This is a genomic window from Geodermatophilus sp. URMC 60, assembly GCF_053502585.1.
Map to the genome: position 1 here is coordinate 4,276,396 of NZ_CP199958.1, position 57,671 is coordinate 4,334,066.

At 74.1% G+C, this 57,671-nt stretch carries 49 protein-coding genes and 1 riboswitch (2 of these 50 only partly in view); of the genes, 16 read left to right on the forward strand and 33 right to left on the reverse strand.

The window, feature by feature from the left end:
• On the reverse strand, nt 1-238 hold the 5' portion of the coding sequence (locus ACWIX3_RS20170; protein ID WP_448609135.1) for a cold-shock protein. The gene continues 41 nt to the left of window position 1, outside the view; the window shows 238 of its 279 coding nt (coding positions 1-238); it begins with the start codon at nt 236-238; the stop codon falls past the left edge of the window.
• A gap of 190 nt (nt 239-428) precedes the next feature.
• The gene (locus tag ACWIX3_RS20175; RefSeq protein ID WP_448609136.1) at nt 429-1,349 is read right to left on the reverse strand and encodes a heme o synthase; all 921 of its coding nucleotides are present in this window, start codon (nt 1,347-1,349) and stop codon (nt 429-431) included.
• 369 nt (nt 1,350-1,718) lie between these two features.
• Between ACWIX3_RS20175 and tkt the strand changes: the two genes are divergently transcribed.
• The 5 genes from tkt (at nt 1,719) to pgl (ending at nt 8,900) form a co-directional block, all read left to right on the forward strand.
• Nucleotides 1,719-3,944: a transketolase gene (tkt, locus tag ACWIX3_RS20180; protein ID WP_448609137.1), complete on the forward strand. Its 2,226-nt coding sequence runs from the start codon at nt 1,719-1,721 to the stop codon at nt 3,942-3,944.
• A gap of 86 nt (nt 3,945-4,030) precedes the next feature.
• Complete coding sequence (gene tal, locus ACWIX3_RS20185) at nt 4,031-5,137, forward strand: transaldolase (protein ID WP_448609138.1); 1,107 nt, start codon at nt 4,031-4,033, stop codon at nt 5,135-5,137.
• A 229-nt stretch (nt 5,138-5,366) separates the two neighbouring features.
• Nucleotides 5,367-6,884 carry a glucose-6-phosphate dehydrogenase gene (zwf, locus tag ACWIX3_RS20190; protein ID WP_448609139.1) on the forward strand — a complete coding sequence of 506 codons (1,518 nt, stop codon included), beginning with the start codon at nt 5,367-5,369 and terminating at the stop codon, nt 6,882-6,884.
• 28 nt (nt 6,885-6,912) lie between these two features.
• Nucleotides 6,913-8,034 carry a glucose-6-phosphate dehydrogenase assembly protein OpcA gene (locus ACWIX3_RS20195; RefSeq protein ID WP_448609140.1) on the forward strand — a complete coding sequence of 374 codons (1,122 nt, stop codon included), beginning with the start codon at nt 6,913-6,915 and terminating at the stop codon, nt 8,032-8,034.
• Nucleotides 8,031-8,900, forward strand: coding sequence for a 6-phosphogluconolactonase (pgl, locus tag ACWIX3_RS20200; protein WP_448609141.1), 870 nt, complete (start codon nt 8,031-8,033; stop codon nt 8,898-8,900). Before ACWIX3_RS20195 ends, pgl begins: the two co-directional genes overlap by 4 nt.
• Nucleotides 8,901-8,961: 61 nt before the next feature.
• Here the strand turns inward: pgl and ACWIX3_RS20205 are convergent, their stop codons facing one another.
• From ACWIX3_RS20205 to ACWIX3_RS20280, 16 genes are all read right to left on the reverse strand, one after another.
• A complete protein-coding gene (locus tag ACWIX3_RS20205) occupies nt 8,962-9,303 on the reverse strand; it encodes an RNA polymerase-binding protein RbpA (RefSeq protein ID WP_448609142.1) in 342 nt (113 codons plus the stop codon).
• A 289-nt stretch (nt 9,304-9,592) separates the two neighbouring features.
• Nucleotides 9,593-9,826, reverse strand: a complete 234-nt coding sequence (gene secG, locus ACWIX3_RS20210; protein WP_448609143.1) for a preprotein translocase subunit SecG — start codon at nt 9,824-9,826, stop codon at nt 9,593-9,595.
• Between the two features lie 35 nt (nt 9,827-9,861).
• Nucleotides 9,862-11,649, reverse strand: coding sequence for an ABC transporter substrate-binding protein (locus ACWIX3_RS20215; protein WP_448609144.1), 1,788 nt, complete (start codon nt 11,647-11,649; stop codon nt 9,862-9,864).
• Nucleotides 11,650-11,682: 33 nt separating this feature from the next.
• Nucleotides 11,683-12,510 (reverse strand): triose-phosphate isomerase, encoded by an 828-nt coding sequence (tpiA, locus tag ACWIX3_RS20220; RefSeq protein WP_448609145.1) that lies wholly within the window; start codon nt 12,508-12,510, stop codon nt 11,683-11,685.
• A gap of 14 nt (nt 12,511-12,524) precedes the next feature.
• A complete protein-coding gene (locus tag ACWIX3_RS20225; protein WP_448609146.1) occupies nt 12,525-13,718 on the reverse strand; it encodes a phosphoglycerate kinase in 1,194 nt (397 codons plus the stop codon).
• Between the two features lie 8 nt (nt 13,719-13,726).
• Nucleotides 13,727-14,731, reverse strand: a complete 1,005-nt coding sequence (gene gap, locus ACWIX3_RS20230; protein ID WP_448609147.1) for a type I glyceraldehyde-3-phosphate dehydrogenase — start codon at nt 14,729-14,731, stop codon at nt 13,727-13,729.
• A gap of 214 nt (nt 14,732-14,945) precedes the next feature.
• Entirely contained in the window at nt 14,946-15,926 is a 981-nt protein-coding gene (gene whiA, locus ACWIX3_RS20235; protein ID WP_448609148.1) for a DNA-binding protein WhiA, read from the reverse strand.
• A 27-nt stretch (nt 15,927-15,953) separates the two neighbouring features.
• On the reverse strand, nt 15,954-17,039 hold the full coding sequence (locus ACWIX3_RS20240; protein WP_448609149.1) for a gluconeogenesis factor YvcK family protein: 1,086 nt from the start codon (nt 17,037-17,039) through the stop codon (nt 15,954-15,956).
• Nucleotides 17,039-18,058 carry an RNase adapter RapZ gene (gene rapZ, locus ACWIX3_RS20245; protein ID WP_448609150.1) on the reverse strand — a complete coding sequence of 340 codons (1,020 nt, stop codon included), beginning with the start codon at nt 18,056-18,058 and terminating at the stop codon, nt 17,039-17,041. The genes ACWIX3_RS20240 and rapZ overlap by 1 nt, the downstream gene beginning before the upstream one ends.
• Nucleotides 18,055-20,169: an excinuclease ABC subunit UvrC gene (uvrC, locus tag ACWIX3_RS20250; protein WP_448609151.1), complete on the reverse strand. Its 2,115-nt coding sequence runs from the start codon at nt 20,167-20,169 to the stop codon at nt 18,055-18,057. The genes rapZ and uvrC overlap by 4 nt, the downstream gene beginning before the upstream one ends.
• 81 nt (nt 20,170-20,250) lie before the next feature.
• Nucleotides 20,251-21,171, reverse strand: coding sequence for an alpha/beta fold hydrolase (locus tag ACWIX3_RS20255; RefSeq protein WP_448609152.1), 921 nt, complete (start codon nt 21,169-21,171; stop codon nt 20,251-20,253).
• Between the two features lie 84 nt (nt 21,172-21,255).
• Nucleotides 21,256-21,555 (reverse strand): hypothetical protein, encoded by a 300-nt coding sequence (locus tag ACWIX3_RS20260; protein ID WP_448609153.1) that lies wholly within the window; start codon nt 21,553-21,555, stop codon nt 21,256-21,258.
• A gap of 120 nt (nt 21,556-21,675) precedes the next feature.
• Nucleotides 21,676-22,905, reverse strand: a complete 1,230-nt coding sequence (locus tag ACWIX3_RS20265) for a saccharopine dehydrogenase family protein (protein ID WP_448609154.1) — start codon at nt 22,903-22,905, stop codon at nt 21,676-21,678.
• A 53-nt stretch (nt 22,906-22,958) separates the two neighbouring features.
• A complete protein-coding gene (locus ACWIX3_RS20270) occupies nt 22,959-23,795 on the reverse strand; it encodes a VOC family protein (protein WP_448609155.1) in 837 nt (278 codons plus the stop codon).
• A 102-nt stretch (nt 23,796-23,897) separates the two neighbouring features.
• Entirely contained in the window at nt 23,898-26,789 is a 2,892-nt protein-coding gene (uvrA, locus tag ACWIX3_RS20275; RefSeq protein WP_448609156.1) for an excinuclease ABC subunit UvrA, read from the reverse strand.
• Nucleotides 26,790-26,926: 137 nt separating this feature from the next.
• On the reverse strand, nt 26,927-28,429 hold the full coding sequence (locus ACWIX3_RS20280; RefSeq protein ID WP_448609157.1) for an amidase: 1,503 nt from the start codon (nt 28,427-28,429) through the stop codon (nt 26,927-26,929).
• Nucleotides 28,430-28,478: 49 nt separating this feature from the next.
• On the opposite strand from ACWIX3_RS20280, the gene ACWIX3_RS20285 reads away from it, so the two are divergent.
• Nucleotides 28,479-29,144, forward strand: a complete 666-nt coding sequence (locus tag ACWIX3_RS20285; RefSeq protein WP_448609158.1) for an MBL fold metallo-hydrolase — start codon at nt 28,479-28,481, stop codon at nt 29,142-29,144.
• A gap of 67 nt (nt 29,145-29,211) precedes the next feature.
• Nucleotides 29,212-30,435, forward strand: a complete 1,224-nt coding sequence (locus ACWIX3_RS20290; protein ID WP_448609159.1) for a cytochrome D1 domain-containing protein — start codon at nt 29,212-29,214, stop codon at nt 30,433-30,435.
• On the opposite strand, the gene ACWIX3_RS20295 is transcribed toward ACWIX3_RS20290, so the two are convergent.
• The 9 genes from ACWIX3_RS20295 to uvrB all read right to left on the reverse strand — a co-directional run bounded on the left by ACWIX3_RS20295 (nt 30,432) and on the right by uvrB (nt 41,423).
• Entirely contained in the window at nt 30,432-30,860 is a 429-nt protein-coding gene (locus ACWIX3_RS20295; RefSeq protein WP_448609160.1) for an ester cyclase, read from the reverse strand. The two genes, ACWIX3_RS20290 and ACWIX3_RS20295, sit on opposite strands and share 4 nt — an antisense overlap.
• Before the next feature lie 50 nt (nt 30,861-30,910).
• Nucleotides 30,911-31,189: a hypothetical protein gene (locus tag ACWIX3_RS20300; RefSeq protein ID WP_448609161.1), complete on the reverse strand. Its 279-nt coding sequence runs from the start codon at nt 31,187-31,189 to the stop codon at nt 30,911-30,913.
• An 11-nt stretch (nt 31,190-31,200) separates the two neighbouring features.
• Nucleotides 31,201-31,962 carry an SDR family NAD(P)-dependent oxidoreductase gene (locus ACWIX3_RS20305; protein ID WP_448609162.1) on the reverse strand — a complete coding sequence of 254 codons (762 nt, stop codon included), beginning with the start codon at nt 31,960-31,962 and terminating at the stop codon, nt 31,201-31,203.
• Between the two features lie 18 nt (nt 31,963-31,980).
• Nucleotides 31,981-32,982, reverse strand: coding sequence for an acetamidase/formamidase family protein (locus tag ACWIX3_RS20310; RefSeq protein ID WP_448609163.1), 1,002 nt, complete (start codon nt 32,980-32,982; stop codon nt 31,981-31,983).
• An 8-nt stretch (nt 32,983-32,990) separates the two neighbouring features.
• Nucleotides 32,991-34,241 (reverse strand): alpha-hydroxy acid oxidase, encoded by a 1,251-nt coding sequence (locus ACWIX3_RS20315; protein WP_448609164.1) that lies wholly within the window; start codon nt 34,239-34,241, stop codon nt 32,991-32,993.
• A 46-nt stretch (nt 34,242-34,287) separates the two neighbouring features.
• Nucleotides 34,288-36,252, reverse strand: coding sequence for a S9 family peptidase (locus ACWIX3_RS20320; protein WP_448609165.1), 1,965 nt, complete (start codon nt 36,250-36,252; stop codon nt 34,288-34,290).
• A gap of 27 nt (nt 36,253-36,279) precedes the next feature.
• On the reverse strand, nt 36,280-37,386 hold the full coding sequence (locus ACWIX3_RS20325; protein WP_448609166.1) for a TerC family protein: 1,107 nt from the start codon (nt 37,384-37,386) through the stop codon (nt 36,280-36,282).
• A 428-nt stretch (nt 37,387-37,814) separates the two neighbouring features.
• On the reverse strand, nt 37,815-38,969 hold the full coding sequence (locus ACWIX3_RS20330; protein WP_448612488.1) for a TerC family protein: 1,155 nt from the start codon (nt 38,967-38,969) through the stop codon (nt 37,815-37,817).
• Between the two features lie 336 nt (nt 38,970-39,305).
• Complete coding sequence (uvrB, locus tag ACWIX3_RS20335) at nt 39,306-41,423, reverse strand: excinuclease ABC subunit UvrB (RefSeq protein WP_448609167.1); 2,118 nt, start codon at nt 41,421-41,423, stop codon at nt 39,306-39,308.
• A 478-nt stretch (nt 41,424-41,901) separates the two neighbouring features.
• Here uvrB and glgX point away from each other — a divergent pair, with 478 nt between their 5' ends.
• The 3 genes from glgX (at nt 41,902) to ACWIX3_RS20350 (ending at nt 47,398) form a co-directional block, all read left to right on the forward strand.
• Entirely contained in the window at nt 41,902-44,016 is a 2,115-nt protein-coding gene (gene glgX, locus ACWIX3_RS20340) for a glycogen debranching protein GlgX (protein WP_448609168.1), read from the forward strand.
• The gene (treY, locus tag ACWIX3_RS20345; protein ID WP_448609169.1) at nt 44,013-46,337 is read left to right on the forward strand and encodes a malto-oligosyltrehalose synthase; all 2,325 of its coding nucleotides are present in this window, start codon (nt 44,013-44,015) and stop codon (nt 46,335-46,337) included. Before glgX ends, treY begins: the two co-directional genes overlap by 4 nt.
• Before the next feature lie 308 nt (nt 46,338-46,645).
• A riboswitch (cyclic di-AMP (ydaO/yuaA leader) is annotated at nt 46,646-46,813 on the forward strand.
• 3 nt (nt 46,814-46,816) lie between these two features.
• Nucleotides 46,817-47,398 (forward strand): transglycosylase family protein, encoded by a 582-nt coding sequence (locus tag ACWIX3_RS20350; protein ID WP_448609170.1) that lies wholly within the window; start codon nt 46,817-46,819, stop codon nt 47,396-47,398.
• A 42-nt stretch (nt 47,399-47,440) separates the two neighbouring features.
• Here ACWIX3_RS20350 and ACWIX3_RS20355 read toward each other — a convergent pair whose 3' ends face one another.
• The 3 genes from ACWIX3_RS20355 to ACWIX3_RS20365 all read right to left on the reverse strand — a co-directional run bounded on the left by ACWIX3_RS20355 (nt 47,441) and on the right by ACWIX3_RS20365 (nt 50,512).
• The gene (locus tag ACWIX3_RS20355) at nt 47,441-48,661 is read right to left on the reverse strand and encodes an ABC transporter permease (RefSeq protein WP_448609171.1); all 1,221 of its coding nucleotides are present in this window, start codon (nt 48,659-48,661) and stop codon (nt 47,441-47,443) included.
• On the reverse strand, nt 48,658-49,404 hold the full coding sequence (locus tag ACWIX3_RS20360) for an ABC transporter ATP-binding protein (protein ID WP_448609172.1): 747 nt from the start codon (nt 49,402-49,404) through the stop codon (nt 48,658-48,660). Before ACWIX3_RS20360 ends, ACWIX3_RS20355 begins: the two co-directional genes overlap by 4 nt.
• A 73-nt stretch (nt 49,405-49,477) precedes the next feature.
• The gene (locus ACWIX3_RS20365) at nt 49,478-50,512 is read right to left on the reverse strand and encodes an efflux RND transporter periplasmic adaptor subunit (RefSeq protein ID WP_448609173.1); all 1,035 of its coding nucleotides are present in this window, start codon (nt 50,510-50,512) and stop codon (nt 49,478-49,480) included.
• Between the two features lie 182 nt (nt 50,513-50,694).
• On the opposite strand from ACWIX3_RS20365, the gene treZ reads away from it, so the two are divergent.
• A complete protein-coding gene (gene treZ, locus ACWIX3_RS20370; RefSeq protein WP_448609174.1) occupies nt 50,695-52,467 on the forward strand; it encodes a malto-oligosyltrehalose trehalohydrolase in 1,773 nt (590 codons plus the stop codon).
• A gap of 1 nt (nt 52,468) precedes the next feature.
• A complete protein-coding gene (locus ACWIX3_RS20375; protein ID WP_448609175.1) occupies nt 52,469-53,191 on the forward strand; it encodes a dihydrofolate reductase family protein in 723 nt (240 codons plus the stop codon).
• Here ACWIX3_RS20375 and ACWIX3_RS20380 read toward each other — a convergent pair.
• Genes ACWIX3_RS20380 through ACWIX3_RS20390 form a run of 3 tightly spaced genes read right to left on the reverse strand, consistent with a single transcriptional unit; the run spans nt 53,166 to nt 54,186 of the window.
• Complete coding sequence (locus tag ACWIX3_RS20380; RefSeq protein ID WP_448609176.1) at nt 53,166-53,567, reverse strand: DoxX family protein; 402 nt, start codon at nt 53,565-53,567, stop codon at nt 53,166-53,168. The two genes, ACWIX3_RS20375 and ACWIX3_RS20380, sit on opposite strands and share 26 nt — an antisense overlap.
• A gap of 2 nt (nt 53,568-53,569) precedes the next feature.
• Nucleotides 53,570-53,956, reverse strand: coding sequence for a type II toxin-antitoxin system VapC family toxin (locus tag ACWIX3_RS20385; RefSeq protein WP_448609177.1), 387 nt, complete (start codon nt 53,954-53,956; stop codon nt 53,570-53,572).
• Nucleotides 53,953-54,186 carry a type II toxin-antitoxin system Phd/YefM family antitoxin gene (locus tag ACWIX3_RS20390; protein ID WP_448609178.1) on the reverse strand — a complete coding sequence of 78 codons (234 nt, stop codon included), beginning with the start codon at nt 54,184-54,186 and terminating at the stop codon, nt 53,953-53,955. Before ACWIX3_RS20390 ends, ACWIX3_RS20385 begins: the two co-directional genes overlap by 4 nt.
• Before the next feature lie 181 nt (nt 54,187-54,367).
• On the opposite strand from ACWIX3_RS20390, the gene ACWIX3_RS20395 reads away from it, so the two are divergent.
• The 4 genes from ACWIX3_RS20395 to ACWIX3_RS20410 all read left to right on the forward strand — a co-directional run.
• A complete protein-coding gene (locus ACWIX3_RS20395; RefSeq protein WP_448609179.1) occupies nt 54,368-54,730 on the forward strand; it encodes a peroxiredoxin in 363 nt (120 codons plus the stop codon).
• A gap of 49 nt (nt 54,731-54,779) precedes the next feature.
• Nucleotides 54,780-55,859: an ATP-dependent DNA ligase gene (locus ACWIX3_RS20400; RefSeq protein ID WP_448609180.1), complete on the forward strand. Its 1,080-nt coding sequence runs from the start codon at nt 54,780-54,782 to the stop codon at nt 55,857-55,859.
• Nucleotides 55,860-56,019: 160 nt separating this feature from the next.
• Nucleotides 56,020-57,579, forward strand: a complete 1,560-nt coding sequence (locus tag ACWIX3_RS20405; RefSeq protein ID WP_448609181.1) for an alpha/beta hydrolase — start codon at nt 56,020-56,022, stop codon at nt 57,577-57,579.
• A gap of 86 nt (nt 57,580-57,665) precedes the next feature.
• Nucleotides 57,666-57,671 carry the 5' portion of a DNA polymerase domain-containing protein gene (locus ACWIX3_RS20410; protein WP_448609182.1) on the forward strand. It continues 1,062 nt past the right edge of the window, so the window shows 6 of its 1,068 coding nt (coding positions 1-6); its start codon is at nt 57,666-57,668; its stop codon lies beyond the right edge, outside the window.

A 57,671-nucleotide genomic window follows, 5' to 3' on the forward strand; every position in this document is an offset into this window, starting at 1 on the left:
CGGGCCGCTCCACCGGCTCGGCCCCGGCCGGCCAGACCCGCACGGCCCGGAACGGGTAGCCGTCCTGACCCGGGGCCTCGTGGTCGAGCTCGACCTCCTGGCCCGGCTGCAGCGTGCGGTACCCGGGGACCAGGACGGAGCCGTGGTGCACCCAGCAACCCCCGGGGGTCTCCGTGGAGTCGACGACTCCCCAGCGCTCCGCGTCGTGCCACGTCCGCACCGTCCCGCGTGTCGTCACGGCGACAGGGTGGCCGCACCGGACGACGGACGCCACCTCGTCCCGGCTGCCGAGACGGTGACCGGCTGCCCCGCAGGGCTCCACCGCGGCCCCGTGCCGGGCAGGCCCCGTCCAGAGGCTCGCCGCGAGCCTGCGAGCGGTGAGGAGGTCGGGGTCCTTCTCCGAAGGGTGGGGAGGACGGGGTCCTTCCTCAGACGAGGACGTCGACGATGATCGCGACCGAGAGCAGCGCCATGTAGGAGATCGAGATGTGGAACAGCTGCATCGGCTTGGTCTCCGCACCCGCCCGGATGCGCCGCAGCAGGCGGTGCGCCTCGAGGATGAACCACAGGCCCAGGGCGGACGCGGCGGCGGTGTAGAGCCACCCGATCCCGAAGCCGTCGGCCACGGGCCAGAGCAGCAGCGAGACCGCGACGGTCAGCCAGGTCCAGGCGACCGTCTGCCGGCCGACCGACAGCGGTCCGGCCACCACCGGGAGCATCGGGACGTCGGCACGCGCGTAGTCGGCGCGGAACCGCATCGCCAGCGCCCAGAAGTGCGGCAGCTGCCAGCAGAAGACGACGCCGAAGAAGACCACCGCGGGCCAGCTGAGGGTCCCGGTGACCGCGGCCCAGCCGATGAGGACCGGCGCCGCGCCGGGCACCCCCCCGAACAGCGTCGAGTGCCGGGTGTGCCGCTTGAGCACGATCGTGTACAGCACCGCGTAGTAGCCGATCGCGCCGACGGCCAGCCAGGCCGCCAGGGGCGTGGTCGCGACGTGCAGCAGCGCGACCGACAGCACGGTGAGCACCAGGCCGAAGACCAGCGCGGCCCGCGGGGTGACCTCGCCGGTCGCCAGCGGGCGCCGCTCGGTGCGGTGCATCAGCCGGTCGATGTCGCGGTCGTACCAGCAGTTGAAGACGTTGGCCGCGGCGGCGGCCAGGGTGCCGCCGACCATCGTGGCCAGCAGCAGCTCCCACGGCGGCAGCCCACCGGAGGCCAACATCATCGCCGGCAGGGTGGTGACCAGCAGCAGTTCGATGATCCGCGGCTTGGTCAGTGCCACATAGGCGCGCAGCCTCGCCGACAGGCGGCCCGCCTGCACGGCCGGGCGTTCGGAGAGGGTCGTCACCGGGCGGCCACCGACGGGGCGGTGGCGCACGCGCAGGGCACCACCGGGCACCTGGACAGCACGGGGTCCCTTTCGACCGGGGACGGGAGAACGGCCCAACTGTAGCCCTCGGCCCCCTCCCTCCCCGGTGGGCATGACCAGGGTCTCGTTCCCCGGCGGACCACTAGGGTCGATCACGTTGGTGCTGCGCACGCAGCGGGTAGGGCCGACGTCGACGACGACGGTGCGTCCTGGTGGCGGCAGCCGGGCCGTGACTGACGCGGGGCCGGTCGCTGGAGCCAGACACCGCCGTCCGCCCGGGTCTGACAGGTCGCCGCAGATCACCCGGGCGGGTCCCGCACGGCCGACCCGAGGGAGCACGACAGACCGATGACCACCGACGACGCGACGCAGAGCACCGCGGCCGAGGCCCCGGCCGAGGCCGCCACCGACGCACCCACCGGCGACCCGCGCCAGCCGCACCCGACCCTCCCCGAGGGCTTCGGGGAGCTCGACCGCCGCGCCATCGACACCGCACGCGTGCTGGCGATGGACGCCGTCCAGAAGGTGGGCAACGGCCACCCGGGGACGGCGATGAGCATGGCCCCCACCGCCTACCTGCTGTTCCACAAGTGGCTCCGGCACGACCCCAGCGACCCGAACTGGATCGCCCGGGACCGCTTCGTGCTGTCGATGGGCCACTCGAGCCTCACGCTCTACATCCAGCTCTACCTCTCCGGTTACGGCCTGGAGCTGTCCGACCTGCAGGCCCTGCGCACCTGGGGCTCGAAGACCCCGGGCCACCCCGAGGTCAACCACACCCCCGGCGTCGAGACGACGACCGGCCCGCTCGGCCAGGGCGTCGGCAACGCCGTCGGCATGGCGATGGCGGCCCGCCGCGAGCGCGGCGTCTTCGACCCCGACGCCCCCGAGGGCGAGAGCCTCTTCGACCACACCGTCTGGTGCTTCGCCTCCGACGGCGACATGGAGGAGGGCGTGAGCGGCGAGGCCTCGTCCCTGGCCGGCACCCAGCAGCTCGGCAACCTGGTCCTCGTCTACGACGACAACCGGATCTCCATCGAGGACGACACCACCGTCGCCTTCACCGAGGACGTCGGGAAGCGCTACGAGGCCTACGGCTGGCACGTCCAGCGCGTGGACGACGGCGAGGACCTCGCCGCGGTCGACGCCGCCTTCGCCGCGGCCAGGGCCGAGACCGGCCGGCCCTCGCTCGTCGTGCTGCGCACGGTCATCGCCTGGCCGGCGCCCAACAAGCAGAACACCGGTGCCTCGCACGGCTCGGCGCTCGGCGAGGACGAGGTGCGCGCCACCAAGGAGATCCTCGGCTTCGACCCGGAGAAGACCTTCGACGTCGACGACGAGGTCCTGGCCCACGCCCGCTCGGTCGTCGAGGAGGGCCGCAAGGCCCGCGCCGAGTGGGACGAGCGGTTCGCCGCCTGGCAGCGGGAGAACACCGAGGCGGCCGCGCTGCTCGAGCGGATGCGCACCCGCACCCTGCCCGAGGGCTTCGGGGCGCAGCTCCCGAGCTGGGACGCCGACCCGAAGGGCGTGGCCACCCGCAAGGCCTCCGGTGAGGTGCTCGCCGCGCTGTACCCGGTGCTGCCCGAGCTGTGGGGCGGGTCGGCCGACCTGGCGGAGAGCAACAACACCGCGGTCAAGGGCGAGCCGTCGTTCCTGCCGGCCGACCGCCAGACCAAGATGTGGTCCGGTGGGCCGTACGGGCGCACGCTGCACTTCGGCGTCCGGGAGCACGCGATGGGCGCGATCATGAACGGCATCGCGCTGCACGGGGGCACCCGCGTCTACGGCGGCACCTTCCTCACCTTCTCCGACTACATGCGCGGGGCGGTGCGGCTGGCCGCGCTCATGCAGCTCCCGGTCACCTACGTGTGGACCCACGACTCGATCGGCCTCGGCGAGGACGGCCCGACCCACCAGCCGATCGAGCACTTCGCGGCGCTGCGGGCGATCCCGGGGCTCGACGTCGTCCGCCCGGCCGACGCCAACGAGGTCGCCGTCGCCTGGCGGACCGTGCTGGAGAACAACGACCGCCCGGCCGGCCTGCTGCTCTCCCGGCAGAACCTGCCGGTGTTCGACCGGTCGGAGTTCGGCTCCGCCGAGGGCGTGACCCGCGGTGCCTACGTCCTGGCCGAGGCGTCGAACGGCAGCCCCGAGGTGATCCTGCTCGGCACCGGCTCGGAGGTGCAGATCGCCGTCGCGGCCCGGGAGCGCCTGGAGGCCGACGGCGTGCCGACCCGGGTGGTCTCGGTCCCCTGCGTCGAGTGGTTCGCCGACCAGGACCAGGCCTACAAGGACGAGGTGCTGCCGCCCACGGTCCGCGCCCGGGTCAGCGTCGAGGCGGGCGTGCCCATGGGGTGGCGCGAGTTCGTCGGCGACGCCGGCCGGATCGTCGGCCTCACCCACTACGGGGCCAGCGCCGCCTACTCCGTCCTCTACGAGCAGTTCGGTCTCACCGACGAGGCGGTCGTGGCCGCCGCGCGCGAGAGCATCGAGGCGGCCCGCTCGGGCGACACCGTCCCGGCCGGCCCCGTCGCCGCCACCGGCGGCCTGCCGCACCCCACCGGCGACCGATGAAGGACCACCCTTCTCCCCACGCCTCGCAAGCTCGGCGCGGGACCCTGAAGGGTGGCCGTTCCAGCACCCCACCAGGAGGACCTGACATGGCACAGAACGAGAAGCTGGCCGAGCTGTCGTCGGCCGGGGTCGCCGTCTGGCTCGACGACCTCTCCCGCGACCGCATCCGCAGCGGGAACCTGCAGTCACTGGTCGACGAGTACAGCGTCGTCGGCGTCACCACCAACCCGACCATCTTCGCTGCGGCGATCAGCGGGTCGGAGTCCTACGACGACCAGCTGCACGCGCTGGCGGTGCGCCGGGTGAGCGTGGAGGAGGCGCTGCGCACCATCACCTCCTCCGACGTCCGGGACGCCTGCGACCTGCTGGCGCCGGTGGCGCAGCGCCAGCCCGGCGACGGCCGGGTGTCGCTGGAGGTCGCGCCCGGTCTCGCGCACGACACCGACGCGACGGCGGCCGAGGCCGCGCACCTGTGGTGGCTGGTCGACCGGCCGAACCTCTACATCAAGATCCCCGCGACGGAGGCCGGGCTGCCGGCCATCACGACGTCCATCGCCAAGGGCATCAGTGTCAACGTCACCCTCATCTTCAGCCCTGAGCGGTACCGCGCCGTCATGGACGCCTACATGGCCGGGCTGGAGCAGCGGCTGGCCGAGGACCCGGACGCCGACCTCACGCAGATCGCCTCGGTGGCGTCCTTCTTCGTGTCCCGCGTGGACGGCGAGATCGACAAGCGGCTGGAGAAGGCCGGCGCCGACGCCTCGCTCAAGGGCAAGGCGGCCTTGGCCAACGCGCAGCTGGCCTACCAGGCCTACGAGGAGGTCTTCTCCTCCGACCGCTGGAAGGCCCTGGAGACCAAGGGCGCCCACCCGCAGCGGCCGCTGTGGGCCTCGACCGGCGTGAAGAACCCCGAGTACCCCGACACGCTGTACGTCAGCGAGCTGGTCGCGCCGGGGACGGTCAACACCATGCCCGAGAAGACGCTCATGGCCTTCGCCGACCACGGCAGCATCGGCACTCCGGTGCAGAAGACCTACGACGAGGCCGCCTCGGTGATGCGGTCGATCGCCGACGCCGGGGTCGACCTCGACGACGTCTTCCGCGTGCTGGAGGACGAGGGCGTGCAGAAGTTCGTCGACTCGTGGGACGAGCTCACCGAGTCGGTGCGCACCGAGCTGGAGGACAAGGCCTGACCACCCGGGTCCCCGTGCACCCGGCCCCGCCGCCGGGTGCACGGGGACCCGGCTCCCTGGCGGCCGGAGGCCGGCGGGAGTCCCGGTCCCCGGGCTGCCGCGCCGCGCCGGGTCCTCACCGAGCGGTCTGTCCGCCGAGAAGGAGAATCGACGCAGTGCCGCACTCCCCCGCCGCCCGGTGCACCGCCGCGCCGGGCGACGGGTCCCCTCACGACCTCGAGGACGGACCATGATCCCCAACCCGCTGCGCGATCCGCGGGACCGGCGGCTGCCCCGTGTACCCGAGCCCTGCGCCCTGGTCGTCTTCGGCATCACCGGGGACCTCGCCCGCAAGAAGCTCCTGCCGGCCGTCTACGACCTGGCCAACCGCGGACTGCTGCCCACCAACTTCGCCCTCCTGGGCTTCGCCCGCCGCGACTGGGGCGACGAGGACTTCGCCGAGCTGGCCCGCTCCGCCGCGCAGAAGGCCGCCCGCACCCCGTGGCGCGAGGAGGTCTGGGAGCGGCTGGCCACCAGCGTGCACTTCATCCAGGGCTCCTTCGACGACGACAACGCCTTCGACGAGCTGGCCGCCAGGCTCGGCGAGCTCGAGGGCACCCACGGCATCGGCGGCAACGCCGCCTTCTACCTGTCCATCCCACCGGCGATGTTCCCGGTCGTGCTCAAGCAGATGCAGCGCACCGGCATGGCCGACAGCACGCCGGACCGCTGGCGCCGGGTGGTCGTGGAGAAGCCGTTCGGCACCGACCTGGCCTCCAGCCGCACCCTCAACGAGCTGGTCGACTCGGTGTTCACCGCCGAGGACGTCTTCCGCATCGACCACTACCTGGGCAAGGAGACCGTCCAGAACCTGATGGCGCTGCGGTTCGCCAACACGCTGTTCGAGCCGGTCTGGAACGGCCACCACGTCGACTCGGTGCAGATCACGATGGCCGAGGACGTCGGCATCGGCGGGCGGGCGCAGTTCTACGAGCAGACGGGTGCCGCCCGCGACGTGCTGCAGAACCACCTCCTGCAGCTGCTCGCGCTCACCGCGATGGAGGAGCCGGTCGAGTTCTCCGCCGAGGAGATCCGCACCGAGAAGCTCAAGGTGCTCCGGGCGGTCTCGCTGCCCGAGGACCTCTCGACCTTCGCCGTCCGCGGCCAGTACGAGCAGGGCTGGCTGGCCGGTCAGCGGGCCACGGGTTACCGGCAGGAGCAGGGCGTCGACCCGCACTCCACCACCGAGACCTACGCCGCCGTCCGGCTGGGCGTGGAGACCCGGCGGTGGGCGGGCGTGCCCTTCTACCTGCGCACCGGCAAGCGGCTGCCCCGGCGGGTCACCGAGATCGCGCTGGTGTTCAAGCGCGCGCCGCACCTGCCCTTCGCCGACACCGACACCGAGGAGCTGGGCAACAACCAGCTGGTGATCCGCGTGCAGCCCGACGAGGGGATGACCCTCAAGTTCGGGTCCAAGGTGCCCGGCAGCGTGATGGAGGTCCGCGACGTCGCGATGGACTTCCTCTACGGCGAGCAGTTCACCGAGGCCAGCCCCGAGGCCTACGAGCGCCTGCTGCTCGACGTCCTGCTCGGTGACGCCACCCTCTTCCCGCGCAACGCGGAGGTCGAGGCGTCGTGGACGGTGATCGACCCGCTGGAGGAGTTCTGGGCGGGGACGACGCCGCAGCCGTACCGCGCCGGCGAGTGGGGACCGCGCGCAGCCGACGAGATGCTCGCCGCCGAGGGTCGCCGGTGGCGGCGTCCGTGACCCGGCGCACCCGACGGGAGGGGACCCGATGACGACGCTCTGGGACACCACCGGCTCCGCGGTGGTCAAGGAGCTGGCCGCGCAGCGGCGCACCGGCGGCGCGGTGCTCTCCGGCGTGGCGCTGACCCTCGTGGTCGTGGCCGACGAGAACCGGGTGGCCGAGGCCGAGGAGGCCGCGACCGCCGCTGCCGAGCAGCACCCCTGCCGGCTGCTGATCGTCGTCCGCCGGCAGATCGAGGCGCCGACCCCGCGGCTGGACGCCGAGGTGCTCATCGGCGGGCGGCTGGGGCCCGGCGAGGCCGTGGTCATGCGCATGTACGGCCGGCTCGCCCTGCACGCCGAGTCGGTCGTCCTCCCGCTGCTGGCCGCCGACGCGCCCGTGGTGACCTGGTGGCACGGCACGCCGCCGGACCAGCTGGCCACCGACGCGCTCGCCGTGATCGCCGACCGGCGGATCACCGACAGCTCGCTGGCCCAGGACCAGCCGGCCGCGCTGCGCGCCCGCGCCGAGGACTACGCACCGGGTGACACCGACCTGGCCTGGACCCGCAGCACCCCCTGGCGCGCCACGCTGACCTCGACCGTCGACTCGGTGTCCGGGCGCCGCGGCGACGCCGTCCGGGTGCTGGGCGGCCGGGTCGAGGGTGACCCGGGGCACGCCACCGCGCTGCTGCTGGCCGGCTGGCTGAGCGCCCGCTGCGGCCGCGAGATCCCGGTCGTGTCCGGCGAGCGGCGCGCCGGGCCCAGCGGGATCTCGGCGGTGGTGCTGGAGCTCGACCAGGACGAGCAGGTGCGGGTGGAGGCCGACCGGCGGGGCGGGGCGGTGATCCACCAGCCCTACCGGCCGGAGGCGACGATGGCCCTGCCCGACCGGCAGCTCGGCGACCTGATCGGCGAGGAACTCCGCCGGCTCGATCCGGACGAGCCGTTCGCCGAGGCGCTGGAGTCCACCACCGGCGTCCCGGACCTGGCGTACCGCTCCCCCGTGCGCGAGTACGTCTGGTTCGACCCCGCCGAGGGGAACGCCGGCAGCGGCGGGGAGACCCTCCCCGCCGTCCCGCCGGACTCGGAGGGCACGGACGAGGTCGCCCAGCAGGGCGTGGACGACCCCGACCAGGGCGCCCGGGACGCCGGGCAGGCCGTCCTGTGACGCTGCCACCCGGGGACCGGATCGCCGCCCGGCTGGCCGAGGAGCCGGAGGACCCCCCTGCTCCCCACCGCTCGCAAGCTCCCGGCGGGCCCCTGCAGGAGGGCCATACGCCGGACGTCGTCGTCGAGCCCGACGCCGACCGGCTCGCCCGCGCGGTCGCCGCTGCGCTCGTCGCCCGGCTGGCCGCGGCGCAGGCGGTGCACGGGACGGCGTCGGTCGTCCTCACCGGCGGCGGCATCGGCACCACCGTCCTCGAGCGGGTCGCCGACCTGGTCCGCGAGCCGGCACGCGAGCGGGTGGACTGGACCGCCGTCGACGTCTGGTGGGGCGACGAGCGCTGGGTGCCGGCCGACGACGACGACCGCAACGAACTCGGGGCCCGGCGGACGCTGCTCGGCCCGGCCGGCGTCCCGGAGGAGCGCATCCACGCGATGCCGGCCTCGGACGCCGGCTTCGACGAGCCCGAGGACGCCGCCGCCTGGTACGCCGGGCAGCTGGCCGCTGCGGCACCGGAGGGAGAGCCGCTGCCCCGCATCGACCTGCTGCTGCTGGGCATGGGCCCCGAGGGGCACGTGGCGTCGATCTTCCCGGGGACGCCGGCGGTCTCCGACGCACGCCCGGTGGTCGCGGTGCGCGACTGCCCGAAGCCGCCGCCGACGCGGGTGAGCCTGGGCTTCTCCGCGATCAACGGGGCCGAGGAGGTGTGGCTGCTCGTCTCCGGCTCGGCGAAGGCACCGGCCGTGGCGCGGGCCCTGGCCGGCGGCACTCCCCCGGACGAGCTGCCCGCGGCCGGGGTGCACGGGCGCCGGGCGACCCGCTGGCTGCTGGACGCCGAGGCCGCTGCGGAACTCGACGCGCGGAGCTGAGCGGGGCTCGGCGGGTACGGGGAGGCCCCGCTGCTGGAGGGGGCCTCCCGCAAGTTCTCCCCTACGCGCCGCGGCGGGCCCGCAGCTTGGCCAGCGCCTCCTCGAGGAGCGCGTCGCCGTCGGCGTCGCTGCGCCGCTCGCGGACGTAGGCCAGGTGGGTCTTGTAGGGCTCGGTGCGCGGCGCGGGCGGCGGGGCCTCCTGGTCCTGGCCGGCCGGCAGGCCGCAGCGCGGGCAGTCCCACAGGTCGGGCACCTCGGCCTCGGAGGCGAAGGAGACCTGCGTCTCGTGCCCCTGGGCGCACCAGAACGGCACCCGGCGGCGCGGCGCGGCCTCGCCGCGCTCGGCCTCACCCATCGGACCCGCGCCCACCCGCGTGCCACGGATCGCGTTACCACCAGCCACCAGTGCCCCCTGCGCGTCTCAGCGGTCGCCGGCCACGAGAGGCCGTCGGGGCAGTCTAGGGCCTCGATCTTGTCGCAGAGAGGACTTTGGTCCCGATGACCTCGGCGTTCGTGCCGACCGCCGTCGGCTCCCGTCGCAGGTCGGCCCCGTCCGGAGGCTCGCCGCGAGCGTGGTGACGTGCCGGACCGGCCCCGCGCCAGGGTCCCGTCCCGAGCGCGGCGACGTGCTGAACGGCTCCGTCCAGAGGCTCACCGCGAGCCTGCGCGCGGTGCGGAGACCGGGTCCTCGTTCAGACCTTGAGCAGGATGCCCAGGCCGATGATGCAGACCGTCCAGATCAGACCGACGAAGACCGTCAGCCGGTTGAGGTTCTTCTCCACCACCGAGGAGCCGGACAGCTGCGAGGAGACCGCGCCGCCGAACATCGAGGACAGGCCCCCGCCCTTGCCGCGGTGCAGCAGGATCAGCACCACGAGGAGCACGCTGGTGAGCACCAGCAGCACGTTGAGGACCAGCTCGACCATGTCCCGAGGGTAACCGACCCGCCGCGGCCGGCCGGTCAGCTGACGCCGGCGGTCGCCAGGTCGTAGCTCGTGTACGGCCCCATCACCACGCCGTTGCGCAGTCGCTGGCCCGCCAGCAGTTGCACGCGCGACTCGGCCAGCGGCACGTACGCGCCGGTGGCGGTGGCCGCGCTCGCCACCTCGCGCCAGGTGGCGCGGGCGGCCCCGGGGTCGCCGGCGGCCGCCCGGGCGGCGTCGATGAGCCCGTCGATCGCGGGGTCGGCGAGCCGGGCGAAGTTGGTGTTCCCGACGCTGCTCACCGACCGGCCGTCGACCAGCGGCACGAGGAACGAGCCCGGGGTCGGGAAGTCGGCGGTCCAGGTGGCCAGCACGATGCCGATGCCGTTGTCACGGACGCGGTCGGGGTTGCCGACCTCGGTCGCGTAGAAGCTGGGCGCGTCGAGCGGGCGGACCTGTGCGCGGATGCCGATGCGCGACAGCTGCCCGGCGACCTCCTCGGCGACGGCCACACCCGTCGCCGAGTCCGGGACGGCGAGGACGGTGTCGAAGCCCTCGGCCTGCCCGCAGGTGGCCAGGGCCTCCTCGGCCGCGGCCGGGTCGGCGGCCGGGTCGGTCTCCTCCGGACCGTCCGCGACGCCGCGCGGCCACAGCCGCGAGGTGGGCACGGCCTCCGCCGGCCCCCCGAGCACCTCCTGGACCGCCGTGCGGTCCACCACGGCGGCGACCGCGGCCCGGCAGGCGGGGTCGGTGAACGGCGCGACGTCGGTCGGCAGCGCGAGCAGCCGGACGACGTTGTTCGTGACCTCGTCGATCCGGTCGCCCAGCGGGACGTCGCCGCCGGAGTCCTCACCGAGTCGGGCCGTCGTCGGAGCCTGGATGCCGGTGCCGGAGATGTCGACGTCGGCCGAGCCGGCCAGCAGCGCCTGGTCCCGCTCCACGCCGGTCAGCCCGGTGCGCACGACGACCCGGTCGGGCAGCGCGGTCCGGACCCCGTCGGTCGCCGGGTCCCACTCCGGGTTGCGCTCGAGCACGATGCCGGTGACGTCGTCCCGCGTGGCGACCACGTACGGGCCGGAGGAGACCGGGTCGCGGCCGTAGTCGGCGCCGGTGTCGCTGTCGGCCGGGACGGGGCTGCTCGAGGGCAGTGCCATGACGTAGGGGAGGTCCGGTTGTGGCGAGCGCAGCCGGAAGGTGAGGGTGCGGTCGTCGGGCGTCTCGACCGAGGCCAGGCCCAGCCGGCCGGGGGTCTCGTCCTGGTACGGACCGGCGTAGGGGTTGGCCGGGTCGTCCAGCAGCTCGACCACCCGGGTGGGACCGCCGACGACGACGTCCGAGGCGAACGAGCGCTCGATGCCGTACTTGACGTCGCGCGAGGTGATCGGCGCGCCGGTCTCGAACCGGACGCCCTCGCGGAGGGTGAACGTCCAGGTGAGGCCGCCGTCCGGCGTGGTGCCGAGGTCCGTGGCGAGGTCGGGCTCCAGCTCGCCGGTGCGGCCGGGCTCGGAGGAGTAGCTGACCAGGGTGCGGGTGTAGAGCCGCATGAGGTTCCACACGCCGGGGAGGTACGAGCGCTGCGGGTCGAGGTTGTCCACCTCGCCGGTCACCACCCGCAGCGTGCCGCCGGCGGCCTCGGACGGCGCCCGGACGCCGGTGACGCCGGTGTCCGGACCACCGCCGAAGACGGGGAGCGCGGGGCTGTCCTCACCGGCGTTCGCACAGCTGACCGCGACCCCGACCACCAGCAGGACGACGGCGGCGATGCCGGCCACCCGGCCGCGGGTGCCCCGCGCCCAGGCGGGGCCCCGCTCCAGCGTGCTCTCCACACCACCCGCTCCCCGCCTGTCCGGCGGCGGCGGTCAGCTGCCGTCGGCGGCTGTCCGACAGATCTGCGCGAACTCGTCGGCGTCCAGGCTGGCGCCACCGACGAGTGCACCGTCGACGTCCGGCCCGGCCAGGATCCCGGCCGTGTTCGCGGCCTTCACCGACCCGCCGTAGAGGATACGGACGATCCCGGCGGTCTCGGCACCGAAACGCTCGGCGAGCCGTGACCGTAGGGCACTGCACACCTCCTGGGCGTCTTCGGGAGTGGCGACCTCGCCGGTCCCGATCGCCCACACCGGCTCGTAGGCGATCACGATGCCGGTGCCCTCACCGGGCGACGTGAGCTGCTCGGCGGTCAGCCCCTCGAGCGCGGCGTCGAGCTGGGTGGTGCAGTGGGCGACGTGCTCGCCGGACCGGCGCACCTCCAGCCCCTCCCCGACGCAGAGGATCGGCACCAGGCCGTGCCGCAGCGCCGCCTGCACCTTGCCGGCCACCACGGCGTCGTCCTCACCGTGCAGCGCGCGCCGCTCGGAGTGGCCGACGACGACGTAGCGGCAGGCCAGCGCGGCCAGCATCGCACCGCTGACCTCGCCCGTGTAGGCGCCGGAGTCCTGCACCGAGAGGTCCTGCGCGCCGTAGCCGACCTCGAGCTTGTCGCCGGTCACCAGCGTCTGCACGCTGCGGAGCGCCGTGAACGGCGGCAGGACGACGACCTCGGCCGACTCCAGCTCGGTCTCCTTGAGGCTGAAGACCAGCTTCTGCACCAGGCCGATCGCCTCGAGGTGGGTGAGGTGCATCTTCCAGTTGCCGGCGATGAGCGGCCGGCGCCCCTCACGGCGGACGGGGGTGCCCCTGCGTGCCATGTCCGTCTCCTCGCTCAGTCGGCCAGCACCGCGAGGCCGGGCAGCTCCCGGCCCTCGAGGTACTCCAGCGACGCGCCGCCGCCGGTGCTGATGTGGCCGTAGGCGGCCTCGTCGAGGCCGAGCTGGCGTACCGCGGCGGCGGAGTCGCCGCCGCCGACGACCGACAGGCCGTCGACCGCGGCCACCGCCTCGGCCACCCCGCGGGTGCCGGCCTGGAACGGCGCGAGCTCGAAGACGCCCATCGGGCCGTTCCAGAAGACGGTGCGGGCATCGCCCAGCTCGCGGCCGAAGGCCTCCACCGTGCGCGGGCCGACGTCCAGGCCCATCTGCTCGTCCGGGATCTGCTCGACCGGAACGGTGGTCGTGTCGACCTCGGCGCTGAACTCCGGCGCGCAGACGACGTCCACCGGCAGCACGATCCGGTCGCCGGCCTCCGCCAGCAGCCGCCCGCAGGTCTCGACCTGGTCGCTCTCCAGCAGCGAGCGGCCCACGCCGTGCCCCTGGGCGGCGAGGAAGGTGAAGCACATCCCGCCGCCGACCAGCAGCCGGTCGACCTTGGGCAGCAACGCCTCGATGACGGCGAGCTTGTCGCTGACCTTCGAGCCGCCGAGCACGACGACGTAGGGCCGCTCCGGGTCGTGCGTCAGCCGGGTCAGCACGTCGAGCTCGGTGGCCACCAGCCGCCCGGCCACGTGCGGCAGCCGCAGCGCGACGTCGTACACCGAGGCGTGCTTGCGGTGCACCGCGCCGAACGCGTCGTCCACGTAGACGTCGGCGAGGGCGGCCAGCCGGTCGGCCAGCTCCCCCCGCTCGGCGTCGTCCTTCGACGTCTCCGCGGCCTCGAAGCGCACGTTCTCCAGCAGCAGGACGTCGCCGTCGCCGAGCGCGCCGGCCTTCGCGCGGGCGTCGTCCCCGGCGACGTCGGCGGCCAGCGGGACGTCGGTGCCCAGCAGCTCACCGAGCCGCGCGGCGACCGGCGCCAGCGAGTACTGCGGGTCCGGCGCGCCCTTGGGCCGGCCGAGGTGGGCGGCCACGACGACGCGGGCGCCGGCGTCGCGCAGCGCCTGCAGCGTGGGCAGGCTGGCGCGGATCCGGCCGTCGTCGGTGATCTCGCCGGTGCTCTTCTCCAGCGGGACGTTCAGGTCGGCGCGCACGAGCACGCGCCGACCCGAGACGCCCTCGGCGAGCAGGTCGTCGAGGGAACGCATGGCGCCGCTCAGAACGAGCGGCCGACGAGCTCGACCGAGTCGACGAGCCGGTTGGAGTAACCCCACTCGTTGTCGTACCAGCCGAGCACCTTGGCCATCGGGCCGAAGACCTTGGTCAGCTTGCTGTCGTAGATGCAACTCGCCGGGTCGGTGACGATGTCGGAGGAGACGATCGGGGCGTCGGTGTACTTGAGGATCCCGGCCAGGGGGCCCGCGGCGGCCTCGCGGTAGGCGGCGTCGATCTCGTCGGCCGGCACCTCGCGGGAGAGCTGGACGGTGAGGTCGGTGGCCGAGCCGGTGGGCACGGGAACGCGGACGGCGTAGCCGTCGAGCTTGCCCTGCAGCTCGGGGAGGACCAGGCCGATCGCCTTGGCCGCACCGGTCGAGGTCGGGACCATGTTGAGCGCGGCCGCGCGGGCGCGACGCAGGTCCTTGTGCGGACCGTCCTGCAGGTTCTGGTCGGCCGTGTAGGCGTGGATCGTGGTCATCAGACCGCGCTCGATGCCGAAGCTGTCGTTGAGCACCTTGGCCAGCGGGGCCAGGCAGTTCGTGGTGCAGGACGCGTTGCTGATGATCGTCTGCGAGCCGTCGTACTTCTCGTGGTTGACGCCCATGACGATGGTCAGGTCGTCGCCGGTGGCCGGCGCCGAGATGACGACCTTCTTGGCCCCGCCGGCGTCGACGTGCTTGCGCGCGTCGTCGGCCTTGGTGAAGAAGCCGGTGGACTCGACGACGACGTCGACGCCCAGGTCGCCCCACGGCAGGTTGGCCGGGTCGCGCTCCGAGAGCACCTTCATGGTGTTCCCACTGATCTTGATGCCCTCGCCGTCGGCGGCGACGTCCTCCGACAGCACGCCCAGGATGCTGTCGTACTTCAGCAGGTGTGCGAGGACCTCGGGGCTGGTGAGGTCGTTCACCGCCACGATCTCGATGTCCTTGCCGCTGGCCGCGGCGGCCCGCCAGAAGTTGCGCCCGATCCGGCCGAACCCGTTGATGCCCACCCGTACGGTCACGCTGACCTCCATGTGCTCGATTGGACTGTCGCCCGATCGGCCGCGCGGGCGCGCGGCCGCGATCTGCGACGACCCTATCGGCCGGGGTTCCGGTCGTCCGGTCGAGGCCCAGCGGCCGGGCACCGATCCCCGGCATCCGGCTGGAGGTGCCGGCGTCCGGACGGCTGGGGGCGCGGGAGGCCCCACGTGGGGCCTCCCGCGCGGCCGCCGCTCGTCACTGGGTCAGCATGTCCTCGGTGACGACGGACTCGGTGTCCGGGATGCCGAGGTCCTTGGCGCGCTTGTCGGCCATGGCCAGCAACCGGCGGATCCGGCCCGCGACGGCGTCCTTGGTCATCGGCGGATCGGCGCGCTGGCCGAGCTCCTCGAGCGAGGCCTGGCCGTGCTCGAGGCGCAGCCGGCCGGCGATGAGCAGGTGCTCGGGGGCGTCGCCGTTGAGGATCTCCAGCGCCCGCTCCACCCGGGCGCTGGCGGCGACCGCCGCGCGCGCCGAGCGGCGCAGGTTGGCGTCGTCGAAGTTCGCCAGCCGGTTGGCGGTGGCCCGGACCTCGCGGCGCATCCGCCGCTCCTCCCAGGCCAGCACGGCGTCGTGGGCGCCCATCCGGGTCAGCAGCGCGCTGATGGCGTCGCCGTCCCGCACGACCACCCGGTCGGCGCCGCGGACCTCGCGGGCCTTGGCGGCGATGCCCAGCCGACGGGCGGCGCCGACGAGTGCCATCGCGGCCTCGGGACCCGGGCAGGTGACCTCCAGCGAGGAGGAGCGGCCGGGTTCGGTCAGGGAGCCGTGCGCCAGGAAGGCACCGCGCCAGGCCGCCTCGGCGTCGTTGATGCCGCCACTGACCACCGACGGCGGCAGCCCGCGGACGGGACGGCCGCGCTGGTCGACCAGCCCGGTCTGCCGGGCCAGACCCTCGCCGTGCTTGGCGATGCGGACCAGGTAGCGGACCCCGCGGCGGATGTTGCCGCCGGCCAGCACGCTGACGCCGCTGGTGTAGCCGTAGACCTCGCTGATGTCACGACGCAGGCGTCGGGCCACCGATCCGGTGTCCAGCTCTGCCTCGATGACCACCCGGCCACCGACGATGTGCAGGCCGCCGCTGAAGCGCAGCAGCGCGGTGACCTCCGCCTTGCGCTCGGAGGTCTTCGTGCACTCCACGCGCGACAGCTCGTCCTTGACCATGGCCGTCATCGCCATGCCGTCCACCCCCACGTTCCCCCGGGCTCAACCAGCCCCATGTGCGGCGTTCCCTTCGTCTCCCCCACGTACCGGGTCCGGTACGTGAGGTTGCGGTACCCGCCCGCGGATTTCCATGCCCTGCCGCGTCCCGAGCGCCTGCCGGAGTGCTCCGGCCAGGCGCGCCGGGTCGTGCCGCGGCACGCCGCCGTCCTCGGCGACCGGGGCCAGCACGAGCTCGGCACCGCACTCACGTACCGCTGAAAGGAGACCACAGCGGTCAACAACCGATTCTTCGTCTGCGATCACCGTGTGCAATGCCACTCCGCCCAGATGGCCCTGCAGGACGGTCAGGTGCTCCTCCGGCGAGAAGTCGTCGGTCTCCCCCGGCTGCGGCTCGAGGTTGAGGACGACGACCACGCGGGCGCTGCTCGCGGCGAGCGCGGCGCGCAGCCGTGGCACGAGCAGGTGCGGCAGCACGGACGTGTACCAGGAGCCCGGGCCGAGCGAGACGACGTCGGCCGTGGCGATGGCGTCGAGGACGGCGGCGTGCACCGGCGGGTCGGCCGGGGTGACCAGGATGTCCCGCACCCGGCCGGGGGTCGCGGCGATCGCCGACTGCCCGCGGATCCGGCGGGTGCGCCGGGGGTCGTCGGGGTCGGTGCTCTCGACCGTCGCGACCAGGTCCAGGGGGACGTCGGCCATCGGCAGCACCCGCCCGCGGGCGCCCAGCATCCGGCACAGGTCGTCGAGTGCCCGTACCGCGTCCCCGCCGTGCAGCTCGGTCAGCCCGGTGAGGACCAGGTTGCCGACCGAGTGCCCGGCGAGCACGCCGCTGCCACCCAGGCGGTGCTGCAGCAGCGCCGCCATGTGCCGGGTGCCGGCGTCCTCACCGGCCAGCGCGGTCAGCGCCATCCGCAGGTCGCCCGGGGGCAGCACGGGCATCTCGCGGCGGATCCGCCCGGAGGAGCCGCCGTCGTCGGCGACGGTGACGACCGCGGTGAGCTCCGGGGTGATCCGCCGCCAGGCGGCGAGCGCGGCGGCCAGGCCGTGACCGCCGCCGAACGCGACGACGCGCGGCGGCCGGGCGACGGCCCCGTCCGCTGCGCCGGGCGGGGTGGACTGCGCGGCCACTACTCGCGGCCCAGGTCGCGGTGCTGGACGGTGGCGTCGACGCCGTCGGCGCGCAGGCGGCGGGCGAACTCCTCGGCGATGGCGACGCTGCGGTGCTTGCCGCCGGTGCAGCCCACCGCGAGGGTCAGGTAGCGCTTGCCCTCGCGGCGGTACCCGGGGATGAGCAGCCGCAGCACGTCGGTGTAGCGGTCGAGGAAGGGCCGGGCGTCCTCCTGGCCGAGGACGTAGTCGCGCACGTCCGGGTCCTGCCCGGTGTGCGGGCGCAGGTCGGGCAGCCAGTACGGGTTGGGCAGGAAGCGGGCGTCGACGACGAGGTCGGCGTCCAGCGGCAGGCCGTACTTGAAGCCGAAGCTGAGCACCGTCGCGGTCAGCGGCGGCGCCTGGCCCTCGCGGGCGAAGGCGTTCTCCAGCGTGGCGCGCAGCTGGTGGACGTTGAGGTCGCTGGTGTCCACCCACAGGTCGGCCTCGCCGGCGATGCCGGTCAGCAGCGCCCGTTCGGCGGTGATGCCGTCGGTGAGCGTGCCGCTGCCCTGGAGCGGGTGCTCGCGCCGGTTCGACTCGTACCGGCGGACCAGCACCTCGTCGCGCGCGTGCACGTAGACCACCCGCGGGCGGTGGCCGGCCTCCGCGAGCACCCGGATCGCCTCCTGCAGATCGCTGGAGAAGGCCCGGCTGCGCAGGTCGACGACAGCGGCGAACCGGCGGACGTCCCCCCGCGCGCCGAGCTGGACCATCGGCAGCAGCAGCGCCGGCGGCAGGTTGTCGACGACGAACCAGCCGAGGTCCTCCAGGACCCGCCCGGCGCTGTTCTTGCCGGCACCGGAGAGCCCGGTGACGACGACGACGTCCAGCGGCGCGGTCTCGGTGGAGGACGGGTCCAGCGGCGGCGGGACGTCGGTGTGCGGGTGGCCCGGGGCGCCGGGAGGCATCTCGAGGTGCGCGGTGTCGCGGGGCGCGCCGTCCTGCTCGCTCTCCCGGGGTGCGGTGTCGTGGGCGGCGGTCTCGGCCCGTCGTCTCACGAGGCCACCAGGCCGACCTCGGCTGTGGCGCCGGAGCCGCTGCGGGGGGTGCCGCGCTCGGCGGGGCCGGCCGGTGCGGTCGTCGTCTCGACGGTCTCCTCGGTGGGCCCGGCGTCGTCGCCAGGTGCCGCCTCCCCCGCCTCCGGCTTGACCGCCGCAGCCTCCCCCGCCTCCGGCTGGGCCACCGCAGCCTCCCCCGCCTCCGGCTGGGCCACCGCCGCGAGCACCGCCTCCGCCGTCCGCCGGCCGATGCCGGGCACGGCCACGAGCTCGTCGACGGTGGCGTTCCGCAGCCGCTTGAGGGATCCGAACTGCTTCATCAGCGCCTTCCGCCGCGTCTCCCCGAGACCGGGGACGTCGTCCAACAGGGAGACCAGCATGCTGGTCGACCGCTTCTGCCGGTGGTAGGTGATCGCGAACCTGTGCGCCTCGTCCCGGACCCGCTGCAGCAGGTAGAGCGCCTCCGAGGTGCGCGGCAGGATGACCGGGTCGGGCTCCCCGGGCAGCCACACCTCCTCCATCCGCTTGGCCAGCCCGCAGACGGCGACGTCGACGACGCCGAGCTCGTCGAGCGACCGGGCGGCCGCGGCGACCTGCGGCGCGCCGCCGTCCACCACCAGCAGGTTCGGCGGGTAGGCGAACCGGCGCGGCCGGCCCTCCTCCGCGGCGACGCCCTGCTCGTCGCGGCGGTCGGCCTCCTCCTTGAGGTGGCGGGCGAACCGGCGGCGGACGACCTCGGCCATCGCCGCGGTGTCGTCGGTGCCCTGCTGGACGGAGAACCGCCGGTAGTCCGACTTCTTCGCCAGCCCGTCCTCGAACACCACCATGCTGGCGACGACGTTGGTCTGCTGGACGTGCGAGATGTCGATGCACTCGATGCGCAGCGGCGCCTCGGGCAGCTCGAGCGCCTCCTGCAGCTCCGACAGCGCCAGCGAGCGGGCGGTGAGGTCGCTGGACCGCTTGACCCGGTGCCGGGCGAAGGCCTCCTTGGCGTTGCGCTCGACCGTCTCCAGCAGGGCCCGCTTGTCGCCGCGCTGGGGCACCCGGAGGCTGACCCGGCTGCCGCGCAGCTCGCTGAGCAGCTCCTCGTAGACGTCGGCGTCGTCCGGCAGCTCCGGGACCAGCACCTCCTTGGGCACCGCCTCACCCGCCTCGCCGACACCGGTCGCCTCGTCGACGCCGCCGTAGACCTGCAGCAGGAACTGCTCGACCAGCTCGCCGGTGGTGACCTCCTCCACCTTGTCGACGATCCAGCCGCGCTGGCCGCGGACCCGCCCGCCGCGGACGTGGAAGACCTGCACCGAGGCCTCCAGCTCGTCCTGGGCGAACGCGACGACGTCGGCGTCGGTGCCGTTCCCGAGGACGACGGCCTGCTTCTCCAGCGCGCGCCTGAGAGCGCCGAGGTCGTCGCGCAGCCGGGCGGCCTTCTCGTACTCCATCGCCTCGGCGGCCTCGGTCATCTCGCGCTCGAGGCGGCGCACCATCTGGTCGGTGCGGCCGGCCATGAAGTCGCAGAAGCCGTCGACGATCCGACGGTGCTCCTCGGCGGAGACCCGGCCGACGCAGGGGGCGGCGCACTTGCCGATGTAGCCGAGCAGGCAGGGCCGGCCGATCTGGCCCGCGCGCTTGAAGACGCCGTTGGAGCAGGTGCGCGCCGGGAAGACCCGGGTGAGCGTGTCGAGCGTCTCGCGGATGGCCCAGGCGTGCGCGTACGGGCCGAAGTAGCGGACGCCCTTCCTCTTCGGGCCGCGCATCACCTGCAGCCGCGGGTACTCCTCGTTCAGCGTCACGGCCAGCGACGGGTAGCTCTTGTCGTCGCGGTAGCGGACGTTGAACCGCGGGTCGAACTCCTTGATCCAGTTGTACTCGAGCTGGAGGGCCTCGACCTCGGTGCCGACGACGGTCCACTCGACGGCGGCCGCTGTCGTCACCATCTGCCGGGTGCGCGGGTGCAGGCCCGCCACGTCGGCGAAGTAGCTGTTCAGCCGCTGCCGGAGGCTCTTGGCCTTGCCGACGTAGATGACCCGGCCGTTGGGGTCGCGGAACTTGTAGACGCCGGGTGACTCCGGGATGCTGCCGACCGCCGGTCGGTACGTGGACGGGTCGGGCATGTACCCCAGGTTAGGTCGGACGGACGACGGTTCGCCGTCCGCGGGTCACTCCGGATCACACCGGTGTGGTTCGGGCACCGGTCAGCCGCCGAGCCGGGCCCCCAGCCAGGCGAGCAGGTCGCCGGTCACCTCGTCGCGGTTGGTCTCGTTGAAGACCTCGTGCCGGGCGTCGGGGTAGACGCGCAGCTCCACCGGCCGGCCGCGGTCGCGCAGCAGGTCGGCGAGCGCGGCCACCTGGGCGGCGTCGGTCCCGCCGACCGGGTCGCGCTGCCCGGCGAGCAGCAGGACCGGCAGCCCGGCGGGCAGGCCGGCCACGCCCTCGGGGCTCGCTGCCCGGGTCACCAGGGCGAACATGCCGGCGCCGTAGCGGTACGTGGGCGGGACGTCGTCGCCGCAGAGCGGGTCGGCGAGGTAGGCGTCGACCTCCGCCGGGTCGCGGGTGAGCCAGTCGTAGGGCGTGCGGGCGGGCTCGAAGGGTGCGTTGAAGGCGCCCAGGGCGTCCATGGGGTGGTCCCCCATCCCACCGGCGACGGCCGCCTCGAGCTGCGGGACCGCCTGCGCCAGGTGCGGGGCGACGCCGATCGGCCCGGACAGCACCAGGCCGGCCAGGTCCGCGCCGTCCCGCTCGGCGGAGGCGAGCGCAACCGCGGAGCCCAGCGAGTGGCCGAGCAGGAAGCGCGGGACGCCGGGATGGTCGGCGGTCAGGCGCTCCCCGAGGTCGCGGACGTCGTCGAGGACGGCGTCGCTGGTGGCGCCCTGGCCGAAGCCGCCGGGGCCGGTGGACCCGGCCGTGAGCCCGTGCCCGCGGTGGTCGAGGGCGGCGACGGCGAGCCCCTGCGCGGTGAGCGCCCGGGCCAGCCGCTCGTAGCGTCCGGCGTGCTCGGAGAGCCCGTGCACCAGCTGGACGGTGCCCCGTACCGCGCCGTCGGGCGTCCAGCGGCGCTCGGCCAGCCGGGCGCCGTCGGCGGCCTCGATCCACGTGACGGGGGCGGGGCTGGTCATGGGCAGACCTCCTCGGACGGCGTCGTCGCCGGTGAGCCTGCCCGCTCGTGGCCGCCTGCGCAGGGCGGGGTCCGACCGCCGCGGTCAGCCGACCGGACGCGACCGGTGCACCGCCCCTGCCCACGGCCCGTGGGCCGCGACGGCGGCACCGGCCCGCCGGGCGAGGCGGACGGCCCGCCCACCCAGTACGAGGGCCGACACCAGGCCCACCCCGCCGGCCACGAAGGCCACCGCGCCCGGCACCGCCTCGCCGGTCACGGCGAGCACCGCGACGGTCACCAGGGCGAGGAGGACGACCGTGGACCGCACGCCGCCACCGGGTGGGGACGTCGGCGAGCCGCAGTTCGACAGGTCCGGGTCACAGTCGGGCGTGAGCGCGGTCACCGGCGCCTCCTCGATCGGGATCCCGCCACGCCGGGATGGCCGCGTGACGTGCATCACACGGAGGGTAGGGCGTGGGTCGCCCTGCGTTCAAGCCCATGGCCGGATCGGGTGCCGCGCCGTTCACCCCGCCACGACGTCGTAGGTGTGCCCGGCGGCACGCAGCCGTTCCACCAGCACGGACCCGAGCGCGGTCGCCGGGGTGAGCGACCCGGCCCCGCCGGGCAGCCGGTCGCCGTCCACGGCCAGCCTGAGGGCGGTCTCCCCCATCATGACGGCGGTGGCGGCATAGCCGGGATCGCCCTGGCCGCCGGCGGTGGCGCGATACCGCCGGCCGTTCTCGGTGGTCGCGTCGACGACCATGCGGAACCAGCCCCGAGCCCGGGTCTGCTCGCCGGGGCCGGTGCCCGGTTCGGGGAGCACCCGGTCGAGCAGGGTCCGGGTCGGCGGCAGGCTCATCGCGGCGGCGAGGCCGGCCAGCCCGGCCGTGACCGCGGTGGCCGTCGCGGCGCCGGCGATCCCCCGCCCGCAGCCCATCACCTCGCCGTACCGCATCCCGCGGCCGTAGGCCCAGCCCTGCAGAGCGCTGCTGCGCCGGACGATGCGGGTGTTGAACGGCGCCATGACGAAGGGCGCCGTCCACCGGCCGTCGGGGGTGCGCGAGGGCGGACCGGCGTCGCGCGGCTGGCGGGTGTCGGGCTCGGCGTCGCGGTCGGGGCTGAGCGCGAACGGGTCGCCGGCCAGCCGCCGCGCCGCGGGGTCGCGGCCCATCTCCTCGAACTGGGCGCGGACGGAGTCGACGGTGCCGCCGCTGAAGCCGCCGCGCGCGGTGGCGACCAGCTGGACGTCGCGCAGACCGCCGGCGCCGTCGAGTCGTGCCCGCTCGGCGAGCAGGAGCGCGGAGAGGTCGGAGGGGATGGAGTCGTAGCCGCAGGCGTGCACGATCCGGGCGCCGGTGTCGCGGGCGACCGCGTCGGTGCGGTCGATCGCCCGGCGGACGAACAGCACCTCGCCGGTGAGGTCGGCGTAGTGCGTGCCGGCCCGGGCACAGGCCTCCACGACGGGCAGGCCGTAGCGGACGTACGGGCCGACGGTGGTGGCCAGCACCCGGGCCGAGGCCGCCATCGCGGCGAGCGAGGCGGCGTCGGTGGAGTCGGCCTCGACCAGCGGCCAGTCCCGGGCGGTGGCGGGCAGCTCGCCGCGCACCTGCTCGAGCCGGCTCCGTGACCGGCCGGCCAGCGCCACGCGGAGACCGGCCGGCGCGGCCCTGGCCAGGTAGGCGGCGAGCAGCCGGCCGACGAAGCCGGTGGCGCCGTAGACGACCACGTCGTGGGTGCGCGCGGGATCGGACACCCGGCCATCCTCGTCCGGGTGCCCGACCCCCGCTCAACGGGCCGCGGGCGCGCTCACCACTCACCGTCGGGCGGGGTGAACTGGGCGATCGTGAACTGCGCCCCCTGGGGGTCGCGCAGGAGGGCGTTCCTCGTCCACAGGTCGTCGGAGGAGGTCGTCACCGTCGCGCCGAGCCGCTCGGCGGTGGCGACCGTGTCGTCGCGGTCGGCCACGGTGAACGTGACGTGCCAGCGGGCCGGTTCCCCCGCCGCGACCACCACGAGGCCCCCGATGACGTCGGCGAACCCCGGCGGCGCCGACGCCTGCCGCTCGTGGATGCCCGGGTCCACGGTGGCCGCCAGGTGGTCGCCGTATCCCGGGACCTGGATCATCGTGCCGGCCCCCTGCTCCATGTCCACGGCGAGCCAGCCGAACAGCGGCCCGTAGAAGTCCATCGCGGCGTCGCGGTCGGGTGTGCGGAGGTCGCTGAAGTTCCAGGCGCCCGGTGTGTTGACCAGCTGCGCCCCGAGGCGGCGCCGGGCCTGCCAGAGCCGGAACTCCGCCCCGGCGGGGTCGGTGCACGTGGCCGCACGTCCGCCCGGCCCGGCGTCCTCGGGACCGGCGGGGACCGTGCCGCCGAGCCGGGCCACCGCGGCCGCGGTGGCGTCCGCGTCGTCGACCGCGACGTAGGTGTTCCACGCCGCGGTGCCCGACGTCGCGGGGCCGATCGCGGCGACGTCCTGCCCGTCGAGCGTGGCGATGAGATAGGTCCCCGGCGCGTCCGGCGGCACCGCGTCGGTGAGCGTCCAGCCGAAGAGCCCGGCGTAGAAGCGGGCCGCCTCGGCCGGATCCGGCTGCTCCGTGTCGATCCAGCACGTCACGCCGTGCGGGTAGGTCCGCTGCTCGGCCACCGCGCCACCTCCGTTCCCGTCCGCTGCCGACGCTAGCGACGGGGGGTGACGGGGACGAGGGCCCCGGCCGGGCCGGACGCCCGGCGTCCGGCCCGGCCGGGCTCAGCTGGCCTTCTTGCGCGCCCGCTTCTTCGGCGCCGCCGCGGCGGCCACCGCGTCCGGGTCGAGCAACGGCACCAGGTAGCGGCCGGTGTGGCTCTCCGGGACCGTGGCGAGGAACTCCGGCGGCCCCTCGGCGACGACGGTGCCGCCGCGGAACCCGCCCTCGGGGCCCATGTCGATCAGCCAGTCGGCGCTCTTGATGACGTCGAGGTTGTGCTCGATGACGACCACCGAGTTGCCCTTGTCGACCAGGCCCTGCAGCACGATCAGCAGCTTGCGGATGTCCTCGAAGTGCAGCCCGGTGGTGGGCTCGTCGAGCACGTAGATGCTGCGGCCGTTGGACCGCTTCTGCAGCTCGCTGGCCAGCTTCACCCGCTGCGCCTCGCCGCCGGAGAGGGTGGTCGCCGGCTGGCCGAGCCGGACGTAGCCCAGCCCCACCTCGGTGAGGGTGCGCAGGTACCGGGAGATCGCCGGGATGGCGGCGAAGAAGTCGGCCGCCTCCTCGATGGGCATGTCGAGGACCTCGGCGACCGTCTTCCCCTTGTAGTGCACCTCGAGGGTCTCGCGGTTGAACCGGGCGCCCTTGCACACCTCGCACGGCACGTAGACGTCCGGCAGGAAGTTCATCTCGATCTTCAGCGTGCCGTCGCCGGAGCAGGCCTCGCAGCGGCCGCCCTTGACGTTGAAGGAGAAGCGGCCGGGCTGGTAGCCGCGGATCTTGGCCTCCGACGTGCTGGCGAACAGCTTCCGCACGTGGTCCCAGACGCCGGTGTAGGTGGCCGGGTTGGACCGGGGGGTGCGGCCGATCGGCGACTGGTCGACGTGCACCACCTTGTCGAGCTGGTCGAGGCCGGTGATGGTGCGGTGCCGACCGGGCACCATCCGCGCGCGGTTGAGCTCGTTGGCCAGCACCGTGTAGAGGATGTCGTTGACCAGGCTCGACTTGCCCGACCCCGAGACGCCCGTGACGCCGACCAGGAGGCCCAGCGGGAACGTCACGTCGACGCCCTTGAGGTTGTGCTCGCGGGCACCCTTGACCACCAGTTCGCGGCCGGGCTGCGGCTGCCGCCGCACCGTCGGGACGGTGATCTCCTTGCGCCCCGACAGGTACTGCCCGGTGAGCGAGTCCTCGCTGGCGAGCAGGTCCTCGACGGTGCCGCTGACGACGACCTCACCGCCGTGCTCACCGGCGCCCGGCCCGATGTCGACCACCCAGTCGGCGGTCTTGATCGTGTCCTCGTCGTGCTCGACGACGATGAGCGTGTTGCCCATGTCCCGCAGCCGCACGAGGGTCTCGATCAGCCGGGTGTTGTCGCGCTGGTGCAGCCCGATGGAGGGCTCGTCGAGGACGTAGAGGACGCCGACCAGGCCGGAGCCGATCTGGGTGGCCAGCCGGATCCGCTGCGCCTCGCCGCCGGCCAGGGTCGCGGCCGGCCGGTCGAGCGAGAGGTAGTCGAGGCCCACGTCGACGAGGAAGGACAACCGGGCCTGGATCTCCCTGAGCACCCGGTCGGCGATCGCCCGCTCCCGCTCGCCGAGCTCCAGGCCGTCCAGCCACTCGGCGGCGTCGCCGATCGACAGGCTGGTGACCTCGGCGATCGAGCGGCCGTTGAGCTTGACGGCGAGGATCTCGGGCTTGAGCCGGGTGCCGTGGCAGACGGGACAGGGCACGTCGCGCATGTAGCCCTCGTACTTGTCCCGCATGTACTCGCTGTCGGTGTCCTCGTGCCGCCGCTCGAGGAAGGGCAGCACGCCCTCGAAGGCGGCGTAGTAGCTGCGCTCGCGGCCGTAGCGGTTCTTGTAGCGGACGTGCACCTGGTCCGGCGAGCCGTGCAGCACGGCCTTCTGCACCTTGGCCGGCAGCCGCTCCCACGGGTCGTCCATGGAGAAGCCGAGCTGCTGGGACAGGCCGGTGAGCAGCCGGGTGAAGTACTCGTTGCTCATCGAGGTGGCCCACGGGGCGATCGCGCCCTGCGCCAGGCTCTTCTCCGGGTCGGGCACGACGAGGTCGGGGTCGACCTCCTTGCGGGTGCCGATGCCGGTGCACTCGGGGCAGGCGCCGAACGGCGAGTTGAAGGAGAACGACCGCGGCTCGAGCGCCTCGAAGGACAGCCCGTCGTCCACGCAGGCGAGGTGCTCGGAGAAGGTGCGCTCGCGCTGGGTGTCGTCCTCGGGGAGGTCGACGAAGTCGAGGACGACGAGGCCGCCGGCCAGGCCGAGTGCGGTCTCCACCGAGTCGGTGAGCCTCCGCTTCGCGCTCTCCTTGACGGTGAGCCGGTCGACGATCACCTCGATCGTGTGCTTCTCCTGCTTCTTCAGCTTCGGCGGGTCGGTCAGCTGGTGGACGACGCCGTCGACGCGGACGCGGGAGAAACCCTGGGTCTGCAGCGAGCTGAACAGGTCGACGTACTCGCCCTTGCGGGCCCGGACGACGGGGGCGAGCACCTGGAAGCGGGTGCCCTCATCCATGGTCAGCACCTGGTCGACGATCTGCTGCGGGGTCTGCCGCGAGATCGGCTTGCCGCAGTTGGGGCAGTGCGGCTGTCCCGCGCGGGCGTAGAGCAGCCGGAGGTAGTCGTAGACCTCGGTGATCGTGCCGACCGTCGACCGCGGGTTGCGGTTGGTCGACTTCTGGTCGATCGAGACGGCCGGCGAGAGGCCCTCGATGAAGTCGACGTCGGGCTTGTCCATCTGCCCCAGGAACTGGCGCGCGTAGGCCGACAGCGACTCGACGTAACGGCGCTGGCCCTCAGCGAAGATCGTGTCGAAGGCCAGGCTGGACTTCCCCGATCCGGACAGCCCCGTGAAGACGATCAGGGCGTCGCGGGGCAGGTCGAGGTGGACGTCCTTGAGGTTGTGCTCACGGGCGCCGCGGACGACGAGACGGTCCAATGTGATCCCTGTCGGTCAGCCGGGCCGGCCGGTCGCGCCGGGCCCGCGGTGGAGATGTCGAGATGTCGATACGGACAACGCCGTCACTGCCCGGGTGCAATCCGTGACGATGGCGACGTTGCCGCTCGCCGGGGTGCTCAGACGGGAGCCGGGGACGGGGTTCCTGCGGGGTCGAAGACGGGCGCGTGACGACGCCAGGGCTGCCGACGCTCCAGCTCTCCGGCGGTCCAGAGTAGTCGCCTCTCGGCCCCCGGGGGGCCGACCAGCTGGACCGCCAGGGGGTGCCCCGTGGGGCGGGTGCCGGCGGGCAGCACGAGGGCCGGGAGGCCGGCCAGGTTCCAGGCGGCCGTCCACGGCGCCCACCGGGCGTTGGCCGTCACGTTGACCACGAACGAGCGCTCGTGCCAGGGCCGGGCCGGGAGCGGTGGACCGGTCGTGACCGGGGTGAGCAGCAGGTCGAGGACCCCGTCCTCCCCACCCCTCGCACGCTCGGAGCGGTGCCCTGGACGGGGCCGGGCGGGATCCTGCCGGGAGGCCGAGCCGTCCGCCCCGGCGAAGAAGGCGGTCATCCGCTCGCGGAACCGCTCGGCCGTGGCCGGGCGGACCAGACCGGCGGCCCGGACGGCGCGCCCCATGCGGGCGTGCGTGCGGCTGCGCGGCTGGAGGTCGGCCAGCGCGATGCCGAGGTGCGCGGCGTCGTCGGCGGCGCCGGCCATCCAGCGCGCGAGCGCGCCGGCCGCGGCACCCGCGGAGATCGGCGGGTCCCGGCGGACGACGGTGTGGCCGGCCGCGGTCAGGGCGGCGGCCACCGCGTCGACGGCCGCCCGGGCCGGGCCGTCGGCACGCGTGCCGGGCACCGGGGAGCGGGTGGAGACGGCGATGCGCAGCGGCCGGCCGGGCGCCTCCAGCGGGACCGGCTCCTCCCCCGCGAGCACCGCGTGCGCCACGGCGAGGTCGGCGACGGTGGTGGCCAGTGCCCCGTTGACGGCCATGCCGGACCAGTCGTCGGCGCCGATACCGCCGGGGACGACGCCCCGGCCGGGCTTGAGCGTGACCAGCCCGCACGCGGCGGCGGGCAGCCGCAGCGACCCCATCCCGTCGTTGCCGTGCGCGAGCGGGACCGCACCGGAGGCGACCGCCGCCGCGCTGCCGCCGGAGCTGCCGGCCGGCGAGCGGGCGGTGTCCCAGGGGTTGCGGGTGACCGTGCTCGGCCCGTCGGTGGCCGCGTAGAGGCACAGCTCGGGTACGCGGGTGATGCCGACGACGACCGCGCCCGCCCGCCGGAGCCGGGCGACCACCTCGGAGTCGCGGGGCTCCGGCTGCCGACCGGTGCGGGCGGCGGAGCCGTCGGTGCAGACCTCACCGGCGACGGCGACGTTGTCCTTGACCGCGACCGGCACCCCGGCGAGAGGCATCGCGAACCGGGTGAGGGCGGTGTCGACCGCGTGCGCCTCGGCCAGGGCGGCCTCGCGGCGGACCACGCGGAAGGCGCCGATGCGCGGCTCCACCTCGTCGAGGTGCGCGAGGTGCGCACGGACGACCTGGACCGCGGTCAGCTCTCCCGACCGGACGCGGGTGGCGAGCTCGGTGGCCGGGAGCCCGACGATCTGACCGGCCGGGAGACCTCCGCTAGCGTCCATGCCTGGACCGTAGCCGCGGCCACCGACAGTGCACGAACGGGAGGCTGGGATGAGCTCGGGGAGCTACACCGGGGACGTCGAGGTGGGCGGGCCGGCCGACGTCCGGGAGCTGCCGGGGCTGACGATCAGCAAGCTCGCGGTCAGCGAGATGGCCAACAACGCCTACCTGCTGCGCGCCCCGGGCACCGGCGAGGCGCTGCTCATCGACGCCGCGGCCGAGCCCGAGGCGCTGCGCGCGCTCATCGGGGACGCCGACGTGCGCGCCGTCGTCACCACGCACGGGCACTGGGACCACCACCGCGCGCTGCCCGAGGTGGTGGAGGCGACCGGCGCGGTCACGCTCGCGCACCCCGCCGACGCCGACGAGCTGCCCGTCCCCGTCCAGCGACCGGTGGTGCACGGCGACACGGTGCGAATCGGGGGGCAGACCCTCGAGGTCATCCACCTCCGCGGGCACACGCCGGGCAGCATCGCGCTGCTCTGGCGCGGCCCGGAGGGCGCCGGCACCCACCTGTTCACCGGCGACAGCCTCTTCCCCGGCGGCGTGGGCAAGACCTGGTCGCCCGAGGACTTCACCAGCCTGATCGACGACGTCGAGGAGCGGCTGTTCGGCACGCTGCCCGACGAGACCTGGGTCTACCCCGGGCACGGGAAGGACACGACGCTGGGCGCCGAGCGCCCGCACCTGGCGGAGTGGCGCGCCCGCGGCTGGTGAGGCCGCGGTCCCGGACGCCACGAGCGGACCGGTCCCCCAGCGGGCACCGGCGGAGCATCATCCGCGCATGGCAGAGCCACCTGCGGGCCCAGCTGCGACCCGGCCCCCGCACGAGACCGGCCCCGGCCACTGGGGCACTGACCTCCCCGGTGCCCGTCAGCTCGACCGTGCGGGCCACCACCCGAGGCTGCACCGGGCGAGGCACTCGAGGAGGCAGCGCCACCGGTACGCGCTGGTCCTCGCGGTCGGTCTGGCGCTCGCCGTCCTGGCCGTCGTCCTGTGGCAGGACGGCGACGCCGGCCCGGTGGGGACTCCTCCGGCCGCCGCGGCGCCGCAGGAGGCGGTCGGCACCGGGACCGCCCCACCCGCTCCCCCGACGCCGACCCCGGCCACTCCCGGCCTCGGTCCGGCCGTCCCCGTCGGGTCCGCGCCGAGCGACGTCGCGGTCAGCCCCGACGGGCGCACCGCCTACGTCGCCGACCCCGCCGGCCGTGCGGTGGTCGTCGTCGACACCGCCTCCACCGAGGTGGTCGGCACCGTCCCGATCGAGGAGGGACCCCCGCAGCAGGTGACGTTCACCCCGGACGGGCGACGCGCCTTCGTGTCGGTCCACGATGCCGCGGCCGGCGTGAACGCCGTCGTCGTCCTCGACGTCGGTTCCGGCACCGTCGTCGACACGGTCCCGACCGGCCGCGGTCCCCACGCGGCCGCCGTGAGCGCCGACGGGCGACGCGTCTACGTGCCGATGTCCCTCGGCGCCCACCTCGACGTCCTCGACGGGACGACCGGCGTCCAGGTGGGCCACCTGGACACGACGCCCAACCCGCGCGCCGCGGTGCTCGGCGCCGACGGTCGCCGGGCCTACGTCGCCGACCCCGTCGCCTCCGTCGTCTCCGTCCTCGACGTGGCGACCGGCGACGCAGTGGCCACGATCCCGGTCGGCACCGGCCCCGAGGCCGTCGCGGCGTCCCCGGACGGCACCCGGGTCGCGGTGGTCAACCGGGCCAGCGAGGACGTCTCGCTGATCGACCCCGCCACCCAGCGCGTCGTCGCCACGGTGCCGGGGGTCGGCGCGGACCCGCAGCACGTGGCGTACGCGCCGGACGGGCGGCACCTCTACACGGCCAACTCCGGTGACGGCACGGTGTCCGTCGTCGACACCGCGACCGGCACCGTGACCGCCCGAGTCCCCACCGGTCCGACACCCACCAGCGTCGCGGTGCTCCCCGACGGGAGCCGCGCCCTCGTCACCCACGGCGACGGCACGGTCCGGGTGGTGCTCTTCGCCTAACGGGGCGGCAGGTGTCCGAGTTGGGTCAGCAGCGAGACGTTGTCCCAGGTGACCCACAGCTCGGCGAGCCTGCCGTCCCGGACGCGGAAGAACCCCGCGAAGTCGAACCGCGCCCGCTTCCCCGAGGGCGGGAACGGACCCATGGGTCCCGTCTGCGTGCCCTCGTAGGTCGCCCAGAAGCCGGCCTCGTCCCCGTCCACGAGCACGCGCGTGAAGGTCTGGGTGTTGTCGGCGAAGGTCGCCGCGTCCTGCCGCAGGAAGTCCTTGAACTGCTCGCGGTCGGTGACGGTCAGCTGCGGGGTCGCCGGGGAGTGGCGGACGAAGTCCGGTGCGAGGACCTCGTCGAGGACATCGAGATGGCGGGTGTTCATCGCCTCCTCCAGCCGCCGGACCAGCTCCCTGACCGCCTCGGGACTGCTCGCCATCGTCGTGTCCTCTCGTCGTGGTCCGGTCGCCCGGTGGACGGCGCGGGCGGCTAGTCCTCGAAGAGCGCGACCAGCTCGTCGGGGGTGCCGGCCACGTGCAGGGGTACGACGGAGACGGTCCACCCGGGGCGGCGCTGGTCGATGCCGATGGCGAGATCCCAGGCGGCGCGGGCCGACAGGGGGCCGAAGCAGGCGTCGTCCCCGTCGTCGCTGAGGGCGATCTCGACCAGCCAGGTGTCGGAGAGGTCGGCCGCCAGCTCGGCGAACTCGGGGTCGGTGCCGTCCTCGGGTTCCGGGGAGTCGGCCTGGACGGGGTAGATCAGTGCCATGCCGCAGCCTCTCAGAGCTGGATGCCGCGGGTGAGGGCGCCGTCCACCACGAGGTTGGTCCCGGTGGTGAAGCTCGACACCGGGCTCGACAGGAAGACGACTGCGCGGGCCATCTCCTCCGCCGTCCCCATGCGACCGGTGGGGTTGAGCGCCAGCGAGTCCGCGAAGAGCTCCGGGTTCCCGTTCTCGATGCCCTGCCAGAAGCCGCCGGCGAAGTAGGTGTTGCCCGGGGAGACCACGTTGGCGCGCACCCCGCGGCCGGCCAGCTGGAACGCCAGCCCGGAGATGTAGCCGACGATCGCGGTCTTCATCGTGCCGTAGGGGCCGGCGGCGAAGTCGGCCTCGCGCCCGGAGACGCTAGAGATCGCCACGATCGAGCCACGGCCGCTGGCCTCCAGGTGCGGCAGGGCGGCCGTGGCCAGGCGCACGGTGCCCATCAGGTCGACCTCGAAGGAGGCGTACCAGTTCTCCTCCCCCGGCCCCGCGGCCAGCGCGCTGACGTTGGCGACGACGGCGTCCAGCCCCCCGAGCCGGCCGGCGGCGGCCTCGACCCAGCCGGTCAGCGCCGGCCCGTCCCGGACGTCGAGCTGCGCGCCGGTCGCCCGGCCGCCCCGCTCGGCGATCGCCTTCTCCGTCGCCTCGATCTCGGCGGCGTCGCGGGCGCAGAACTCCACGACGGCGCCCTCGTCGACGAAGGCCTCCACGATGGCGCGGCCGATGCCGCGGGTGCCGCCGGTGACGAGCACGCGGGAGCCGGTGAGCTGCAGGTCCATGGGGTCCTCCGAGGGGCGTCAGAGCAGGGCGGCCGCGCGGCGGCGGAGGTCGTCGTGCAGCCCGCCGTAGGCGGTGGCCCGCGGCAGCAGTGACTTCCGGGCCTTGACGACGGTGCTGTAGTTCGCGTCGACGACGTTGGCGATCGGCACCTCGCTGATCTGCGAGAGCAGCTGGTAGGCGTCCATCGGGTGCAGGCCGTAGAGCTCGCCGAACCAGCGCACCAGCTCGACCTGCCCGATCCGCCAGGCGTCCTCCAGCGGTCGGCTGGAGCCGACGGTCATCCAGTGCGTGTCGTCCTCGAGGCGCGGCCAGGCCGGCGCACCGCCCTTGATCAGCTCGACGACGAGCGTGGTGGTCATCGCGCCCTCGACCGCGGTGCCGCAGGCCTCGCCCTCGCCCTGGCGGTAGTGCCCGTCGCCGACGGAGAACAGCGCACCCTCGACGTTGACCCCGAGGAAGCAGGTGGTGCCCGGCCGCATCTGCGGGGTGTCCATGTTGCCGCCGAAGCGTTCGGGCACCAGCGAGCTGCGCACCTCGCCACCGGGCGGCGCGACGCCGACCGTGCCGAGCATCGGCTCGACCGGCAGGGCGATCGCCAGCTCGGTGTGCTGCGCGGCGAAGGTGACCGTGTTCGCGGCCCGGTCCAGCTCGTAGATCCAGGTGGTGTCCGGCAAGGGGTCCTGCAGCGTGGCGACCCGGTCGGTGCTGGTCAGCCCGCCGAAGAAGGGGATGGCGGCCGACGCGCCCCAGTCCCGCGCGGGCTCCATCGCCACGAAGTGCAGGGCCAGGGTGTCGCCCGGCTCGGCGCCCTCCACGAAGAAGGGCCCCGTCTGCGGGTTCACGAAGCGCAGGTCGACCTTCTCGCCGGACAGGTCCGAGGTCTTCTGCAGGACGCCGCAGAACGCGTCGTCGGACCACACCCGCAACGCCGTCCCCGGTCTGATCGGCATCAGCGGGGCGACGCCGCCGAACGTGAAGGCGTACTGCTCGAACGTGGGCGTGACCTCGACGACGTCCATGCCGCACCCTAGGGACGCGCGGCCGCGGCGGGCAACGTCGCGGTACCGCCCCGCAGCCGGACGCGGTCGGGCGTCAGCTCCGCGACCGACGGGACGCCGAGCAGCTGCAGCGTGCGGGTCACCTCCCGGGCCAGGATGTCGGCGGCGCGCTGCACCCCGCGCTCCCCTCCCGCCATCAGCCCGTAGAGGTAGGCCCGGCCCACCAGGCAGGCACGGGCGCCGCAGGCCACCGCCGCCACGACATCGGCCCCGTCGAGGATGCCGCCGTCGAGGTACACCTCGGCCCGGTCGCCCACCGCCGCGACGACCGCGGGCAGCTCCTCCAGCGGCGTGGGCGCGCGGTCGAGCTGGCGGCCGCCGTGGTTGGAGACGACGACGGCGTCCGCACCGGCGTCGACGACCGCGCGGGCGTCGTCCGCCGTCTGGACGCCCTTGACGACGAGGGCACCGCGCCACGCCTCGCGCAGCGCCCGGAGGTCGGCGAGCGTGGCGGCCGGCTCGAAGACGCGGTCGGCGAGCTCGGCGACCGTCCCGCCCCAGGAGCGCAGGGAGGCGAACTCCAGCGGCTCGGTGGTGAGCAGGTCGACCCACCAGCGCGGGTGGACGGCGGCGTCGGCCATCGTGCGCAGGGTCAGCGCCGGCGGGATGGTGAAGCCGTTGCGGACGTCGCGCAGCCGCGGCCCGGCGACCGGGGTGTCGACGGTGAGCACCAGCGCCTCGTAGCCGGCCGCCGCGGCCCGCTCGACCAGCGCGGTGCTGGCCGCGCGGTCGCGCCACAGGTAGAGCTGGAACCACCGGCGGGCGCCCGGGGCCGCCGCCGCGAGCGCCTCGATGGTCGTCGTCCCCATGGTGGAGAGCCCGTAGGGGACGCCGACCCGCTCGGCCACCCGGCCGACCGCGACCTCGCCCTCGGTGTGCATGAGCCGGGTGAAGCCGGTCGGCGCGAACACCAGCGGCAGGGACGACGGCCGGCCCAGCACCGTCGTGGACGGGTCGACCACGGAGACGTCGCGCAGCACGCTGGGGCGGAACTCCACGCGGGCGAAGGCCTCCCGCGCGCGCTGCAGGCTCACCTCCGCGCCGGCGGCACCGTCGGTGTAGTCGAAGACCGCGCGCGGCGCCCGGCGGCGGGCGACCTCGCGGAGGTCGGCGACCGACGCGGCCGCGGCCAGCCGGCGGTCGGTCGCGTCCCCGGTCAGGCGGCGGACGCGGACCAGCTCGCGCAGCTCGGACCAGCGGGGCACGCGGCGCTCGACCACGGCGGACCTCCTCGTGTCGGGTCGGCCCACCCTCGCAGGCCGGGGGTCATCCTGCAGGCAGCACCCCGCTCGCCACCTGGTCGAGCTCGGCCGGGTCGTCGTCCGGCACCACCGGCAGCCAGCGACCCCACCAGCGCAGCAGGTGCTCGAGCCGGGCCAGCCGGTGCCTGGGCCGCCCGCTCCGGCCGAGGTCCGAACCCTCGCCCGGGAACAGCAGCAGCTCCGCGGGGACGCCACGGCGCTTGAGCTCGGCGTAGAGCCGCATCCCCTGCTCGGGAGGGAAGCGCCGGTCGTCCGCGCCGTGCACCACCAGGGTCGGCGTGCTGGCCTCCGCGGACCGGCCCGGCGGATCGGCGCCGAGGTACTGGTCGACGAACCACCAGCCCACGTCGGAGGTGCCGACCAGCCCGGCCGGGTCGGTCAGTGCCCCGTCGACCACGGCCGCGGCGAACCGCGTCGTCCGCCCGGTGAGCACGGTCGCCAGCCAGCCGCCGTACCCGGTGCCCATGACCCCGACCCGCTCCGGGTCCAGCGCCGGGTCCTCCAGCACGGCGTCGAGGAACGCGGCGACGTCGTCGGCGTCGACCGTGCCGCCGGCCGCCCGCACCGCCCGGGCGTGCGCCTGCCCATAGCCCGGCGACCCCCGCGGGGCGCAGCGGACGACGGCGTACCCGGCCGACACCAGCACCTGGGTGTCCACCGACAGCGACCAGCGCTCCGGCCGCTGAAGCGGGTCGGACAGGCACAGCAGCACCGGGTGCGGACCGGGCCCCTCGGGCAGGGTCACCCAGCCGTGCACGGCGGCGCCGTCCGGAACGGTCGCGGTGCGCTCCAGCGAGCGGTGCAGCCGGCCGGTGGCGCCCAGCGCGCGGCCGAAGCCGGTGAGCAGCCGCCGCCGCCCCGGCGTGACGGCGATGAGCTCGCCCGCCGAGCGGTCGTGCCCGACCGTGGCGACGACGACCCCGTCGGCCGCGGCCAGCCCGTGCACGGTGAACGACCCGTCGACCAGCGCCTCCGACGGCCCGCCGTCCAGGGGGACGCGGACCAGCTCGACGGCGCCGCGCGTCCGCAGCCCGAGATAGGCCGCTCCCCCGGCCAGCACGGTCGCGGGCGTCGCGTCCCCCCGGTCGCCGGTGGCGGGTGCGAGCACCGGCTGGGGCGCGCCACCGGTGGCCCGCACGCGGCACAGCGTGGCGCCGCGGCCGACCACGTCCAGCCCGTCCCGGCCCAGCTCCAGCCGCGCGGTGAACCAGATCCAGTCGCCGGAGGGGTCGTAGGCCGGCCGTGCGCACCCCGCCCGGCCGTCGGTGACCCGGCGCAGCGTCCCGCCGGCAGCCGGGACGGCGTAGACGTCGCGCACCAGGTCGCGGTCGGCGCGCGCGTGCCGGGCGGAGACGAACGCCAGCTCGGCGCCGTCCGGGCTCCAGGTGACGTCGGCGTCGTCGGCCGGCCCGCCGGTCACCTGCCGGGGCCGCGGCGGCGTTCCGCCGTCCTCCGCGGCGGGCGGGAGGTCGAGGACGAAGACGTGGCTGTGCCGGTCGGTGACGACCCCGACGCCGTCGGCCTGCCAGCGCAGCGTGGTGACCAACCAGGGCGGCTGCGCGGCGCGGTCGGCGCCGGAGCGGTCGACCTCGGGGACGCGGGCGGTGTAGGCGAGCCGGCGGGAGTCCGGTGACCAGACCGGCCGGCCCGCGCCCAGCGGATGGCCGGTCAGTCGCTGCGGCGCGCCGCCGGCCGTGGGCAGCAGGTGCAGCTGCGGCGGCCCGCCCGGCCCGGCGCCCCGGTAGGCCAGCCAGCGGCCGTCCGGGGAGAACACCGGATCGGTGTCCCGTGGACCGGGCGTCAGCGGGCGGGCCGGCGCCGAACCGTCGGTGGGCACGGCCCACAGCCGGCTGCGCTCCGCGTCGTCCCCGAGATCGGGCCGGGCGACCGCGACGACGGCCATGCGCCCGTCCGGCGAGACCGTCGGGACACCCGGGGTGCGCAGCAGCGCGAGGTCGTCGGGGCGCACGGTCGCAGGGCCTCCCGGGCGCGGGGCTCAGCGGTGGCGCGTCTCCTCGTCGGGCTCCGCCGCGAGCCGCGACTCGGCCTTCGCCGCCGCCGCAGGCCCACCCGTGGCGACGGCCTCGGCGGTCTCCGGAGCGACGTCCGGAGCGCCCGGGCCCGACTCCTCGGCCGGCAGCTGGCCCCGGGTCTTCAGCAGGCTGGCGACCGTGGCGATCAGCAGGACGCCGAGGATGATCGACAGCGACAGCCAGATCGGGATCGTCGGGACGGCGTCCACGTGCTCGCCGCCGTTGATGAACGGCAGGTTGTTCTCGTGCAGGGCCTCGAGGATCAGCTTGACGCCGATGAAGGCGAGGATGACCGCCAGGCCCAGCGACAGGTAGACCAGCCGCTTGAGCAGGCCGCCGAGCAGGAAGTACAGCTGCCGCAGGCCCATCAGCGCGAAGACGTTCGCGGTGAAGACGATGAACGGCTCGCGGGTGAGGCCGAAGATCGCCGGGATGCTGTCCAGCGCGAAGAGCAGGTCCGTCGTCCCCAGGGCGAGGAAGACGATGACCATCGGCGTCCAGAGCTTCTTGCCGTTCTCCGTGACGCGGACCTTGGCGCCCTGGAAGTCCTCGGTCATCGGCAGGACCCGGCGCATCCGCCGGATGAAGGCGTTCTCCTCGTAGTCCTCGTCCTCGCCGCGGTGCCGGACGAGGTTGATCGCCGTGTACACGAGGAAGGCGCCGAAGATGTAGAAGACCCAGATGAACCGCTCGATCACCGCGGCCCCGAGCAGGATGAAGATGCCGCGGAGGACCAGGGCGATGATGATGCCGACCATCAGGGCCTCCTGCTGCAGGTGCCGGGGCACCCGGAAGCGGGCCATGATGATCACGAAGACGAAGAGGTTGTCCACCGAGAGCGAGTACTCGGTCAGCCAGCCGGCGTAGAACTCGGTCGCGTAGGTGCCGTTCGTGAAGGCCAGCAGCAGCAGCCCGAACAGCAAGGCCAGCGTCACGTAGAAGCTGACCCAGATGCTCGCCTCCTTGACGGAGGGCTCGTGCGGGCGGCGAGCGACGATGGCGAGGTCGGCGAGCAGCAGGACCGTGAGCCCCACGAACGTCGCGACCTCGAACCAGACGGGGAGTTCCATACGGCCATTTCCTCCGGGGACATGCAGGTGTCAGCACCGGAGGTCTCTCCCACCGCCGGCCCAGGGCCGGCGATCGGCAGCACCGGAGGCCATGGGACCTCGTGATGACGACACTGCCGCGGGGGGATACTCCCCTCCATCGAGCGGCCCCGGACCGGCGCAGCCGCCAGTGGCTGCGGCCTTCTGAAGCCGTGGCGCACACCGTACCTGCTCCCCGGTCGTCCCTCGACGCGACGTCCCGGTCCCGTCCGGCCGCGCCGGGGCGCCGTGGGCACCCTCTGAGCCGTCGGCCGGACCCCTGCACGAGGCGACCGACCCCGACCGGGACTCCCCGGTCCGGCGCGCCCGGCGGCCGTTGATCACGGTCGGACGACGACGCCGGGCCCGCCCTCGGGAGAGGACGGGCCCGGCGTCGTGGGTGGAGGCCGTCAGCCGCGGCGGCGGGTGGAGCCGCTCGACGCGTGCTCGGCGCCGGTCACCGGCGCGTCGTGCGGCGAGGGCGGCGCCTCATCGGGACGACGGGCGTGCGGGTCGCGGTCGCCGGCACCCTGCGCGACCAGACCCTCCCGGCCGGCGGCCGCGTCACCGGCGCCGGTGGGCGAGTGGATGCCGCGGGCCGCGTCACGCCGGTTCTTGGCCAGGCTCGCCACCGTCGTGACCACCAGGGTGGCCAGGATGACCGTCAGCGACAGCCAGGTCGGCACCTCGGGGATCACCGTGACGTGCTCACCGCCGTTGATGAACGGCAGCTCGTTCTCGTGCAGCGCGTGGATGAGCAGCTTCACGCCGATGAAGCCGAGGATCACGGCCAGGCCGTAGGACAGGTAGACCAGCCGGTCGAGCAGGCCGTCGATGAGGAAGAACAGCTGCCGCAGGCCCAGCAGCGCGAAGGCGTTGGCGGTGAAGACCAGGTAGGTCTCCTGGGTCAGCCCGAAGATCGCCGGGATCGAGTCGACGGCGAAGAGGATGTCCGCGCTGGCGATGGCGACCAGGGCGATGGCCAGCGGGGTGATGTGCCGCTTGCCCTTGATCCTGGTGACCATCCGGTCGGAGTGGTACTCGTCGGTGGTCGGGAAGACCTTGCGGGCCAGCCGCAGGGCGACGTTCTCCTTGAACTCCTCGTCGTGCGAGTGGCCGCCGCTCCTCGCCTGCGCCCACGCCGTCCAGATGAGGAAGCCGCCGAAGACGTAGAAGATCCAGCTGAACTGCTCGATGGCGGCGGCGCCGACGAAGATGAACAGCGTCCGCAGGACCAGGGCGAAGGCGATGCCGAACAGCAGCACCTTCTGCTGCAGCTCCCGAGGCACCGCGAAGCTGGCCATGATCAGGACGAACACGAACAGGTTGTCGACCGAAAGGCTCTTCTCGGTGATGTACCCGGCGAAGTACTCACCGGCGTACTGGCCGCCGGAGAACCACAGGACCAGCAGTCCGAAGACCACGGCGATGCCGATGTAGACCGCCGACCAGACGGCCGACTCACGCAGCGACGGCGCGTGCGGCGTGCGCACGTGACCGATGAAGTCGAAGACGAGCATCCCGACGATCGCGGCGATCGTCAGGGCCCACACCCAGAAGGGCACGTCCAAGGCAGATACCTCCGGTGACTCGGCGGCGCGCACGGCGCCGCTGTGTCTGACCCGAGGTCTCTCCCGCCGCCTCAGCCCTGAGGTGACCGGCGGTGCCGGGGGTCCATGGGGACCCCGTACTGACGACACCGCCGCGCGGGGATACTCCCCTCCACGGAACCGCCGACGCGGGCCCCTCCGCGGGGACCGCCATCGAGCGGGTCACTCCCCACGACGATACCGGGACGCACCGGGTTCCGCGGGGATGAGGAGACACCCATTCCGGTGTGACACCGGCTACGCCGTCCCACCTCGGCGTCCCGGCTCGCCCGGGGCCGGATGGCTCCTCCCTCAGGCGTGCGCGGCGTCGAGCTGGCGCAGCTCTTTCTTGAGCTCGGTCAGCTCGTCGCGGAGCCGGGCGGCCACCTCGAACTGCAACTCGCGGGCAGCGGCCAGCATCTGGTCGTTCATCTGCGTGATGAGGTCGGCCAGCTCGGCGCGCGGCAGCCCCTGGGTGTCGATACCGCCGGCCTTGCCCGCCTTCTTCTTGGACGAGAGCCCCGGCACCGGCGCCTTGCCGCGCGACTGCTGACGGCCCGAGCCGCCGATCAGCTCGGCGGACTCGGAGTCCTCGGCCTCGCGGTAGATGCCGTCGAGGATGTCGACGATCTTCTTCCGCAGGGGCTGGGGGTCCACTCCGCGTTCGGTGTTGTAGGCGATCTGCTTCTCGCGTCGCCGGTTGGTCTCCTCGATCGCCTGCGCCATCGACGGGGTGATCGTGTCGGCGTACATGTGCACCTGACCCGACACGTTGCGCGCCGCGCGGCCGATCGTCTGGATCAACGACTTGCCCGAACGCAGGAAGCCCTCCTTGTCGGCGTCGAGGATGGCGACGAGCGAGACCTCGGGCAGGTCCAGCCCCTCGCGCAGCAGGTTGATGCCCACGAGCACGTCGTACTCGCCCTGCCGCAGCTCCCGCAGCAGCTCGACCCGGCGCAGGGTGTCGACCTCCGAGTGCAGGTACCGCACCTTGATGCCGAGTTCGAGCAGGTAGTCGGTGAGGTCCTCGGCCATCTTCTTGGTCAGCGTGGTGACCAAGATCCGCTCGTCCTTCTCGGTCCGGATCCGGATCTCGTGGACCAGGTCGTCGATCTGGCCCTTGGTCGGCTTGACCACGACCTCGGGGTCTATCAGCCCGGTCGGGCGGATGACCTGCTCGACGACCTCCCCACCGGTACGGCCCAGCTCGTAGTCGCCCGGGGTGGCGGAGAGATAGACGCTCTGGCCGATGCGGTCGGTGAACTCCTCCCACTTCAGCGGCCGGTTGTCCATCGCCGACGGCAGGCGGAACCCGTGCTCCACGAGGGTCCGCTTGCGGCTCATGTCGCCCTCGTACATGCCGCCGATCTGCGGCACGGTCACGTGCGACTCGTCGATGACCAGCAGGAAGTCGTCGGGGAAGTAGTCGATGAGACAGGCGCCGGCACTACCGGGCGCGCGGCCGTCGATGTGCCGCGAGTAGTTCTCGATGCCGGAGCAGAAGCCGACCTGGCGCATCATCTCGATGTCGTAGGTCGTGCGCATGCGCAGCCGCTGCGCCTCCAGCAGCTTGCCCTGGCGCTCCAGCTCGGCCAGCCGCTGCTCGAGCTCGGCCTCGATGGAGGCGATCGCCCGCTCCATCCGCTCGGGGCCGGCGACGTAGTGGGTGGCCGGGAAGACGAAGAGCTCCTGCACCTCGCGCACGACCTCGCCGGTGAGCGGGTGCAGGTAGTACAGCCGCTCCACCTCGTCGCCGAACATCTCGATGCGGACGGCGAGCTCCTCGTAGACCGGGAAGACCTCGATCGTGTCGCCGCGCACCCGGAAGGTGCCGCGGGTGAACGAGAGGTCGTTGCGGGTGTACTGCTCGGTGACCAGCGTGCGCAGCAGCTCGTCGCGGTCGCGCTCCTCCCCCACGGAGATCTTCAGCGCCCGGTCGACGTACTCCTGAGGCGTGCCCAGGCCGTAGATGCAGGACACCGTCGCCACCACGACGACGTCCCGCCGGGTGAGCAGCGCCTGGGTGGCCGAGTGCCGCAGCCGCTCGACCTCCTCGTTGACGGAGGAGTCCTTCTCGATGTAGGTGTCGGTCTGCGGGACGTACGCCTCGGGCTGGTAGTAGTCGTAGTACGAGACGAAGTACTCGACGGCGTTGTCGGGCAGCAGCTCGCGGAACTCGTTGGCCAGCTGCGCGGCGAGCGTCTTGTTCGGCGCCATGACCAGCGTCGGGCGCTGCACCTGCTCGACGAGCCAGGCCGTCGTCGCCGACTTGCCGGTACCGGTGGCACCCAGCAGGACGACGTCCTTCTCCCCCGCGTTCACCTTCTCCGCCAGGGCCCTGATCGCCGCGGGCTGGTCGCCCGCGGGCTCGAACTCGCTGACGACGCGGAAGCGCCCCTGCGTGGGCCGGATGTCAGTGGTCGCGCGCACGAGGTCGACGGTACGACCAGCCGGTGACAGGACGACGTCGGTGAGCCGTGAGCGAACGGGAGGGACGGACGGTGCGGCGGGACTGGCGTCCGGTGCTTGCACGTGCTGGGGTCGCCGCCTAGCGTCCCCGGTCGCAGGAGCGGTCACCGCCGAGGACCAGTGCCACCCGGGGTTCTGCGCCCAGGACGAGGTCGGACCCGGCGTCGCTGCCCCGGCCGGACCTGCGCACGACGCCCCCCACGGAGACCTCCGCGGGGGGCGTCGTCGTCCCGCCGTCCCAACCCCGGTGGCGTGAGCGACGTCTCCCGGCTGTGACCTGGCGGAGGGTTGGACGGCGGCACGCCCGGGCACGAGGGGTCGGAAAGACCACGCGTACCGATCTCCCCGACGACACCGCGTCTCCCCGACGACACCGCGCGGCGGGGAGGCAACCGGCCCCCGGCGTCCCCGGGGGCGCCAGCACAGGAGGACCTCGTCCATGACCCAGGTGTGGCCTGGAACCGCCTACCCCCTCGGCGCGACCTACGACGGCACCGGCACCAACTTCGCGATCTTCAGCGAGGTGGCCGAGAAGGTCGAACTGTGCCTCTTCGACGACGACGGCACCGAGACCCGCGTCCGGCTCCCCGAGATGGACGGCTACGTCTGGCACGCCTTCCTCCCCGGGATCCAGCCCGGCCAGCGCTACGGCTACCGGGTGCACGGCCCCTACGACCCGTCCCAGGGGCTGCGCTGCAACCCCAACAAGCTGCTGCTGGACCCCTACGCGAAGGCGATCGACGGCCAGATCGACTGGGATCCGTCGGTCTTCGGCTACGACTTCGACAGCGGTGAGCGCAACGACGAGAACTCGGCGCCGCACATGCCGAAGTCCGTCGTCGTCAACCCGTACTTCGACTGGGGCGTCGACCGCCCGCCGAGGACGCCGTACCACAAGACCGTCATCTACGAGGCCCACGTGAAGGGCCTGACGATGACCCACCCCGACGTCCCGGAGGAGCTGCGCGGCACCTACGCCGGCATCGCCCACCCGGCGGTCATCTCCTACCTGCAGGACCTCGGCGTGACCGCCATCGAGCTCATGCCGGTGCACCAGTTCGTGCAGGACGACACCCTGCAGCAGAAGGGCCTGCGCAACTACTGGGGCTACAACACCATCGGCTTCTTCGCGCCGCACGACGAGTACGCGAGCAACACCAGCAACGGCATGCACGTGCAGGAGTTCAAGGGGATGGTCCGCACCCTGCACGAGGCGGGCATCGAGGTCATCCTCGACGTGGTCTACAACCACACCGCCGAGGGCAACCACCTCGGTCCAACGCTGTCGTTCAAGGGCATCGACAACCGGGCCTACTACCGGCTGGTCGAGGACGACCCGCAGTACTACATGGACTACACCGGCACCGGGAACTCGCTGAACGCCCGCACCCCGCAGGCGCTGCAGCTGATCATGGACTCGCTGCGGTACTGGGTCACCGAGATGCACGTCGACGGCTTCCGCTTCGACCTGGCCTCCACGCTGGCCCGCGAGCTGCACGCCGTCGACCGGCTGTCGGCCTTCTTCGACCTGGTGCACCAGGACCCGGTGGTGAGCCAGGTGAAGCTCATCGCCGAGCCGTGGGACGTCGGCGAGGGCGGCTACCAGGTCGGCAACTTCCCGGCCCTGTGGACCGAGTGGAACGGCAAGTACCGCGACACCGTCCGCGACTTCTGGCGCGGTGAGCCCTCGACCATCGGCGAGTTCGCCAGCCGGCTGACCGGCTCGGCCGACCTCTACCAGCACTCCGGCCGGCGTCCGGTGGCGAGCATCAACTTCGTCACCGCGCACGACGGGTTCACCCTCACCGACCTGGTCTCCTACAACGAGAAGCACAACGAGGCCAACGGCGAGGGCAACAACGACGGCGAGAGCCACAACCGCAGCTGGAACTGCGGGGTGGAGGGACCGACCGTCGACAAGAAGGTCCTCACGCTGCGTGCCCGGCAGCGGCGCAACTTCCTGGCCACGCTGATGCTCAGCCAGGGCGTGCCGATGCTGCTGCACGGCGACGAGCTCGGCCGCACCCAGCAGGGCAACAACAACGGCTACTGCCAGGACTCGCCGCTGACCTGGATCCACTGGGACGAGGTCGACGAGGGGCTGCTGGAGTTCACCAAGCTGGTGACCCGGCTCCGCCGCGAGCACCCGACGTTCCGCCGTCGCCGGTTCTTCCACGGCCGGCCGGTGCGCCGCGGCCAGGACGACCCGGTGCAGGACGTGGCCTGGCTGACGCCGGCCGGTGACCTCATGACCGAGGACGACTGGGACGCCGGCTTCGCCAAGTCGCTGGCCATGTACCTCAACGGCCACGGCATCCGGTCCACCGACGAACGCGGTGAGGACGTCGTCGACGACCACTTCTACCTGGCCTTCAACGCCTCGCACGAGACGATGGACTTCTGCCTCCCGTCGGAGGAGTACGCCGGCACGTGGACCGTCGTCCTCGACACCGCGGAGATGGACGAGGTGGAGCCGCGCGAGTTCAAGCCCGGCGAGACGCTGACGCTGCAGGACCGGTCCATGGTCGTGCTCAGCGCGCCGCGTCGGTCGTGAGCGAGCCGCTGAGCGAGGACCGCCGCCGGGACGTCCCCACGGGGACCTACCGGCTGCAGGTCACCGCCGACTTCACGCTGGACGACGCCGCGTCCCTGGCCGGCTACCTGGCCGACCTCGGGGTCAGCCACGCCTACGCCTCGCCGCTTCTGCGGTCGGCGTCGGGCAGCACGCACGGCTACGACACCGTGGACCACGCGCACATCGACGAGTCCCGCGGCGGGCGGGCCGGCTTCGACCGGCTGGTCGCGGCACTGCACGAGCGCGGCCTTGGCCTGGTGCTCGACCTGGTGCCCAACCACATGGGGGTCGCCGACCCGGCGGAGGCGCCCTGGTGGTGGGACGTGCTCCAGCACGGCCGGGACAGCGCGCACGCGGCCGCGTTCGACATCGACTGGGACTTCGGCGGCGGCCGGCTGCGCATCCCGGTGCTGGGGTCGGCGGACGACATCGAGAAGCTGGAGGTCGTCGACGGCGAGCTGCGGTACTACGACAACCGCTTCCCCATCGCGCCGGGCACCGGTGAGGGCACGCCGCAGGAGGTGCACGACCGGCAGCACTACGAGCTGGTCGACTGGCGGCGCGCCGACCGCGACCTGAACTACCGCCGGTTCTTCGCGATCAACACCCTCGCCGGGCTGCGCGCGGAGGACCCGGCGGTCTTCGAGGCGACGCACCGGCTCGTGCTGGACCTGGTCGCGGCCGGTGCGGTCGACGGGCTGCGGATCGACCACCCCGACGGCCTGGCCGACCCCAAGGGCTACCTCGACCGGCTGGCCGAGGCCTCCGGCGGCCGGTGGACCGTGGTGGAGAAGATCCTCGAGCCCGGTGAGGACCTGCCGGAGTCGTGGCGGACCGCCGGTACGACGGGCTACGACGCGCTGGCCGAGGTCGACGACGTGCTGGTGGACCCGGCCGGCGCGGCGGTGCTCAGCGCGCTGGACACCGAGCTCGTCGGCGCCCCGGTCGACTACGCCGAGCTGGTGCGGATGAGCAAGCGCGAGGTGACCGACGGGATCCTCGGCTCGGAGGTGGCCCGGCTGGTGCGGGTCATCGGTGAGCTGCCCGGCGTTCCTCGTGAGCAGCAGACCGAGGCGCTGGCCGAGCTGCTGGCCAGCTTCCCGGTCTACCGTTCCTACCTGCCCGACGGCCGCGAGCACCTCGACGGCACCGTGGCCGCCGTGCGGGAGCGCCGTCCCGACCTCGCCGCCGCACTCGACGCGCTGCACCCGGTGCTCTCCCAGGCCGGGACCGAGGCGGCCACCCGCTTCGAGCAGACCAGCGGGCCGGTCATGGCCAAGGGGGTGGAGGACAGCGCCTACTACCGGTGGGCGCGGTTCGTGGCCCTCAACGAGGTCGGCGGCGACCCGGCGCGGTTCGGCAGCACCGTCGCGGAGTTCCACGAGGCGCAGCAGCGCCGGGCGGAGCGCAAGCCGGAGTCGATGACCACGCTGTCGACCCACGACACCAAGCGCAGCGAGGACACCCGCGCCCGGCTGGCCGTGCTCGCCGAGCTGGGGGCCGAGTGGGCCGACCTGGTCCGCGACCTGCTGACCCGGCACCCGCTGCCCGACCGCCCGCTGGCGCACCTGGTGTGGCAGAACCTGGTGGGCGCGTGGCCGCTGTCGCGCGAGCGGGCGCACGGCTACGCGGAGAAGGCGGCCCGGGAGGCGGGCACGTCGACGACCTGGACCGACGTCGACGAGGAGTTCGAGTCGGCGCTCCACGCGATGGTCGACGCGGCCTACGACGACGAACGGACCGCCGCCGGGATCGAGCAGTTCGTCGCCCGCATCGCGCCCTTCGGCCGGTCGAACTCGCTGGCGCAGAAGCTGCTGCAGCTGACGATGCCCGGCGTCCCGGACGTCTACCAGGGCACCGAGCTGTGGGACCTCTCGCTGGTGGACCCGGACAACCGCCGTCCGGTCGACTACGAGCAGCGCCGCCGGCTGCTGGCCCGGCTCGACGCCGGCGAGGTGCCCGGGGTCGACGACACCGGCGCGGCCAAGCTGCTCGTCGTCTCCCGCGTGCTGCGGGCCCGCCGGGAGCACCCGGAGTGGTTCGGCGGGTACGAGCCGGTGGCGGCCAGCGGGGTCGCCGCCGACCACGTGGTCGCCTTCGACCGGGGCGGTGTGGTGCCCGTGGCGACCCGGCTGCCCGTGGGCCTGTCGATCGTCGGCTGGACCGACACGGCGCTGCAGCTGCCGACCGGGCCCTGGCGGGACCTGCTCACCGGCGGACGTTTCGTCTCCGACGCCGAGGGCCTGCCGGTGGGCGGACTGCTCGAGCGGCTACCGGTCGCCCTGCTGGTCCGGGACTGACGAAGGACCCCCCTGCCCCCCACGGCTCGCAGGCTCGCGGCGGGACCCTGCAGGGGGGCCGTTCCAGCACCCTCACCGAGCTCCGGAAGGGGCCGGCGGGGCCGAAATGGGATGCAGCTCACGTCCCCGCGGGTGCCCGCGCGCCCGCGGGGACGTGACCAGGCGGTCTGCCCGGTCCCGGTCCCGACGGCCTGCCACGTCACGCCCGTTGCCCCTGCGGCACGAGGTGAACCGCCGTGACCTGACCGTTACCTTGTCCCGGCACCCCCCATCCGGGACCGGGTGCCGGAGCCGATCCGCCGAACCCCGTCCGTCGGCCGCCGTACCTCCTGCACAGCCAGGACGGGGGTGGGGGACCCATCTCGGTGCCCGGCCGGTCCGGCCGGGCGCCTCGGGGTGAAGCCGTGTGCGCACGGCCGGGGCACCGATCGCTCCGAACCCGACAGCTCACCTCGCAGGCGGCGGATCGGGAGTCCCCCATGAGTTCGTCCTCGTCTTCCCGCACGCCCGCACGCGCCCTGCGCCGCGGCGCCGTGGTGCTCGGCGGCGCCGCCGCCGTCTCCCTCGGCGCCCTCGCCGCACCCGCCTCGGCGGCCGCCCCGAACGACTGGGACGCCGTCGCGCAGTGCGAGTCCAGCGGCAACTGGGCCATCAACACCGGCAACGGCTACTACGGCGGCCTGCAGTTCAGCCAGAGCACCTGGGCCGCGTACGGCGGCACCGAGTACGCCCCGCGCGCCGACCTGGCCACCAAGGCGCAGCAGATCGCCGTCGCCGAGCGCACGCTCGACGGGCAGGGCCCGGGGGCCTGGCCGACCTGCGGCAAGGGGCTGAACCCCTCGGCCCCCGAGGCCGGCGCGGCCCCGGTGGTCGCAGCCGTGGCCTCCGCGCCGGCCGCCGCCGGTGGGGGTACCTACACGGTGCAGGCCGGTGACACGCTCGGCCGCATCGCCGCGCAGCAGGGCGTCGCGGGTGGCTGGCAGGCGCTGTACGCCGCCAACGACGACCAGCTGAGCACCCCGCACCAGATCTCGGTCGGCCAGGTGCTGCAGCTGCCGTGAGGCGGACCGGCGGCCGGGGGGACTCCCCCGGCCGCCGGGCCCTCAGAAGCGGATGGCGTCGATGACCCTCGCCCGGACGGCGATGACCGCGGGCAGCAGCCCGGCCAGCGCGCCGACCGCGGTGGCCGCCACCAACCCCTCGACCGCCGCGGCGACCGGGAAGGCCGGGATCTCGGCCAGCGGGACGCCGCTGTTGAGCAGCTGCTCCAGCGGCAGGTTGCGCACCAGGACCACCGACAGGGCCACCGCGGCGAGCCCGGCGAGGAACGTGGCGCAGACGCTCTCCAGCATGATCGCCGAGAAGACGCGCGACGAGGTGGCGCCGAAGCTGCGCCGGACCCCGATCTCCCGGATCCGCTGGCGCACCGTCACCAGCCCGATGTTGAGCACACCCAGCCCGCCGAGGACCAGCACGACGACGCCGGCCCCGCGGATCGCCAGGCGGAGCATGCCGAGCGTCTCCTCCAGGCCCTGCGAGTCCTGCCGGTAGGCGTCGACCTGCACGCCACCCAGCGCCAGCCCGAGGTCGTTCATGACGACGGACATGACGTCGTCGGCCTGCTCCGCCGGCACCCAGAGCTCCAGCGTGGACGGGCCGAACGCCATCGCCGACGGGTCGGCCTCGCGCGGCGCGTCCCACGGACCGGCGGAGCGGTCCACCCGGTAGGCGAGCAGCTCGTCGGCGTACCCCTCGCGGACGACGCCGACCACCGCCGCACGCACGGGGGTCTCCCCGCCGATGACGACCGTCGGGCGGGAGGAGAGGTCCGGGACGCCGAGCGCGCCGAGGAACGCCTCGTTGACGACGACGGCCGGCGCCAGGCTGTCGCGGTCGCCCTCGCGCAGCCAGCGGCCCTCTACCGGCTCGATGCGGTGCAGCTGCCCGTACGACGGCGAGACGCGCTTGGTCTGCACGGCCTGGGTACCGCCGGGCAACCGGAAGCGGGTCTCCTCGTACCCGATCCTGGCCGTGGCGGTGATCCCGTACCGCTCGGTGAGGTCGGCCACGGCGGCGTCCCACTCCTGCGGGTCCGGCGGCATCCCGGTCTGCGGGTCGTACGCGGTGACCCCGATGGTCGCGGCGCGACCGCCCATCCGCTCCCCCTGTTCCTGCTGGACCTGGGCGACGAGCAGGCCGAGCGCGGTCACCGTCGTCATGGCGAAGACGGCGAGGAAGACGCCGACGAGGGAGAGCACCACGCGGGCCCTGTGCACCCGCACCTCGCTCCACGCCTCGGCGAGGGTGGCCAGCACGGGGATCACGGCAGCGCCTCCTCGAGCGGGGCGGCCGCGGGCGCGGGGACGACCGGCGCCGGCGCCGGGTCGACCAGCGGGGTCAGCCGGCCGGCGTCGAGCCGGTAGCGCCGGTCGGCCCGCCGGGCGACGCCGAGGTCGTGGGTGATGGTGACCAGGGCGGCGCCGCCCTCCGCGGTGGCCTCGGCCAGCAGCGCCATCACCTGGGCGCCGGTCTCGACGTCGAGGGCGCCGGTCGGCTCGTCGGCAAGCACCACCCGCGGCGAGCGCACCAGCGCCCGGGCAATCGCGACCCGCTGCTGCTCACCGCCCGAGAGCCGCTCGGGGACCGTGTCGGCACGGGCGCCCAGGCCTACGCGGTCGAGCAGCTCGCGCGCCGTCCGGTGCCGGCGCAGGTAGTCCCGGCCGCGGGCGTAGAGCAGCGGCGCGGCGACGTTCTCCTCCGCGGTGCGCCGGGGCAGCAGGTTGAACTGCTGGAAGACGAAGCCGAAGACCTCGCCGCGCAGCCGGGCGCGGCGGCGGGCTCGCAGCGCGTCGGTCGGCTCGCCGTCCAGGAGGTACTCCCCGGCCGTCGGGGTGTCGAGCAGGCCCAGGATGTTGAGCAGCGTCGACTTGCCCGACCCGGAGCGGCCGACGATCGCCACGTGCTCGCCCGCGGCCACCTCGAGGTCGACCCCGGTGAGGATCGGCAGCACGCCGCCGTCGGGCAGCGCGACCTCGCGGCTGATGCCGCTCAGCGCCAGCAGACTCACGCCGCCTCCTCCCCGGCACTCGTCGACCGGGTTCGCCGGACTGCTCCGCCCATCGCCGAGCTCGCCCGCTCGCTCATCCGAACGGCCCCGCCATGCCCGGGCTCTCCACCGTGTCGTCGGGCACGGGCACGAACATGAGCACCTGGTCGCCCTCGGCCAGGCCCTCGCGGACCTCGATCTGGTCGCCGTCGGTGAGTCCGAGCACCACCGCGCGCTGCTCCTGGGCGCCGTCGGCCCCGACCACCCACACGTTGCCCTGCTGCACCGAGCCCTGGACCGCGGTCACCGGGACGACCAGCACGTCCTCCGCCACCCCGGCGTCCACGACCACGGTGGCGGCCATGCCCGCGAAGACCGTCGTCCCGGCGGGGACCCGGCAGCGGGCGGTCGTGCCGCCCTGCCCGGTCCCGGCAGACGCCGGGTCGGCGACGACCGCGGCCTGGTCGCCGCCGGCGTCGTCCGTCGCGGCCGGGGCGCCGAGCGCGAGGTCGGTGCAGGTGAACGGGGCGGGGCCGCCCTGCGCCTCGACCTGCGCGGTGGAGGGCGGGGCGAGCAGCCGGAACTGGTCGTCCTGGGTCAGCGTCGCGGTCACCGACAGCGAGCCCGGTGAGATGCCGGCGACCCGGTCGCCGACCGCGACGACCTGGTCGGCCAGCACGTCGACGGCGGTGACGGTGCCGGCCGTGGGCGCGGGGACGGTGGCCGTCCGGACGATCGGGGCGCGGGGCGTGCTGGTGGGGCCGCCCTCGGCGGCGGTGCCCGCGACCGGCTCCCGCTCCTCCTCCCAGCGGACCTCGAGCACCGCGTCGCCGGCCTGGACGACGTCGCCGGCCTCGACCAGCACCCGGCGGACGGCGCCGGCCTTGGTGGCCCTGACCGGGACGGTGGCGTCGGCGACCACGGTGCCCTGCACGGTCACGGTGTTGGCGACCGTGCCGCGGGCGACCGGGACCACCGGGGAGGTGAGGTCGACCGGCGGCGCCCCGCCCGACACCGGCGCGGCCTCCCCGCTGCCGCCGCGGAAGGCGAGGACCACGAGGGCGAGGGCGATGACGGTCCACACCAGCAGACGGAGGGCCGGGAAGACGACGGTGCGGACCGTGTTCATGGCGCTCCTCGGGGCGGGATGGCGCCCTCCGGCACCGGTGAGTGCGCACGGTAATGACACCGGGGCGCTCCGGATGCGGAGTGACGCGCGGCACGCCGGGATCGCGTGGTTGGCGGCCGCCCGGGCGGGCATGACCCCCGGACCGCCACAGAACGACCCCGATCTCCCCTGGAGGCCCCTGCATGTCCGCTGCCGTCGAGTTCGCCGTCTGGGCGCCGATCCCGGAGCGGGTCCGGCTGCAGGTCGAGGGGTCGGTGCACGACATGCGCCGGGAGGAGGGCGGCTGGTGGCGCGCCGAGGTCGAGGCCGGCCCCGAGGCCGACTACGGCTTCCTGCTCGGCGACGGGGACGGCGGGGAGGGGGGCGGGAAGGTCTACCCCGACCCGCGCTCGCGTCGTCAGCCCGAGGGCGTGCACGGGCTGTCCCGCCGCTACGACCCGGCCTCGTACGAGTGGGGTGACCGGGCGTGGACCGGCCGCCCGCTGGCCGGCGGCGTGGTCTACGAGATGCACGTCGGCACCTTCACCCCCGAGGGCACCCTCGACGCCGCCGTCGGGAAGCTGGACCACCTGGTCGACCTCGGCGTCGACTTCGTCGAGCTGCTCCCGGTGAACGGCTTCGACGGCACGCACAACTGGGGCTACGACGGCGTCCTCTGGTACACGGTGCAGGAGAGCTACGGCGGGCCCGCGGCCTACCAGCGCTTCGTCGACTCCTGCCACCAGCGTGGCCTCGGTGTCATCCAGGACGTCGTCTACAACCACCTGGGCCCGTCGGGGAACTACCTGCCGCTGTTCATGCCGATCTTCAGCGAGGGCGGCGCGAACACCTGGGGCAGCTCGGTCAACCTCTCCGGCCCCGACTCCGACGAGGTGCGCCGCTACATCATCGACAACGCGCTCATGTGGCTGGGCGACATGCACGTCGACGGGCTGCGGCTGGACGCCGTGCACGCGCTGGTCGACGAGCGGGCCACCCACGTGCTCGAGGAGATGGCGCGGGAGGTCGACAGGCTGTCGGTCGCCGAGGGCCGGCCGCTCACGCTGATCGCCGAGAGCGACCTCAACGACCCGCGCATGGTCACCCCGCGGGTGGCCAACGGCACGGGGATCCACGCGCAGTGGAGCGACGACTTCCACCACGCGCTGCACTCCTCCCTGACCGGGGAGAGCCAGGGCTACTACGGCGACTTCGCCGCGGCGGGGCTCGCCGGGCTGGCCAAGACGCTGACCGGCGCGTTCTTCCACGACGGCGCGTGGTCGAGCTTCCGCCGCCGGCACCACGGCCGGCCGGTCGACACCGCGCTGCTGCCCGGCTGGAAGTTCCTGGGCTACCTGCAGGACCACGACCAGATCGGCAACCGGGCGGTGGGCGACCGCATCTCGGCGTCCCTCTCCCCCGGCCTGCTCGCCGTCGGCGCGACGCTCGTGCTGACCAGCCCCTTCACCCCGATGCTCTTCATGGGCGAGGAGTGGGGCGCCTCGACTCCGTGGCAGTTCTTCACCAGCCACACCGACCCGGAGATCGGCCGGGCCACCGCCGAGGGACGCAAGGGCGAGTTCGCCGAGCACGGGTGGGACGCCGACGAGGTGCCCGACCCGCAGGACCCGGAGACCTTCACCCGCTCGAAGCTGGACTGGGACGAGCCCGGGCGCGAGCCGCACCGGATGCTGCTCGCCGTCCACCGGGCGCTCCTGGCGCTGCGCCGGGCCCATCCGGACCTGGTCGACCCCGACCTGACGCACGTCGCCGTCACCTGGGACGACGCCGACCGATGGCTCGTCGTGCACCGCGGCACGCTGCGGGTGGTGGCCAACCTCGCCGACCAGCCCCGGGAGGTCGACCTGGACGGCCCCGCGGTCGACGTCCTCTTCGCCACCGGCGAGCTCCCCGCCCTGGACGGCCCGACGGTGACCCTGCCCCCCGAGAGCGCCGCCGTGATCAGCACTCGCTGACGTGCGGCGGCTGCTGCCCGACCCCTCCCCCGACCTGGACGACGGCGCCCTGGTCGAGGCCTACCGGCTGCCGGCCGGCCGGTCGCTGCGGGTGGACTTCGTCACCTCCCTCGACGGCTCGGTGACCGTGCAGGGCCGCAGCGGCGGCCTCGGCTCGCCCGGCGACAGGCGGGTGTTCCGGACGCTGCGGGCGCTGGCCGACGTGGTGCTGGTGGGGCACGGGACGGCGGCCGCGGAGGGCTACCGCCCGGTGGACGCCGACCCGCACGTCACCGGGCTGCGGACGGCACTCGGCCGGCCCGCGTCGGCGCCCGTCGCGGTCGTCTCGCGGCGGGCGTCGCTGGCGCCCGGGGACCGGCTCGCCGTCCCCTCGACGCTGCTGGTCACCTGCGCGGCAGCCGACGCCGAGCGACGCACGGCCCTCGCTGCGGCCGGGGTGACGGTGCTCGTCTGCGGGGACGACGACGTCGACCTGCCCGCGGCGCTGGACGCGCTCGCCGACCGCGGCCTCGAGCAGGTGCTGTGCGAAGGCGGGCCGGCCCTGCTGTCGGCGGCGCTGACGGCAGGGGTGGTCGACGAGCTGGACCTCTCGGTGGCGCCGGCGCTGGTCGGTGGGCCGGACCGGCTGGTCGCCGGCGCGCTGGCAGCCGTCGTCCGCCCGCGGCTGGTGCAGGTGCTCGAGGAGGACGGCGTGCTGTTCACCCGGTACGCGGTCGACCGCTAGCGCGCCGGGCGACCGCCGCTGCCCAGGCGACGTAGCCGAGGTTGACGGCGACCCGCGCCGTGACGCCGCTCGGCCGGTCGAACGGCCGCTGCACGGTGCGCCGGTGGCGGAGCGGGTCGAGGTGCGCGGGCAGATAGGTCGTGATGAGCGCGGCGGTCGCCGACGCACCGGTCCGACGGGTCGCCGGCAGCGCGACGAGGACGCCGGCGGCGATGTCGGCCACCCCGCTGACCGCGACCAGCGCCGAGCGCGCCGGCAGCCACGACGGCACCAGGCCCCTGTAGTAGCCGGGCGAGGTGAAGTGGGTGACCCCGCTGCCCACCATGAGCGCGGCCAGCGCCCACGCCGCCGCGTCGTCCGTCCTCGAGCGGGGCACGGTCAACCGACGAGCCGCACGCTGTCGCCGTACGCCATGAGCCGCCCGTCCGCGGTGAGCAGCACGGCCCCTTCGGCGACGGCCTGCGCGACGAGGAGCCGGTCGAACGGGTCGGTGTGGACGTCGGGCAGGTGCTCGACCGCGGCGGCGTGGTCGGCGGTGACGGGTAGGTGGTCGAGGGCCAACTCGGTCGTGACACGACGCGTCCACGTCCGGACGTCGGACCCGATGGAGAGCTTGCCGAGGCGTTGCTTGACCGCCAGCTCCCACACGCACACCGTGGAGAGCAGCCGCTGGTCGGCGTCGAGGATGAGCTGCCTGCCCGCGCCCAGCCGGGCGGACCGGTGGGTGGCCCACACGAGGACGTGCGTGTCGAGGAGGACCTTCACTCCCCGCCCTCGAACGCCCGCTGCAGGTCCTCGGGCAGCTCGTCGAAGTCGTCGGCGATCCAGACGTTGCTGCGGGCGAAGTCGAAGTTGGGCGTTCGCCGGGCCGGCCCGACCAGTCGCGCCACCACCCGGCCGCGGTTGGTGATCTCGACCTCCTCGCCTGCGGCGACTCTCCCCAGCAGCCGCGAGAGGTGTGTCTTGGCCTCGTGCACACCGACCGAGGTGGTCATGTCACCTAGTCTACTGGCGCCCCGGTTCACGTACGCGGTCTGCCCGGCCGGTGCACGCCTCGAGGAGCACGGTGGGCTGTCGACCGGAACAGCACCGGCCGCTGCCGCGGGACCTCCGACTCCTGCGCCGGTGCCGAGCCGCCCCTAGCGTCCGCCTCCCCGACCGTGCGGAGGAAGAGCCATGGGCAAGGCAGTGGTCAGCCTGAGGACCGGACTCGAGGACGCGGAGACGGTCACCGTCGCGATGCTCATGGCCGTGGGAGCAGCCGAGTCCGGCCGTCCAACCGCCATGTTCCTGGCCAAGGAGGCCGTGCGGCTGGCCCTGGACGGGGTGGCCGTCGGGACCGCGTGCGAGGGCTGCCCCCCGCTGACCAGCCTGTTCGAACGCTACGCCGCGGCCGGTGGGCGGCTGTTCGTCTGCCCGATCTGTTTCAACGCCAAGCAGCTGGATGCCGCCGGACTGGTCAAGGGAGCCGAGCTCGCGGGCACGGTTCCCCTGTGGGAGTGGATCGGCGACGAGGGCGCCACCACCTTCAGCTACTGAGCGTGCCGCACGCCGCCCTCCGGCGGCGGTGACTGCTTGACTGACCGGCATGGACCTGCCCCTGCTGCCGCCGGTGAAGCCGATGCTGGCCAAGGCCGTCACCAAGGTGCCCACCGCCGAGGGCATGTTCTACGAGCCGAAGTGGGACGGCTTCCGGTGCATCGTCTTCCGGGACGGCGACGAGGTGGAGCTGGGCAGCCGCAACGAGCGCCCGATGACCCGCTACTTCCCCGAGGTGGTCGAGGCGGTCAAGGCGGCGCTGCCCGAACGCTGCGTGGTCGACGGCGAGATCGTCGTCCCCAACGGCGACCGGCTGCACTTCGAGGCGCTCCTGCAGCGCATCCACCCCGCCGATTCCCGCGTCCGGCTGCTCGCGGAGCAGACGCCGGCGTCCTTCGTGGCCTTCGACCTGCTCGCGTTCGGCGACGAGCCGCTGCTGGAGGTGCCGTTCGCGCAGCGGCAGGCACGGCTGCGCGAGGTCGTCACCGGCACCGACTCGGTCCACGTCACGGCGATCACCCAGGACGCCGTGACCGCCAAGCGCTGGTTCGAGCAGTTCGAGGGCGCCGGGCTGGACGGCATCGTGGCCAAGCCCGCCGACCTGCCCTACGGCCCCGACCAGCGGCTGATGACCAAGGTCAAGCACGTGCGCACGGCCGACTGCGTGGTCGCCGGGTTCCGCTGGCACAAGAGCGGCCCGATCGTCGGGTCGCTGCTGCTGGGCCTGTACGACGACTCCGGTGACCTGCAGCACATCGGCGTCGCGGCGTCCTTCCCGATGGCCCGCCGGGCCGAGCTGGTCGAGGAGCTGGCGCCCTACCGGGCCGAGGCGCTCGACGGGCACCCGTGGCAGGACTGGGCGAACGCGGAGGTCGTGAGCGGGGCGAACGGCGAGGAGCACCGGATGCCCGGCGCGCAGAGCCGCTGGAACGCCGGCAAGGACCTCTCCTGGGTGCCGCTGCGCCCGGAGCTGGTGGTGGAGGTCAAGTACGACCAGCTGGAGGGACGGCGGCTGCGGCACACCGGCCAGTTCCTGCGCTGGCGGCCCGACCGCGAGGCGCGCAGCTGCACCTACGACCAGCTGGAGGTGCCGGTGCGCTACGACCTGGCGGAGGTCTTCGCCGGCTGAGAGCGGACCCCCTGCCCCCACCGCTCGCAGGCCCGCGGCGGGACCTTGCAGGGGGCCGAACAACACCGTGTCCCGGCCGCGTGACGCTCAGTTGCACGGTCCGCCACCCGGTCGGGGCACTGCCTGCGCCGTCCAGGTCGGCCTCATACCCTCGTGACCCATGCGCCTGTCCCGCGGCCTGGTCGCCGCTGCCTCCGGCCTGCTCGTGGCGGTCTCCGGTTGCACCTCCTCCTCGGACGACACCGCGGCGGAGGCGTCGGCCCCGGCGTCCTCCGCGCCGGCCGGACCGGTGGCCGCGGAGATCGCCTGGAGCGACTGCGACGCCGAGATCTCCGGGCTGCTGGCCGGCACCCCCGGCAGCGAACGGGACCTGGCCTTCGAGTGCGGCCGCACCGAGGTGCCGATCAGCTACGACGAGCCGCAGGGCGAGACGCTGCCGCTCACCCTGGTCCGCGCCCGCTGGGCCCAGCAGACCGACCGCATCGGCTCCCTGGTCGTCAACCCCGGCGGCCCGGGCGGGTCCGGCGCCGAGGCCGCGATCGGCCAGTCGCTCACCCTCCCCGAGGACGTGCTGCGCCGCTTCGACGTGGTCGGCTTCGACCCCCGCGGCGTCGGGCTGTCGACGCCGGTCGAGTGCATCCCGCCGGACCTCAAGGACCGCATCGTGGCGGCCGAGCCGCGGCCGACCACGCCGGAGCAGATCGACGAGGCCTTCGCGCTGCAGCAGGAGGTCGCCGACGGCTGCGCCGAGCAGTACCCCGACTCGCTGGGCACCTTCAACACCGTCGACACCGCGCGGGACATGGACCTGCTGCGGGAGTCGCTCGGCGACGCGCAGCTGACCTATCTCGGCTACTCGTACGGCACCACCCTGGGCTCGACCTACGCCGAGCTGTTCCCCGACCGGGTGCGGGCGCTGGTGCTCGACGCCGCCGTCGACCCCGACGACGACCCGCGCGCCCGGGCGGAGCAGCAGGCCGCCTCGCTGGAGGCGAGCTTCGACGCCTTCGCGGCCAACTGCCTCGGCCTGGTCGCCGGCTGCCCCCTCGGCCCGGAGCCGCGGCGCTTCCTCGACGAACTGCTCGCGCAGGCCGCGACTGCCCCCATCCCCAGCGCGCTGGCCGGCGAGACCCGCCAGGCGACGCCGGGCGTGGTCATGACCGCCGTCCTGCACTCGATGTACGACACCGGCCGCTGGCCGCAGCTGATCCAGGGCCTGGCCGCCGCCCGCAACGGCGACGCGCAGCAGCTGTTCTCCCTCGCCGACGACTACGCCCAACGGCTGCCGGACGGCAGCTACACCAACCTGTTCGACGCGCTCCAGGCGATCAACTGCGCCGACACCGACCCGGCGACGGCGCTGCCCGAGGAGCAGATCCGCACCCTGGCCACCGAGTGGGGCCAGCGCTTCCCGCTGTTCGGCGCCGCCTCGGCCGTGGGGCTGCACAGCTGCACGGTGTGGGAGGCCGAGCGGACCCCGGTCCCCGAGCGGGACGCCGAGGGCGCGGCGCCGATCCTGGTGATCGGCAACTCCGGCGACCCGGTGACCCCGCTGCCCGGTGCGGTGGACATGGCCGAGGACCTCACCTCCGGCGTCCTGCTCACGTGGCAGGGGCAGGGGCACACCGCCTACCCGAAGACCGACTGCGTGACGGGGGCGGTCAACGCCTACCTGATCGACCTGGTGGTGCCGCAGGACGGGCTGACCTGCCCCGCCTGAGTGGTGCGGCACGCCGGGGCGCCCACGCCCCGGGTCCGCTCGCCTAGGGTGCGCCGGGTGATCACTCGCACGCGGTCGGGCCGCTGATGGCG

Excerpts from the sequence above, each read along its gene's own strand:
- tkt (WP_448609137.1), top strand. The coding sequence starts at position 1,719 with ATGACCACCGACGACGCGACGCAGAGCACCGCGGCCGAGGCCCCGGCC.
- tal (WP_448609138.1), top strand. The coding sequence starts at position 4,031 with ATGGCACAGAACGAGAAGCTGGCCGAGCTGTCGTCGGCCGGGGTCGCC.
- zwf (WP_448609139.1), top strand. The coding sequence starts at position 5,367 with ATGATCCCCAACCCGCTGCGCGATCCGCGGGACCGGCGGCTGCCCCGT.
- ACWIX3_RS20195 (WP_448609140.1), top strand. The coding sequence starts at position 6,913 with ATGACGACGCTCTGGGACACCACCGGCTCCGCGGTGGTCAAGGAGCTG.
- secG (WP_448609143.1), bottom strand. The coding sequence starts at position 9,826 with ATGGTCGAGCTGGTCCTCAACGTGCTGCTGGTGCTCACCAGCGTGCTC.
- tpiA (WP_448609145.1), bottom strand. The coding sequence starts at position 12,510 with ATGGCACGCAGGGGCACCCCCGTCCGCCGTGAGGGGCGCCGGCCGCTC.
- ACWIX3_RS20225 (WP_448609146.1), bottom strand. The coding sequence starts at position 13,718 with ATGCGTTCCCTCGACGACCTGCTCGCCGAGGGCGTCTCGGGTCGGCGC.
- whiA (WP_448609148.1), bottom strand. The coding sequence starts at position 15,926 with ATGGCGATGACGGCCATGGTCAAGGACGAGCTGTCGCGCGTGGAGTGC.
- uvrC (WP_448609151.1), bottom strand. The coding sequence starts at position 20,169 with ATGCCCGACCCGTCCACGTACCGACCGGCGGTCGGCAGCATCCCGGAG.
- ACWIX3_RS20255 (WP_448609152.1), bottom strand. The coding sequence starts at position 21,171 with ATGACCAGCCCCGCCCCCGTCACGTGGATCGAGGCCGCCGACGGCGCC.
- ACWIX3_RS20280 (WP_448609157.1), bottom strand. The coding sequence starts at position 28,429 with ATGGACGCTAGCGGAGGTCTCCCGGCCGGTCAGATCGTCGGGCTCCCG.
- ACWIX3_RS20285 (WP_448609158.1), top strand. The coding sequence starts at position 28,479 with ATGAGCTCGGGGAGCTACACCGGGGACGTCGAGGTGGGCGGGCCGGCC.
- ACWIX3_RS20290 (WP_448609159.1), top strand. The coding sequence starts at position 29,212 with ATGGCAGAGCCACCTGCGGGCCCAGCTGCGACCCGGCCCCCGCACGAG.
- ACWIX3_RS20295 (WP_448609160.1), bottom strand. The coding sequence starts at position 30,860 with ATGGCGAGCAGTCCCGAGGCGGTCAGGGAGCTGGTCCGGCGGCTGGAG.
- ACWIX3_RS20300 (WP_448609161.1), bottom strand. The coding sequence starts at position 31,189 with ATGGCACTGATCTACCCCGTCCAGGCCGACTCCCCGGAACCCGAGGAC.
- ACWIX3_RS20305 (WP_448609162.1), bottom strand. The coding sequence starts at position 31,962 with ATGGACCTGCAGCTCACCGGCTCCCGCGTGCTCGTCACCGGCGGCACC.
- ACWIX3_RS20310 (WP_448609163.1), bottom strand. The coding sequence starts at position 32,982 with ATGGACGTCGTCGAGGTCACGCCCACGTTCGAGCAGTACGCCTTCACG.
- ACWIX3_RS20325 (WP_448609166.1), bottom strand. The coding sequence starts at position 37,386 with ATGGAACTCCCCGTCTGGTTCGAGGTCGCGACGTTCGTGGGGCTCACG.
- glgX (WP_448609168.1), top strand. The coding sequence starts at position 41,902 with ATGACCCAGGTGTGGCCTGGAACCGCCTACCCCCTCGGCGCGACCTAC.
- ACWIX3_RS20350 (WP_448609170.1), top strand. The coding sequence starts at position 46,817 with ATGAGTTCGTCCTCGTCTTCCCGCACGCCCGCACGCGCCCTGCGCCGC.
- ACWIX3_RS20365 (WP_448609173.1), bottom strand. The coding sequence starts at position 50,512 with ATGAACACGGTCCGCACCGTCGTCTTCCCGGCCCTCCGTCTGCTGGTG.
- treZ (WP_448609174.1), top strand. The coding sequence starts at position 50,695 with ATGTCCGCTGCCGTCGAGTTCGCCGTCTGGGCGCCGATCCCGGAGCGG.
- ACWIX3_RS20390 (WP_448609178.1), bottom strand. The coding sequence starts at position 54,186 with ATGACCACCTCGGTCGGTGTGCACGAGGCCAAGACACACCTCTCGCGG.
- ACWIX3_RS20395 (WP_448609179.1), top strand. The coding sequence starts at position 54,368 with ATGGGCAAGGCAGTGGTCAGCCTGAGGACCGGACTCGAGGACGCGGAG.
- ACWIX3_RS20400 (WP_448609180.1), top strand. The coding sequence starts at position 54,780 with ATGGACCTGCCCCTGCTGCCGCCGGTGAAGCCGATGCTGGCCAAGGCC.
- ACWIX3_RS20405 (WP_448609181.1), top strand. The coding sequence starts at position 56,020 with ATGCGCCTGTCCCGCGGCCTGGTCGCCGCTGCCTCCGGCCTGCTCGTG.